The following is a 43876-nucleotide window of genomic DNA, read 5'->3' as shown; positions in this document are numbered from 1 at the left end:
ATTGGCTGATGAATTCGCTGACGAACTCAACAACCTCGGCGTTCGCGTAAGCGCTCTCGAAAATCGCGTCGGCAACGTTAAACTGACCGGTGACGCTCGTATACGTTATGTTTATCAGAAAGACAATAAAGAAAACGATAAATCTTGGGATTATCGTGTTCGTCTCCGCGCTAACGCTATGGTTAACGACAACACGAAAGTTACTTACGGCATCAGCACGGGCAGCAAATCCTTTGCTGAAAACGGCAAAGCTGAAGACGAAAACGACATCTTCACCGATATCGCTAAAGTCGACTACAACTTCGGCGGCAGCAAGAATTGGGCTCTCAGCGTAGGCCGTACGGACAAATACGTCATCGGCGGCTCTAAAGCTTATGGCTACAACTACGGCGATATCTTCGACCGCGCTGAATTGAAGTATAAGAATGACAACTTCATGATTACGGGTGGCTACGGTAAATTTAAGGCTGGAAGCCTTGCTGGTGGTGCATTCACCTTTACTGATGATAATGATGTAGATCATGTATATAGTGGTATCAAAGGTGCTAAAACGGCTTACGCTCTCATCGAAGGTTCCTTCGGCAACGGCACGGCTATCGGTGCATACTATAACAATATTATGTCTGACCAATACAACGAAATCGAATATGCTCGCAACTCCTCAGTTGATGATCTCTGGGGTGCTTATGCAAGCTTCAACTTCGGTAAAGACTGGAACCTCCTCGCTAACTACGAACGCGTCAACTACAACAGCAATATCAACTCTGACGTTCGTGGTGACGAAGATTCGGCTGCCGTTTGGATTGGCCGCCTGACCTACGGTAAAGCTGTCATGGCTACGCCGAAGACCTGGGACGCTTGGGTTGAATACCTCAACGCTGAAGACGGTGCCTTCATCGGCGGTTCTACCAACTCCTGGAGATGGGGGACAATGGATAACCTCGAATCTTGGGGTGCCGGCATCGACTACACCTTCGCTAAGAACGCTCAGTTCCAGGTTATGCAGTCCTTCGCTTCGAAAGTTAAAGACGGCGACGGCAGCGATCCGGAAGAACAGACGCGTGCTCAGTTCGTATTCGCATTCTAATCCTTCCTCGCAAGGAAATTACCAAGACCACTCAGCAATGGGTGGTCTTTTTTTGCGTGTGGTTCCAAGGTGAACACGAAATAAACGGCGATAAGGGTACTTGGATGTAATGGGAAAAAGTTAGTAAATTCACAGACGAAAATAGCTTACTGAAGGCGATATTTAAAAATAAAGGGAGCTTCCATAATATACTTTGTTTTGACAGGTTACAATACAAAATGTATACTCATTACAAGAAGTGTTGTTCCAAGGCAGGCCGCACTTGAACCATAGGGCAGACAAACGTGTGATGCAAGGCCGTAACAGAGCGGAAACGGGGACAACTCGCCAATGAACCCTTGATGCATCCGTTTCGACACGCGTCCGTAACGGGGGAAGGCTTACAGAAACTTCATCTTACATTAAAAAGGAGGTTACTACTCATGAAAGCCAAAGTATTCGCAGCTCTGGCAGCAGCCATGGCCGTTGGCGCAGCCTGTGCTTTTGCAGCGAACCCCTTTGTCGACGTACCGTCCGACAGCTGGGCTTACCAATCTGTCGTCGAACTGGCTGACGCCGGCATCATCCAAGGCGTTGACGGTGAACACTTTCAGGGCCAGCGTAACATCACTCGTTACGAAGCCGCTGAAATGGTTGCCAAAGCCATGGCTCACATGGACAAAGCTTCTGTCGAACAGCGCGCCCTCATCAACAAATTAGCTGATGAATTCGCTGACGAACTGAACAACCTCGGCGTTCGCGTCAGCGCTCTCGAAAACCGCGTCGGCAAGGTTAAACTGACCGGTGACGCTCGTTTTCGGTATCGTTATCAGAAAAACAACAAAGAAAACGATAAATCTTGGGATTATCGTATTCGCCTCCGCGCTAACGCTATGGTTAACGACCGCACGAAGGTTACGTACGGTATCAGCAGCGATTACCACTCCTTTGCGGATAATGGCGCAGCTGAAGATGAAAATGATATCTTGACCGATATCGCTAAAGTCGACTATAATTTTGGCGGCAAGGCTTGGAACCTCAGCGTCGGCCGTACGGACAGATATGTCATCGGCGGCAACAACTCCTATGGCTATAACTACGGCGATATCTTAGACCGTGCAGAATTGGCTTATAAGGGCGACCGCTTCAAAGCTACAGCCGGTTACGGTAAAATCAAGAAGGGCCGCCTGGCAGGGTCCGACACGGTGGAAGGCGCCAAGACGGGTTACGGTCTCATCGAAGGGGACTTTGGCAGCGGCACGGCTGTCGGTGCTTACTACAACTCCTTCCAGGACACCAACCTCGATGACCTCTGGGGGGCTTATGCAAACTTCCTCTTCGGCCGGGACTGGAAGCTCCTCGCTAACTACGAACGGGTCAGCTACGAAAAGGCCGTCTCTACGGCACGGGGCAACGAAGATTCGGCCGGTGTCTGGATCGGCCGCTTGACCTATGGCAAGGCCGTCATGGCGACGCCCAAGACATGGGACGTTTGGGTTGAATACATCAATGCTCAGGACGGTGCCTATGCGGTGGGCGCTATGGGAGCCACCAGCTCTTGGAGACGGATTGGCAAATTGGATAACCTCGAATCCTGGGGCGTCGGCATCGACTATACCTTCGCGAAAAACGCTCAGTTCCAGGTCGGACAGTCCTTCGCTTCGAAAGTGAAAGACGGCGACGGCAAAGATCCGGAAGAACTGACGCGTGCCCAGTTCGTATTCGTATTCTAATCCTTCCTCATCAAGTAACTTACCAAGACCACTCAGCCATGGGTGGTCTTTTTTTGCGCTGTCAGGACCTTGTTTCTCGTGGAAGACGCCGGCCGGGGGGGGAAGGGGAACCTTTTTTCGTTTATGCGGCGGTCCGGAAAAAGGCGTCCTCCTTCGCTGCTGATGAATTCGTACCTCTTTAAGGGGAACACAAAAAAACGCAGCCACATGACGCGGCTGCGTTTTTCATCTCACCCGTTTTGGAGGCGGCTGAGGGGTGATTCTTTCTTATAAGGCTTTCGGCAGGGTGAAGAACCAAATCTGGCTTTCCTGCTCCGTCGGAGCGTTTTTCTTGAGGCTGATCTTGACCTTATGGACTTTATTGTCTTTGTTGTAAATCATGGCTTTTTTGTCGCTGTCGTAGGTGTAGTCCGAAACTTCCGGATCGGCAACGGCCGAATCTTTGACGTCGATGTCCATGCCGAAGTCATTGTCGTTGACGACGGCAATGGTCTTGCGGTCCGGCAAGAGGGCCAGGCCTTCGGCTTTTTCGATGTTCCAGCCTTCTGCACGCAGGTCGAGGACGAGTTCCTTCTTAGCCGGTACGATTTTGCCGTCCAAGCGGCCGTATTCGAGGTCGCCGTTGTTGGCAATGGGAGTCGCGCCGTTGAGGTCTACTTTGTAGATCAGGTTCTGCATGGCGCCGTGCTGTTTGCCCTGTTCGATCATGAGGAACTGGCCGTTACCGATGGAGGTGATATCGCCGATTTTGGCAGCGCCGGTGTTCTTGTAGCCCGTGTCGACCGGATAGGCATACATGGTCGTTTCTTTCGTGACTGGATCGAATTCGACGATACGCGTGTATTTAGCCGTCTTGGCCGTTTTGCCGTCGACGTCGAGGGGGCTTTGGATGAGGGCGAAGACATGGCCTTTTTCATCGACCGTCAGGCCTTCACTGCCGCGGTTGGGGACGCGGTCGGCTAAGATTTTGGGGAGGCCCATGCCGGGGCCGTATTTTTCAAGGATATTGCCTTTTTTGTCGACTTTAGCGATGAAGGGACCGTATTCGTCACTGATCCAGAAGTTGCCGTCCTTATCGAGGGCCAGGCCTTCCGTATCGAGACCGTTCCGATCGGTACCGAGATCATTCATCTTGAAGTCCAGGGCGACTTCATTGGTCGAACCCGTCAGGCCTGACGGAATCGGTTTGCCGCTGATGGCTTTCCCGTTTACTTTCAAGGGGATGGAAGCGATAATGTCGGCACGCTGTTTGGCCGGGTTGACCTTGATGATGCCGATGCTGGGCGTGAAATTCGGCGTCGGGAAGAATTTCCCGGACATCTTTTTGCCGTCTTTGACATAGGCCGGGATGTCGCCGTTGGGGCCGCGGTCGGTGATGGCATAGAATTCAATCGTGCCGTCGCGGTTGACCGATTTCAGGGCCAGGGCCGAGCCGTAACCGGGGTTGATGTGATGGTTAAAGGCTTTTTCATTTCCCTTATACGGGAGCTGATAGGCATCAGCATGGACGATGTAGGCCGTCGCATCGACGTCCTTGGCACTCAGGGCCATGCTTCCCATGGCGGTAAGGGTCAGCCCCAGAGCGAGCCAGCGTTTCCATTGTTTTTTCATAATAATCATGCACCTCCTGCATATTTCAGCTCATTTTATCAAAAAGGCATCAATGTTTTGTGATAAAAGGGTAAGAGCCGTGTAAAAACAGAAATGGTGTATAATGGGAGTCAGATACGGAAGAAGGAGACAGGAAGATGACAGAACAAGAATGGGAACAACTTTTACAAATCAAGACGGCCGGCCGGGACGACAGCCACTCTGACGGGGAGCATCATCCCTACGAGCCGACGGATTACGGCGTCCTCGAAAAATTGGCCAACAGCGGCTATATCCGTAAGAAGGATACCCTCGTCGACTATGGCAGCGGCAAAGGAAGGGTCAGTATCTTCATGACCTATCAGACCGGGTGCCGCTCCCTGGGCATCGAATACGACCAGCGGCTGTGGCAGAAGGCCCTGGTCAACGCCGAGAGCCCGGCGGCACGGAAGCGGGTGTCCTTCGTTTTAGCCGATGCGGCGACGTATGACCTGCCCGATGAAGCCGACTGCTGCTTTTTCTTCAACCCCTTCGCCCTGCATACGCTGAAGCGGGTATTGGGGAAGATCTTCGATTCTTTGCAGCGACGGCCGCGGCGGCTGCGGATCTTCTTTTACTATCCCTACGACGATGTAGAAGAATTTCTCAGCCACCACCTGCGCCTCATGGAAGAAGAACCGATCGACTGCGGCGACCTCTTTGACGGCGATGCGAAAGAAAAAATTCTCGTATACCGCGTGAGAGCGGAGCTGTAAGGCCTTAGCGATTTGGCTGATTCCGAAGATAACGGGCCGCACTGCATCGCAGGGTGTCGACTTCGTTTGGTTGGATGTGGTTATCACATAAGGGAAGAATCTGGTCTCGTAAGATCGTATCCGGCGCCGTTTTCAATTTTTCCGGATCCAGCCAGGGCAAGGCCTGATTTACTTTTTCAGGAATGTCTTTCTCTGCTTTGGCAGCGGGAATCTTGTTGTAGGGGCAGGCATTTTGACAGGCATCGCAGCCGACAATCCAAGACCCCATAGCTTTTTCAGGCAGCGCAGGCGGCAGTTGGCTTTTCCCGAAGGTATTCCAAAAAGAGATGCATTTCAAGAGGTTCATGGTAAAGGGGGCCGAGAGGGCACCTGTCGGGCAGTGATCCTGACAGAGGCGGCATTGGGGAGCGCAGGGCTTTAGGTCATGGTGTTGGCGGAGCTCGCAGGATTCATCGATGACGAAGCCTTCGAGCATGACGAAAGAGCCTCTCTCGGTGTAGAGAAAGTTATTTTTACGAATGATTCCCAGACCGGCTTTCATGGCGGCATGGCGCAGCCCGCCGATTTGCAGGTGGGAGCTTTTTTCGCCGCCTTCCCAGCGCAGGCCTTCTGCCGTCAGCCAGTCCGTAAAGGCGTCTTTCTTGCGGAGACCTTCCTCATCGAGGGAGACTTGGGGAGCGAGAAAGAAGGCTCGGGCGTATTTTCCTTCAAGGGACTCGGGCAGGCGGTACCGGCCGAGCCACCACGTACAAATGATGACCGATTTGGCCCAGGGAAAGCGCTGTTTCGTATTCATGGCGCCTTCGATGCGCTGATAAAAGGGGCGACTCGTCGGTTCCTTTTCCAGTCGTTCTTGGAAGCGTCCCAGGTATTCATCCATCTCGTCGATGGCGATGATGCCGCAGTCGTCGTAGCCGGAAAGCCGGGCCTGTTGATAGATTTTTTCAGCAAGCAGAGACGGGGAGGTAGTCATAGCAGATTCCTTTCTGATAAAAAAATAAACCACTTGGTCTATTTATAGACCGTTTGGTTTATTTTGTCAATACCTGTATTGCATTCCCGCTCTATTTTTTGTATAGTAGCAAAGGAGGGACGCGTTATGACGAAAGGTGAAGAAACGAAGGAAAAGATTATCTGCCGAGCTGCCGGCCTGTTTTGGGAAAAGGGCTATGTGGCAACCGGTGTCCAGGATATTTTGACGGCCGCCGGTGTGACCAAGGGCTCGTTCTATTTTTATTTCAAGCGTAAAAAAGACGTCGGTTTTGCAGCTGCGGAATTTTATGAGAACCGGGTCTTGGGCATGATGGAAGACATCGCCGACCGGGAAGGGGCTTGGGAACCTTTTATACGAAAGGTGTCAGCGACTATGATAGAGGAGGCCGAAGGCGGCCGTTTTTATGGCTGTCCCTTTTCAGTGCTGGGCATGGAAATCGCCTTTATCGAACCGGATTTGGCCGCGGCTTTTTTGCAGGGGCTGGAAAAGATACGGGTCTTATTTCAAAAAGTTCTTCGTCAGTCGGGGATTCCGGAGGACGAAGCAGAAAAGGCCTCGCGGTTGCTGCTGACCGCTTACGAAGGGTACCTCCTGCAGTATCGGCTGAGTAAGGATATTCACTGGCTGACATGGATGAGGGACGACTTGGCAAGGGCCAAGAGCCGAGCCGGTCTGATGGAATCCGGGGAAGCTTGAGCGCAAGTCTGTTTTCATCCGCTCAGGTCAGCTCGCTCCGACAGGAAATCTGTTTCTGAAAATAAAAATCAAAAAGTGTTAGAAAAGCAACGTACCTCCTGAGAAAAATCTGGTAGGATAAGATCATCAAGCGAGAGCTTATGAACTATCTGAAAGATTACGTCAGGAGGTATTCCTATGTATAACGAATGGAAAGATAAAAAAGAACAGTTTAAGGTCATCGATCTGCGTCAGGCCAAGGGCAATTTTTCCCAGGGCCTCTTTAAACAGGCCGACCAAGTTGAAGCCGGGAGCGGACTCCATCTGATTCAGAGTTTTGAACCCTATCCCCTCTATGAAGCCATGACCGACCGGGGCTTTGAATACCATGTCGAAGAAGTACAGCCCCATGAATATCACATCTGGTTCTACCGCCGTGAAGCCAAGGCACCGTCGGGGAAGAAGCCCTTCGGCCCGGCAGCCCTCTTGAATTTCCCCATCATCGATAAGAATCTGGGCCGCATTGCCGTCGAATTCTGGGATGAAACGTGGAACGACGAACGGCATTACTTGTCCTATGAAATGCGCCTCATGCTGTCCCTGGCCAATGCCGTCGGCGCCGGCCGCCGTCGTCAGGCCGTACGGGAACTGGTCAAAGCATACATCCACGGCATCGATTCCCGGGCCTTAGACGACGTCTTCGAGCTCATCGCCTGGAACCAGGGCATCGGCTTCTTCAGCTCTGAAATCGGCCCGTCGCCCTTATTTGGAGCCTATAAACTGATCAAGCAGGAAGAAGAAAAGGGGACCGATCGGGAAACGATTAAACATCTCTTGATGGAACAGTTCGGCGAAAAGAATCAGCAAGTCAAAGTATTATAATTTATGGCAGGACCGATGGAAAGAAGGATTGCGCCTACAGGCTGACAGGGCCTTAATGCAGCGATCCTTCTTTTTTGCTATAATATAAAGCATAGTTATAGAAAAGGAAGTGTTAATATGCTCCATCGTGATGCATTGATCAATCGTTTTTTGAAATACGTTTCGTTCGACACCCAGTCTGATGAAGAAAACGACGCCGTTTGCCCGAGTACGCCGGGCCAGCTCGTCTTTTCAAAAGCCTTAGCCGAAGAATTGAAAGGCCTCGGCCTGGAGGACGTTTCTATTGACGAACACGGCTACGTCATGGCTACCCTGCCGGCCAACGGCGTCGACGGCCCTGTCGTCGGCTTCCTCTCCCACGTCGATACCAGCCCCGATGCCTCTGGGAAGGACATCAAAGTCGTCCGCAAAGACAATTATGACGGCAAGGATATCGTCTTGAATGAAGAAAAGGGCATCGTCTTTTCGACGGAATCCTTTCCGGAAATCCTGAAGTATAAGGGCCAGGACATCTTGTTCACCGACGGCACGACCCTCCTCGGCGCCGATGACAAGGCCGGCGTCACATCCATCGTCAGCGCTGTCGAATACCTTCTGCAGCATCCCGACATCAAGCACGGCAAGATTCGCATCGGCTTTACGCCGGACGAAGAAACGGGGCGCAGTGCGGCCTTGTTCGACGTCGAAAAATTCGGCGCCCACTTTGCCTACACCGTCGACGGCGGCGAACTGGGCGGCCTTGAATATGAAAACTTCAACGCTGCTAATTGGACCATTACCTTCCATGGCCGCAGCGTCCATACCGGCGATGCCAAGGGCAAGATGAAAAACGCCCTGACCATGGCCGCCGAATGGCAGCAACTCCTGCCTGCCGGGGAAAAACCGGAATACACCGAAGGTCACGAAGGCTTCTTCCACGTCTATAAACTGAACGGCGACGTCGAAACGTGCACGATGCACATCCTCATCCGCGACCACGATCGGACGCGCTTTGAACAGCGCAAGGCCTTCTTGCGGCAGATGGCAGCGCTCTTTACCGACAAGTACGGCCAAGGGACGGTCGACCTCGGTGAACGGGACGTCTACTATAACATGTTGGAAAAAATCGAAGACGGCCATATGGATGTCGTCGACCTGGCTAAGACGGCCATGGAAGCCGTCGGCGTCACGCCGGAAGTGGCTCCCATCCGGGGCGGTACTGACGGGGCTCAACTCTCTTTCCGCGGCCTGCCGTGCCCCAATCTCTTTACGGGCGGTGCCAACTTCCACGGCCGTTTCGAATACCTGCCCATTGAGTCTTTGGTAAAAGCCTGCGAAACGGTCGTTGAAATCGCCAAACGGGCTTATACCTTGAAGAAGTAGGAGGCAGGCTATGAAAGACATTACGAAAGATGTATTACAAGGATTTCGTCAATCCTATGCTTCGAATAAAGAGGCTCAGGTCCTCCAGTCGGCCCTGGCTAAGACCGATATGGCAGACCTGGCCTATGTCCCCACAGCGGGAGCGAAATTAAAAGGAGCCTTTTCCGTCGAAGTTTTGACCCGGGGGATTACGGCTCAACAGCGATCGGGCCGCTGCTGGCTCTTTGCGGCCCTCAATATCCTGCGGGAAAAGGTGGCTGAAACCTGCCGTTTGGATGAATTTGAACTGTCGCAGAATTACCTGTCTTTTTATGATAAACTAGAAAAGGCCAACAACTTCTTGGAAATGGTCATTGAAAATGCCCATGAACCGATTAAAGGACAGGCCATGCAGTATGTCCTGCGCGGCATGACTGACGGCGGCTACTGGACGGAAGCCGTGGACCTCATCGAAAAATACGGTGTCGTTCCCAAACAGGTCCAGCCCGAATCGTACCAGTCCGATCACACCGACTGCTTCGTGACCATGATGAACCGTCTCCTGCGAAAAGACGCCAGGGAGCTGCGGGAATTGGTCCTGGCCGGAAAAGATCCTTATGGACGCAAACAGGAGATGCTGGCTGAAATTTATAAGGCCGAATGCATCGCCTTTGGCGAGCCCGTACAAACCTTTGACTTTGCCTATCGCGACAAGGACAAGGTCTATCACGAAGAACGGAATCTGACGCCTCAGGAATTTTACCAAACGTACGTCGGCATCTCCCTTCGTGACTATGTGCCGGTCATCCACGAACCGACGCCGGATAAGCCCCTCCATCGCCTCATTCGCTTCCACGGCATTGAAAATATGGCCGATTCCGATATGGAAGCCCTCCACCTGTCGCAGGAAGAACTGGAAGATTTGTGCGTCACCCAGCTTAAAGCCGGACAGGCTGTGTGGTTTGCCTGCGATGCCGGCGCCTTTGGCGCTCGCAAAGACGGTGTCTGGGACCCGGACAGCGTTCAGTACGAAGCCTTGCTGGGCGGTTTTTCGACGGACATGCCGAAAGGGGAACGCCTGCAGTACGGCAGCAGTTCAGCGACGCACGCCATGCTGCTCACCGGCGTCCACTTCGACGGCGACGGTCGGCCTGACCGCTGGAAAATCGAAAATTCCTGGGGCAAAGACGTCGGCGATAAAGGCTATTTCGTCTGCTCCGAAAAATATTTCAAGGAATACGTCTATGAAGCCGTCATCGACAGACGCCACTTCAGCCCTCAGCAAGCGGCGCTGCTGGAAACGGAACCGGTCGTCATCAACGCTTGGGACGAAGATTGTTAGTCCGTACCGTTTGATCGTAAACATCGCTTTGACAGCTCGACGGCCGAAGCAGGTATGAAAGAGGACTGCCGTTTGAGCGGCAGTCCTCTTTGTTTTAGGCGAATCTCTGTACGATTCGGTTGAGTTTTTTTGAAAGGTGTGATTTTAATGGCTTTTTCAATCGTTCACGGCGATATCGTCACCATGGAGACCGATGCTATCGTCAATGCTGCCAATTCGCAGCTTTTGGCCGGAAGCGGTGTCTGCGGGGCCATTTTCCGGGCCGTCGGGGCCCGTGCCGGGGAGCTGCAGGCGGAATGTTCATCCAAAGCCCCTTGTCCGACGGGGCAGTCGGTCTTAACGGGAAGTTACGGCCTGAAAGCCCGGTACATCATCCATACCGTCGGTCCCGTCTGGCAGGGTGGGGAGCAGGGCGAGGGGGAACTCTTAGCCGGTTGTTATGAAACGGCTTTACGGCTGGCGGCGGATGCGGGCTGTCAGTCCATCGCCTTTCCCCTCATTTCGGCGGGCATCTTCGGCTATCCCAGGGAAGCGGCCCTGGCCGTTGCCAAAGAGTCTGTCCAGTCTTTTTTGCAGCACCGCGATATGGATGTCCGCCTGGTTCTCTACCCTTGAAAGGGGGCAAGGGCGGCCGTTTTTTCGTAGCCTATTTTGCAGGGAGATTACTGCCGAGAAATGTTGGTTTGTTCTTGTGCCTTTACCGGGTTTGCTATAAAATGAAAGTAATAGAGAATCTAATTATGGGAAGTGGGACATTCTATGAATCGAACGATGATTGCCAATTTGATGAAGCCTTTGACCTTGGTGCTGTTAGTCGCCATCTGTCTGGCCATTCACTGGTTCATTCCGTCTTTTTACAGCACCCTGTGGCAGCTGACTGTCCAGCATGATATTCCCGGCCTGACCGACTATATTTCATCCTTCGGCAGCGTCGCTGTGTTCATCATGATCCTGCTCATCGTTCTGACCAATATGACCGGCTTACCGTCGGTCCAGTTCGTTACCGTCAACGGCATCCTCTTCGGCCTCGTACCGGGGATTATCATCTCCTGGGCCGGGCAGGTCATCGGCAATGTGCTGGCCTTCGTCATCATGCGCTACGTCTTTCGGCATAAGGCCCAGACCTTGGTCGATAAGAGCCGCTGGCTGTCGCAGCTCAACGGTAAGATTGACTGTAAACTGGTCTTTTTCTTTCGGGCAATTCCTTATTCGCCCAACTTTGTCGTCACGGCATTCAGTGCCCTGAGCCGCATCAGCTTTGCCGAACACGGCGCAGCTACCATGGCCGGGAAAATCCTCGCCGTCTGTATGGAAGTCTGGCTGGGATACGATCTCATTCATTTTGATCCGCACAGCTTAATTGCCGTCTGTCTTATGGTCTGTCTCTTAGCGGTCCTGCTCTTCGGCAGCCGCCGCTGGATGAAGCATAAAGGGAGTTTAAAATAATATCACATACATTAGGAGGTATTTTTTATGGGCTTAATTAAGGCGGCTATCGGTGCCGCAGGCGGTGTCTTGGGCGACCAGTGGAAAGAGTTTTTTTACTGTGACAGCCTGAACGAAACAATCTTGATGGCAAAAGGCCAAAAGCGGATCAGCCGGTTTGGCCGCAGCAGCAACACGTCGGGCGAAGACAACATCATTTCCAACGGCTCGCGCATCGCCGTCAACGACGGCCAGTGCATGATGATCGTCGAATCGGGGAAGGTCGTCGAAGTCTGTGCTGAATCGGGCGAGTATACTTACGACAAATCGACGGAACCGTCCATTTTTTCAGGGGACTATGCCGGCGATTTAGGGGAAATGCTGCACCAGCTCCTGTCGCAGATGAAGGATCGCTTTGCCTTTGGCGGCGATGCCGGAAAGGACCAGCGGGTCTACTACTTTAACTTAAAGGAAATTATCGGCAATAAGTACGGTACGCCCAGTGAAGTGCCTTTTAAGACCTATGACGATACGACGGGATTGGCGCTCCTCGTGCGCCTGCGCTGTTTTGGCGAATACAGCTACCGCATGGTAAACCCCATCTTGTTCTATACCAACGTCGCCGGCAACGAAGCTGATTTTTACGATCGGAGCCGCCTCGACAGCCAACTGAAGTCGGAACTGCTCACGGCCCTTCAGCCGGCCTTTGCCAAACTGTCGGCCCTGCGCATCGACTACTCGCAGATCCCGGGCCATACGGAAGAACTGACGCAGGCCCTCAATGACGTCTTATCGCCGAAATGGCGCGATTTGCGAGGCATTGAAATCGTGTCCATGGGGATGAACAGTGTCAAGGCCAACGAAGAAGATGAAGAAAAGATCCAGAAAGCCCAGATGGGCATGACCATGGGCCGTCCCGACATCGGTTTGGGAACCCTGGTCGATGCTACGGCCGATTCCATGAGAACGGCGGCCGGAAACGAAGGCGCCATGGGGGCTGCCATGGGCTACATGGGCATGAATATGGCCGGTCAGGCCGGAGCCGGTCTGGCCCAGGAATTGGCTGCCCGCCAACAGGCTCAGGCCCCGACAGCACAGCCGGCAGCTCCGGCAGCGTCGGAAGCCGGTTGGACCTGCTCCTGCGGCCAGCAGGGGAATACGGGAAAATTCTGCATGAACTGCGGGAAGCCGAAACCGGAACCGACTTCTTGGACCTGCCCGTCTTGCGGCCACAGCGGCAACGAAGGGAAGTTCTGCACCAACTGCGGTAAGCCCAAACCGGCGGCTTCGACTGAATGGAACTGCCCGTCCTGCGGCCAACAAGGGAATACGGGAAAATTCTGCATGAACTGCGGTACTAAAAAGCCGGAAGAATGAGGTGATTCCCATGGCGGATACGTCAGTCAGTTATAAATGTCCCCACTGCGGGGCACCGATTCAGTTTAAACCGGAAGCGCAGACCGTTACCTGCGATTACTGCGGCACTAAGTTCGACGTTGCCGTATTGGAGTCGATTTATGCCAAAAAGGAACAGTTGGCAGCCGAAGCTGATGCGGCCCGGCAGGCCAAGTGGCAGACCGAAAAGGCCGGCAATGAGTGGAGCGACGAGGAAGCAGCCAGGCTGAAGACCTATACTTGCTCGTCCTGCGGGGCTGAAATCGTCTGCGACGACAATACGATGGCTACGGAATGCTGTTACTGCGGCAATGCGACCCTCATTCCCAGCCGTTTCGCCGGCATGCTGCGGCCTGATTTCATCATTCCCTTTAAAAAGACGAAGGACGAGGCCGTCGCGGCTTTAAAACGGTTTTATAAAGGGCACTGGCTCCTTCCCAAGGCCTTTACGGCGGACAACCGCATCGAAGACGTCCAGCCCATGTACGTTCCTTTTTGGCTGTTCAATGCCAAAGTCACGGCGTCGGCGTCTTTTCGGGCTGAAGACGATTCCTACCTTGAGACGGAAGATGAACGCATCGTCGAAACCCGGGTCTACCAGTGCAATCGGACGGGCCAGTTGGTATTCAATCGGATTCCCGTCGACGGCAGCAAGAAAATCAATGACGTCTATATGGAAAGTATCGAACCCTTCGATTACAGCGAGATGGTTCCTTTTAATGCCGCTTATTTTGCCGGCTACTTAGCCGATAAGTACGACGTCGATGCCGAGGCTGCCGTGCCTCGGGCCGATTCCCGCTTGGAGAAAAGTTCCTTTGCCCTCCTCGGCAATACCGTCGTCAATCACCAGCGCCGCTCCATGGAAGGGGGCTTCGTCCATAAAGATGAAGATTCCGTAGAATACGCCATGGCGCCGGTATGGATCTTGACGACGCGCTATCAAGACAAGCCCTATACCTTTATGATGAACGGCCAGACCGGCCGCTTCGTCGGTACCCTGCCTTATGATAAGGTGAAATCCTATTGGGCCTGTATTATCGCCGCCCTGGTTACGCTGCCCGTATTCTATCTGATTGTCCAATCTATCGGGAATACGCCGTGGCCGTTATAAAGGGGGAGAGTCTTGTGCTGAAAACTATCATTCGGACGATCCTTACAGCGGCGGCCTGCTTGATCCTTATGGGGACGGCCTTGGCGGCCGGTACTCCTAATGTCGTCGACCAAGCCGGTGTTCTTACGAAAGCCCAGAAAAGCCAGTTGGACAAGGATCTGAAGAACGTCAACTTTACTTATGGTGTGCGCCTGGCCGTCTACATCGTCCGTTCTACTCACGGCATGAAGGTCGGTGACTACGCCGACAGGGTCCTCGACGAGCAGTTCGGCGACGGGAAAAACGGCAATATGGTCTTCCTGGTAGCCATGGATGAGCGCCAGTGGTATATCGCCACGGATCGGACCATGCGTGATAAAATCACCGATAGGGACGGGCTCAAGCATATCGAAGAGGCTGTTTTGCCGCTCCTGAAGAAGGGCAATTATATGGAGGCCTTTGAGGAATATGGCCATTCGTCGGGCCAACTGCTGGCCTACTATAATGACCAGGGGAAGGCCTATAATCCGGACGATGCCTTTCAATGGCTGCATTTAGCGACGGCATCTGTGCTGGCTCTCCTGGTCGGCATGATCTTCCGCAGTTACCTCATCCTGCGGATGAGCAACGTCCGCCGTGCAGCTGCTGCCGATACCTACTTCGATTCGCACAGCTTCCAGTTGTCTGAACAGACCGATACCTTTTTATTCCTTACGGTACAGCGCATTCCCAAACCTCGCCGTCGTAATGACGATGACAGCGGGCCGGGAAGCTTCAATTTGGGAGGAGGCGGAGGCGGTCATGGCGGCCGCGGCGGCTCTTTCTAACTAGAATTTTATATATAAAAATCCCTGTCACGGCAGTGAACCGACCCCCTAAAGTTGGACCTAAAATCTAACTTTTTGGGGGCACATCACAGTTGCGTGACAGGGATTTTTTACGCCAAGGGCATATCAGCCTTCGGGTCGGAAGAATTCGATGATCTTATGGATGGCCAGGGCCATGTGATTGGGATTTTGGAAGGGGTGGTTGGCATCTTCGACGGGATAGAATTCGATGACGTTGTTTTCGGCAAATTGCCGGGATAAGGCAATGGGAATCATTTCGTCCTTCGTCCCGTGGATGATGAGGATGTCGTCGGCGACGTCGAAATATTCGTGGTCGTTGACGTCGAAGCTCTTCAAATCATCCATAAAGGCCTGGTCGATTTTCATTTTGCGTTCAAATCCGACTTGGATTTCCTTGCCTTTTTTGAGCTTGGTAAAGCCTTCTTCGGCGATATGGTTGCTCATGCTTTCATACATATTGACGCCGGGGCTGCGCAGGGCGATTTTCCGGAAAGGGTCGCCCACTTCAAGGATGTAGCGCAGGGTGAGGTAGGCACCGAAGCTGGTGGAATAATTGTACAGGAATTTGGCGCCCAGCGTATTTTTAGCGTAGTCCGTCACTAAGGTCAAATAAGTCATGCATTCGGGGACGGCCAGTTTTTTGCGGGCGTCTTCGCCGTGGCAGGGCCAGTCGAAGGCGATGACGGCGTAGTCTTTATATTTCGACGTCAGTTGTTCTGCAAAGTGGGCCGTGCCGGCCGTGTCTTTACTGCTGCCGAAACCGTGGGTGACGATGGCAACGTTGTCGAAGGTGCGCTTGTTTTTGGCGCTGTCATGGAGAAAGAGGCGGCAGCGGACGCTGTAGCCTTCTTCGTTGATGTCAAAGTGTTTTTCCATAGGTATTCCTCTTTTATATGGATTCGTCCGTAGGACGTTCGTCTTTAGTATAGCATAAAAAAGGGACTGCCGCAGGAGGGCAGTCCGAAGGGAAAATTCTTTGTCAGGCGCGAAGGCCGAATTTGATGATGAGCCGGCTTATTTCTAAGAGGACGATCATGGGCATGGCCAACAGGCACTGGGACAGGATGTCCGTCGTCGGTGTGATGACGGCTGCGGCGACAAAGGACAGGAGGACGATGTATTTTCGCTTTTTGGCCAGCATGTCCGACGAGATGAAGCCGAGTTTTGCCAAGACGATGAGCACCAAGGGCAGGTTGAAGATGAGGCCGAAGGGCAGGACCAGCATGAAGACGAAATTCAGGTAGCTTTCCATGGAGAGCAGGGGCTGGACCGTTTCTGACGAAAAGTTGAGGAAGAACTGGAGACCCTGGGGAAGGACGATGAACCACGAAAAGGCGATGCCCGCCATGAAGAGGAACAGCGACGTCGGCACCAATAAGAAGAGGAGCCGCTTTTCATGGGTTGTGAAGGCCGGGACCAAGAAGGCCCAAAATTCGTAAAAAAGAACCGGCGCTGTGATGATGGCGCCGGCTGTCAGCATGACTTTGAAATAGATGAAAAAGGCCTCGGCCGGTTTCATGAAATACAGCTTTCCTGCCGGCGCTGTCAGAAAGGCCATGATCTCATCGAGCCAGAAGTTGCTGACCATCATGCCGACTGCCAGCATGGCGATGGAAATGATCAGTCGGCGGCGCAGTTCCGACAGATGCCCCGTGAGGGGCATGACCGCTTCTCTACTTTCCATGATTTTCAGTCGATGCCGGCGATACGGCTTCAGAAACCGTTTCTTTGATGTCTTCTTTGGCAGCGGCCGGTTCGTGGACGGCTTCTTTAAATTCTTTCAGGCTCTTGCCGAGGGCATTGCCGATGCTGGGCAGTTTGCCCGGCCCGAAGATGACTAAACCGATGACTAAGATAAGGACTAATTCAGGAACACCTAAACCAAACATGAGAAAAACCTCCTTGCTTTTTTTATCAGTATAGGCAGAAGATGTGGGCTTTGCGTAAAGAAAGAATTGCTTTTGTGTAAAATTATCCCTCCTTATTTATTTTTTCTTTATCTTTTCTCAGCATATACATTTTTTATACAAAATTGACTTATACTGTCACTAGTTTTTTACTTTAGGAGGGATTACAATGGAACAACATAATTTTTCACGACGGACATTTTTGAAGATGGCTGCAGGAACGGCTGTCGGTGCGGCCTTATTCTCTATGCCCGACCTTTCCTTGGCGAAAGCCGGTGGATCGAGCCTTTCCAAACAGGAACTGACGCCGGTATCCGTCAGCCAGCTGCCGAAAGACGCTGAAGTCTGTGCCAAAGCATCTAAATTAGTTACCCGCAATTATTCCTATATTCTGGAACAGGCTCGTCAGCTCAAAGACGGCTGGCTCCGCGATACGGTCACGACCATGATCCAGCATCCGACGCCGATGTTCATGCAGCAATATACGTCGGCTTCGTCGATCAGCATGCTCTATTCTAAATTGGCTGCTGCCGGCTTGATCGATACCAGTAAAATCGACGTCCAGCATCTCCTGCCGCCCTTTTCGGGAAAGGTACAGCCCTTCATGACGGCCCCCGGCAGCGGCTACGGCAGCCACCATCCTTATCCGGGCGGCTTGTCGACTCATGTCAGTGCCAACGTCCACATTACGGAAAGCATCATCCGTACCTATGAAGAAGTCTTCTGCTACAGCGTCAAATCCGACATCGCCCTGGCAGGCCAGCTCCTTCACGATATCATGAAACCCTTCGTATTCCAGTGGCAGGCCGACGGCTCGTCCTTGAAGGAATACACCATTGCCGGTCAAGGCGCTCATCACGTCCTGTCCATTGCCGAATCGATGTACCGCAGCCTCCCGGCTGAAGAAGTCGTCGCCCAGGCCTGTGCCCATGGCGCACCGAACGATGCCAAAGGGGAAGCCGACGTCGTATCGTGGATCAAAGCCGCTGCTATCGTAGCCCAGAAAGATCCCATTGCCTACGGCGCCTTGAATAAGATGGGCGACGGCCTCCCGGCACCGCATCGTCAGGAAGGCTACATCGTCCACCTCGGTGACCACGATTGGGTCCTCAGTTCGCCGGCCGCTCAAAAAACGTCTGCCCTCTTAAAGAAAATCGCCGCATCCCAGTACGGCATGAGCGACGGCCCGGCTTTCAATTACTTCAAAAACTATGCAGAAGCTCAGCTCTCCTGTATGTACCTCAACATGCTCCAGTCTGAACCGAATGGGGAAGCTCTCGTCGCCCAGGCTGTTGGCAATGTAATTTTGAAATAACAAGGGTCTTATGATGCATACTTTATAATTGACAGTGCCAGCTTTAAACTTTAAAATAGACGGAGATATTGTCTACTCAGAAAGGAGTTATCCCGTTTATGTTCAAAAATGGAGCACAAGTTGGATTGCTATTATTCGGTATGTTCTTTGGAGCCGGGAACCTTATTTTCCCGCCGTCCTTAGGCTTTCAGGCCGGTCAGGCTTTCACGCCGGCCATCCTCGGTTTTCTCTTATCCGGCATCGGCATGCCCGTCGTCGCCGTCATCATGGGGACTTTCAACCCCGGAGGCTTCCGAGCTGAAATGAATCGTAAGATTTCGCCCTTATTTTCCCTTATTATTTTAACCTTAATGTACTTGTCCATTGGACCTTTGATGGCCATTCCCAGAACGGCAGCGACGTCTTTTTCCATTGGCATCCTGCCCATTACCGGTGACGGCATGATACCCCTGGCCATCTTTACGGCCCTGTACTTTGCCTGCGGCTGGTGGCTGTCGATTACGCCGTCGAAGCTCCTTGACCGCGTCGGCAAGGTATTGACGCCGATCTTCGTCATCATGATCGTCCTGATCATCATCGTCGGCATGATCGCCTACACGACGCCGTCCGATGCGGCTCCTATGGGGAAATTTGCCGCCTCGGCTTTCGGCAACGGCTTTATCGAAGGTTATAACACCGTCGATACACTGGCTTCCTTTGCCTTCTGCATCATCGCCTTAGAAGCCCTGAAGCGCGTCCATTTCGCTTCGGAAAGGGAACATGTCATTAGTGTATGGATGGCCGGTGCAGCCGTCGCCGTTCTCATGGGCTGCTTGTACCTGGGCCTGGCCCTCTTGGGCAACCATTTTCCCATTCCCCAGTCGGTCTATTCCGACCCCGGCGTCAACCTCGGCGCTTATGTCCTGTCTCAGACGTCGTTCCAAGTCTTCGGTACCGTCGGCATGGCCTTCTTGGCCGTCATGGTCACCTTGACCTGCTTTACGACGACGGTCGGGCTCATCGCCGCCGTTTCGACCTTCTTTGCAGAAGAATTTACGATTCTGTCCTATAAGCAGTACGTCACCCTCATCTGCGTCGTCAGCTTCCTCTTGGCGAACTTGGGACTGAATCAGATCATTCAGGTTACCCTGCCTTTGCTACTCTTCGTCTATCCCATTGCCATCGTCGTCGTCATGCTGACCATCCTCAATAAATTCGTCAGCTTGTCGAAACTGGGCATGCGCTGCACGGCAGCAGCGGCCGGCATGGTATCTGCCATCGACATCGCCTACCAATTCTTTGGTGTCCGGGCGGCTGGAACCTTGATTCAAGGCCTGCCCTTAGGCGACAGCGGGTTAGGCTGGCTGGTGCCGGCATTAGTATGCATGGCCCTGTCCTTAGTCCTTCCCGGTAAGATTACCGGTGAAAGTGCCTTAGCCCCTGAAGAATAGCCAGAAAATCCAAGCTCACATCAAACCATTGATTCCCACGAGGGATTCCCCGCCTATGAGCGAAGTGTTCACGTCCTTGTCCATAGCGATTAAGCGAATTGGCTGAACTTGGATTTTTACAACTTCATATAGTGTGTTTCAAAAAAGGCTGTAGTTTATTGTGACCTCTGTTTACAATAGATGGCAGCCTTTTTTGACAGATTCTGTTTGGCCCTTCGTTTCCGATGACGGCAGGGAGACCGAAAGTCCGATAAATTGAGGATTAATCCCATTTTTTCAGGGCCTTATCCTCATTGACAGGAGGGCCTTCGGTATGTAGAATGAAAGGTAAAAATAGAGGTGTAGAAAGGGGTTTTGATATGGACAGTGTAATGAACAGTGCCATTCTCGGCATTTTAATTCCCTTTGCCGGGACTTCATTAGGGGCAGCTTGTGTCTATGCGATGAGGGGGGAATTGAACCACCAGGTCCAGCGCGGTTTGACCGGCTTTGCCTCAGGCGTCATGATTGCCGCTTCGATTTGGAGCCTTCTCATTCCGGCCATGGAAGAATCGGCCCATTTAGGGCGGTTTGGCTTCGTTCCGGCTGTCGTCGGCTTCTGGCTGGGCATCTTGCTGCTCTTAGCCTTGGACCGACTCGTTCCGCATCTTCATATGTACAGTGAAGAGGCGGAAGGGCCGCACAGCCATTTGCAGCGGACGACGATGCTGGTCTTGGCCGTCACTTTGCACAACATCCCTGAAGGGATGGCTGTCGGCGTCGTCTACGCCGGCCTTTTAGCCGATCAGACCGGCATCAGCGCTGCCGGTGCCTTGGCCTTGTCCTTAGGGATTGCCCTCCAGAATATGCCCGAAGGGGCCATCATTTCCATGCCCTTGAAGTCGGCCGGAATGGGTTCCCATAAGGCCTTTCTCGGCGGCGTCCTTTCGGGGATCGTCGAACCGATCGGGGCTGTCGTTACCATCGCCCTTACGGCCTTTATCCTGCCCGTCCTGCCGTATCTCCTCAGTTTGGCAGCCGGTGCTATGTGCTACGTCGTCGTCGAAGAATTGATCCCTGAAATGTCAGCCGGCGAACACTCCGATATCGGCGTCTTGTCCTTTGCCTTGGGCTTTACGGTCATGATGGCCATGGACGTAGCCCTGTCGTAAGGTCTGACTGCGAAAGAAGGGGACCGCTGTGAAGGTACGCATTACCGATGAATTAGCCCAGCAAATCGTCGACTCAGCCAAGGCTGTCATCGGCTGGAATATCAATTTTATCGACCGCCACGGCCGAATCATGGCCAGTACCGACGCCAAGCGAATCGGTACCTATCATAAGGTCGGAGCTGAGGCAGCCCGCCTGCGCCAGGTTCAGACCGTTTACGAAAATCGACCGCAGGACGGCGTCAGTAAGGGCGTCAACTATCCCATTATCATGGACCGCCAGGTCCTCTGCGTCATCGGCATTACGGGAGAACCGGAAGTCGTCAGCCAGTACGGCTTTTTACTGACTAAAATCTGTGAGGTCTTCCTTAAAGAATACGGCCTCAATGAAGAGGCCTTCAGCGAGCAGGAATACCGCAGCCGCCAGGTCATGGCCCTCATTTATCACGACCGGGACACGATGCAGCAGATGGCGGACGAACGGCCCGAACTGACGGAAGGCTCCTATGTTGCAGCCGTCTTTCGTTGGCATGACGGGGCCGGCCGGGGCGACGATTTTCGCAAGGCTATGACGACGGCCTGCGGAGAACTCGGTATTTCGCTCTTTACCTATATCTATCCCGATAATTTTGTGCTCATCATTCCCGGGGACATCTATCCCCGTTGGGAGAAGCAACTTTCTTTGTGGAAGGGGCGATTTTATCCGAACCTTCGCGTCGGCGTCGGGACGGAAGAGCCTTTTCACCGGATTTATGAGTCATACCGTTTTGCCAAAATGGCCCTTCAGGCAGCGGCTGACCGCCAGGTCTTTTGTGTCCGCGCCGACGACATGAAGCTGGCCTTTTTACTGCAGAGTCTGAACGCCCCTTTGCGGCGCCGCTATCGCCAGGATATCTGCAAGGGCCTGACGGACAGCGAAATCCACTTGCTGCAGGTCTATTACCGGCAGAATCTTTCCATCCGGCAGACGGCGGAAATCCTCTCTATCCATAAGAATACCCTTCAGTACCGACTGAAAAAGATCGCCGAGACGACGGGCCTCGATCCCCGTTCCTTCAGCGATGCCGTAACCCTATATATTGCAACGCTGCCATGGTTCTAAAACCGAAAAATGGCAGCGTTTCTTAGTATCGGTAACATAGAAATGAAAAAACTCCTCTGTTACACTAGAGACACAATAAATATGTAGATAACTCATAGTGTATAAAGGAGTGGGGGATATGAAAGTTGTCATTGCTATCGATTCATTGAAAAACAGCCTGACGTCGGTCGAAGCCGGAAGAGCCGTTGAAGCCGGCGTCCGCAAGGCTTATGGGGCGCAGCCCGTACAAATCGTCGTCAAACCCTTGGCCGACGGTGGAGAGGGGACCGTCGAAGCCCTCGTCGAAGGGATGAATGGAGAACTGCGCCATGCCGTCGTTCAGGGGCCCTTGGGGGACGCTGTTTCTTGTGCTTACGGCTATCTGCCCGATACGGGAACGGCAGTCATCGAAATGGCCGGCGCTGCCGGCTTGGGTCTCGTCCCGGAAGAAAAGCGAAATCCTCTCTATACGACGACTTACGGTGTCGGTCAGGTCATGGCCGAGGCTATAAAAGGGGGCATCCGCCGTTTCATCATCGGCCTTGGCGGCAGTGCTACCAGTGACTGCGGCGTCGGCATGCTTCAGGCCTTAGGCTACGTCTTTCGCGATAAAGACGGCCGCGTCGTCGGGACCGGGGGGCTGGCCGTCGGTGACATCGCCTCTGTCGACGACAGTCAGGTCCTGCCGGCTTTGAAGGAATGCACCTTCGACGTCGCCTGTGATGTGACCAATCCCTTGTACGGAACGTTAGGGGCAGCTACCGTATTCGGACCTCAGAAAGGGGCGTCGCCGGCCGATGTCAAATCCCTTGACCAAGCCAGCCGCTCTTTTGCCGCCATTACCGAGGCCTATTTAGGCGAAGACTACAGTCAGGCTTCCGGTGCCGGTGCAGCCGGCGGCATGGGCTTTGCCGTGCTGGCTTATCTGAAAGGCAGCCTGCGTTCGGGAATCCAGATTGTACTCGATTCCATCCGGTTGGCCGACGTCGTGGCCGATGCCGATTACGTCATTACCGGTGAAGGCCGCCTCGATGCCCAGACAGCCATGGGCAAGGCACCCATCGGCGTGGCTAAGCTTGCCAAACAGTATGGAGCCAAGGTCATCGCCCTGGCCGGCTGCACGACGGAAGATGCCGGCGAGTGCAATCGACAGGGCATCGATGCCTTCTTTTCCATCGTCGACAAAGCCATGCCCCTGCAGGAAGCCATGGACCGCGACACGGCCATGGGCAACATGACCCGGACGGCCCAGCAGGTCTTTAATCTCATCCGCGCCGTAAGCTGAGGCGATCAGCGAAACTTTGACGCTTCGGCCTTAGCCAGTTGGTCGCAGCGTTCATTGAGGGCGACGCCGACGTGGCCTTTGACCCAGTGGAAGGTGACCGTATGAGAATGGTAGAGCTTGTCGAGTTCTACCCATTGCTCCTGATTTAAGACGGGTTGGCCGTCGGCTCTTGTCCAGCCTCTTCGCTTCCAATTGGCCATCCATTTGGTGATGCCGTTTTTCAGGTATTGGCTGTCCGTATAGAGGGCGACTTTGGTCCCTTCCGGGGCAAAGCGCAGGGCCATGATGGCGGCCTGGAGCTCCATGCGGTTATTGGTCGTCGACGGGTGACCGTCTGAGAGTTCGGTCACTTCGCCTGTGGCTACGTTGCAGGCGACGGCAGCCCAGCCGCCGGGACCGTCGGGATTGCGAAGGCAGGAGCCGTCGGTGTAGATGACGAAATCCTGATCCTTGTCGGAAGGGAGGGCCGGTTCGGCTAAGGTCGGCTTAAGGGTTCGTGCCCTTGACGTCGAAGGACCTCCTTTGCGGACGGGGGTACTGTCGCTGCCGTTTAGCCAGCGCATGGCTTCCGTCGCATCGGTGAAACTTTTATAACGTGCTCCCGGGTAAGCGTCGACTTGTTTTTTACAGTCTTCCCAGGAAGTGAACAGGCCCGTTTGGCGGCCTTGCCGTACGGCATATATCTTCTTTTGCATAAGACACCTCATTCTTTTGTCATCAAGGAACGCTTATGATTGTATCATAAAAAAGAAAAAGAAAACAGGCGCAGTCAGTGACTTTAGCGCCTGTTTTCTATATAATGGAAGTATACACCTTACCGTTTTCAGGTTGGGAGGGATTCATTTTGAATATTGAGCAAGTTTCTGCTGTGTATTTCAGTCCCACCGGGAAGACGAAGCAAATCGTCTGTCACTTTGCAGCCTCAGCTGCTAAGGCCCTTCAAGTCCCGCTGCGGACGATGGCGCTGGACTTACCGGCCGAGCGAGAGGACCGTCATGTCTTTTCCGAAAGGGAATTGGTCGTCGTCGGCGGGCCGACCTATGCCGGAAAGCTTCCCAATAAGATTATGCCGGCCTTCCGGGAGAATCTCATCGGAAAGGGGACGCCGGCCGTCGCCTTAGTGACCTACGGCAACCGCTCCTTTGACAATTCCCTGGCCGAACTCTGTGCCATCTTAAAAGAAAATGCTTTTAACCTAGCCGGTGCCGGGGCCTTTGTTGCCGGCCATGCCTTTTCCGAAATCTTGGCTGCCGGCCGTCCCGATGACGATGACCTGGCTGCCGTCGCGGACTTTGCCCTTAAGGTTGCGCAGCGGCTGCAGCAGGGAGACTGTCCGACAGGCTCCTTGACCGTTGACGGCGATGCCGAAGCACCTTATTATATTCCTAAGGGGGAAGACGGACAGCCGGCTAAATTCTTAAAGGCCGTCCCCAAGACGGATATGGAAAAATGCGTATCCTGCGGCCTCTGCGCCCGCCTGTGTCCCATGGGATCCATCGACTTTTCTCAGCCGGACAAGGTGACGGGCATCTGCATCAAATGTCAGCGCTGCGTCCTTTCCTGTCCCTATGGGGCCAAGTATTTTGACGATCCGGCTTTCTTGTCTCATGTGAGGATGCTGGAACAGCATTATACGGCTCGGGCCTCTTATAAAATCTTTCTCCCTTAAGCGGCTCGTTTGGATGCTTTCAAGGCTGCCGGAAGCACGATTGTGCGGTCGAATTGAGGCATCCACTGCTGATTCTTGTGGCTGTAGGTCCGAATGACGATCTTGTCAGGGTAGAGATAGAAAGAATTGGTCCAAATTTCGTCGCTTTCCCAAGCCGGGTTGTAGACATCCAAGACCTGGGTGCCGGCGTAGTAGTTAATGGGATTGTCGAAGCTCGGATCCGTAGGCGGCGTGTGGGTGTGGCCCGAAGCCCAGACGAGAACCTGAGGGTTCTTGACTAAAATGTCGTGAAGGTCCTGAACGGGGGCCGTGAAGTTGCGGGCCTGGTTTTCACTGTTGTCCGGGAGAATCGTTCCGTTTAGCGGCGTGTGGCAGAATATCAGGGTCGGCTTGTTCTTGTTGGCCGCCAGTTCTGCTTTCAGCCAGGTCAGCTCTGCCTGCGACAGTTCGACGGCATAAGGCTTGCCGCTGGCATTGATATGGCCTTCGATTTCGTCAGGCGACAGGAAGAGCAGCAGGTAATGGCCCATGTCCTTGGCATAATAAAGAGGACCGTAGCTTTCCTGATAGAGGCCGATATGGCTCATCCGTTCATACGGGTCGGCAGGCTGCAGCTTTCCGTCGACTTCCGGCACTTCACTGTAGACGACTTCATGGTTGCCGGCGACGAAGGCTTTCGGATGGCTGACTTTGTCCGTCAGTTCATGAGCCAGGCGGTGTTCTTCCCGGCCGCCGGCCAACTGGGTCATATCGCCGGTAAAGACGCAGAGATCGACGTCTTTCCAGGAGTTGATATCCTGTACGGCTTTTTCTTTGTTAGCCATCTTCTGGGCCCGAAGGGCCTTGTCCTTCGTTTCCTTACTGCCGTAATGGACATCGCTGAGGACGACGATGCGCTGGTAATCTTTGGCAGTGTCTGCGGCGCGGACGGCACTCAGTCCGACGGGACTGAGGCTGGCAGCCAACAGTAAAGCTGCCGTCATACGAACAATACTTTTTAAAAACATTTCTCATACACGCTCCTTGTGATGGATTTGTGAACCTCATCTATCATAGGAGCCGATTGTATAAAGCAGGTAAGGATTGACTGCATAAATCGTAATTTTTGCTTATCATTTATTTAAATTTTTTATATATTTTATAAATTTAAGGAGGTTTTTTCTATGGATTTACAAGAAGCTCGCGAACTCGCTCGCAAAAAGATGAAGGGCTGCTACGTCTGTCCCGAATGCGATGGCAAGGCCTGTAAGGGGATGATTCCCGGCTTTGGCGGTCTGCGGACGGCGAAGTCCTTCCTGCGCAACGTAGAAGCCTTGGCAGAATACGGCCTGGTCATGCGCAGCATGGGCAGTGTGGTTGATCCCAATCCGGCGGTTACGATTTTCGGTAAAGAAATCAGCATGCCTGTCCTCGTCGCTCCCGTTGGCGGCGTCATCCTCAACTCCAAGGTCCCCGGTGATCCGGCTACGGTAGAAATGGATTATAACGAATACGTTTCCAAAGGCGCCTTTGATGCCGGTACGCTGTGCTTTACCGGTGACGGCGGCATGGAATACATGTTTGAATCGGGAATCGTAGCCTCCAAAAAACGGGAAGAAACGGTCATTCCGACAATCAAACCGCGGAGCAACGACCAGATCATTGAAAAGATTAAAATAGCTGAAAAGGCACATGCCTTTGCCGTCGCCAGCGATATCGATGCAGCTACCTTAATCAATATGCATATCTTTGGCCAGCCTGTAGGTCCGAAGAGCGCCAGCGATATTGCCGAACTGGTCAAATCGACGTCTCTGCCCTTTATCGTAAAAGGCATCATGTCTCCTGAAGAAGCCGTTGCCTGTGCCGATGCCGGCGCGAAAGGCATCGTCGTCAGCAACCACGGCGGCCGCATCCTCGATGGTATGGTCGGTACGGCCGACGTCCTGCCGGAAATCGCCAAGGCCGTGAAAGGCCGGCTGACGATCTTCGTCGACGGCGGTGTCCGTCACGGCGAAGACGTCCTTAAGATGTTGGCCCTCGGTGCCGATGCCGTCCTCATCGGTCGTCCCGTCGCCATCGCAGCTATCGGCGGCCAGGCGGAAGCCGTTAAGCTCCTGCTCGATACTTTGAAACGAGAAATCATGGATGCCATGATGATTACCGGCGTTCACGATTTATCCAACGTATCACCGGATATCTTAAGACGGTTATAAGATCTTTTAAAACATGAATAATTGACAGCCCGCCGGCCTGCCCGTATAATAGTCCTATTGGATTGTACTTGATAGGAGGAATTTCATGCATAGTATTTCCTATTTTTGGCACTTGTCGCGACTCATATACGGACCTCGGAATTTTCAAGAGAACAAGCGGGCTGTCGTTTTTTTTGCAAGGGCGGTCTCTAATAGGGCCTTGTTCGAAGAGCTATACGATTTCTTCGACCGTTATGAGCCGATGAAAGGCTTTTTTGAGCAGCACGATCCGGATTTTCAGGAAGTCATGACCCGGGTCTTCTTGTTCAAAAACTCGACCATGCGCCAGCGGCTCGACGCCTTGAAGCATCATTTCACCATTTTACGGACCTTCTTTTCCGATGAAGTCATCCGCGAAATTTACTGGGGGAAGGGCTATACCCTTTGGACGTCGGACGATTCGGCCTTGCCTCTTGAAATGCGGCTCATCTTTGATACGGGCCAGCGAAAAGAAGGCTTCTTGTCGCTTTATCTCTATCATGAAGGCCAGATGATCTATCATTTCAATTTCCGCTTCGATTACAACAGCGACGGCACGCCGTCTATGTATATCGGCACTATTCAGGGCTCGAAGCATGGTTTGGAAACGACGAAAATTCTGACCAAGAAGCTCTTTGGCTACCGGCCGAAGAATTTCATCCTCTATTTGATGCGCATCTTCGTTCAGACTTTGGGCATCCGCGATATGTACGTCATTACTGACGAGGGCTTCTATACCAACAGCCATCTGCTGCGCGGCAATCGTTCCAAGAAGACCAATTTCAATGACTTCTGGATCGGTGAAGGTGCCGTCCCCGATGCCGGCGAGGCTTGGTATTTCCGTCTGCCCATCGAAGAAAAGCGCCGTAAGTACGACGAAATTAAGTCGCAGAAACGCAACCTCTTCCGCAAGCGCTATCTCCTCATGGACGCCATCGTCCCGCCTTACATCGAAGCCATTCGCAAGCTTTTCCGCCAAGGCTTTGCGCCGACGCCGTCGGCCGTCGATGAAGCATCTATCGTCGATAAGCCTGCCGATTACGACCCCATCGAGGCGCCGAAGGGGTGACTGACCGTCTTTAATCAGTAGCCGCAAGCCCTTTTAAAACGGCACAGAGCATCTTTTGGCTGCGGTCCCATAAGGGATAACGGCCGTCAGAGAGGGCATATTCAAAAATGCATCCTTTTTCCAGGACGCAGAGATCTTCTGCCAGTTCCCGCGTATTGATACGTTCCGGGAGCTGGCTTTTTTTTCGGGCTTCTTCCAAGGCTTCATAGACTTTGGCCAAGATGGGAAGGCGCGTCTTGTCGCTTACGTCGTCAGCTGTGATGTACAGGCTGGCATTGCTCGGCGTGTAGAAATTTTTGATGAATTGAATGTCTTGGTCAAGGCAGAAGCGGACATAGAGTCCGAAGATATAGAGGATTTGTTCGATGAAATCGTCTGATTCCGGCGGCTGAGATTCATTTTTATAGCGCTCATAGCCGGCGACGAAGTAGTAGGATAAGAGTTCGTCTTTATTACCGAAATGATGATAAAAACTGCCGACGGAAACTTTTGCCGTTTGGCAGACGTTGTTGACCGTTACGTATTCATAGCCCTTTTCTTGGATTAAGGCCAGAGCCGCGTCAAAAATCTTCTGCTTGACCTGCTGGCTTCTCACTTTGCGGGGAACTTTTAGTGTTGGCATCGTCATTGCCCCTTTCTTTGTAGTCACTTAATCTTTACATGATTTTTTTCGCCTGTCAATGTGAAATCACAGGGCATAGTAAACAGGGCCTCGGCTGAAGGTGTATCGCCTTCGTGCCGGGCCCTGTTTCTTTATACACTCCTTAAAAGGGAGCGACGATATTGTAAGGCTTTTTCCGTATCGGTATCCATTTTTTCGATGAGTCGGTCCAACTCGGCCAGGATGCGTTCTTTATCCTGGGGGAGACGGGCCAGGAAGGACACGGCATTGGCTGCGCCGCGGGCATCGATGGTGATGGGATTTTTCAGTTCGGAAATAAAGGTGCGGAACTCGCGGAGCCGTTCCGTTTCGGAGGCTTCTTCGAAGGTTCCGTTTTGGAGTTCGTCGTAAAGGGGCGTTCCGGGCAGGAAGGCGACGGTCGTCAGGAAGAGGTATGACGGATGGACCTGATTGAGGACTGACGCCGTGATCTTCGCATCTTGTTCGCCCTTGCCCTTGCCGGCAATGCCGCCGAGGTAGATGACCCGGTAGGTCATGCCCGAGGCATCCATCTTTTTCAATTCCCGCAGGACGTCGGCACCGGAGTAGCCTTTATTGACATGGGTCAAAACTTCGTCGTCGGCGCTCTCGATGCCGATGACCAAATTGTCGTATCCCAAGGCGTGGAGTGCCTTTAAATCGTCGACGCTCTTGTGATACAAGTCGTCGATACGGGCATAGGCCGCGATGCGGCAATCCGGGAAATAAGATTGAAAGAGCGCTGCCAAATCGGAGAGCTTGTCTGTGCTCAAGGCGAAGGGGTTGCCGCCGGAAGCCCAAATTTTCTTGGCCTTCGGGAAGTGGAGCGCCGCTTCTTTGACGTCGGCTTCTATCTGTTCCCAGGGAGCGACGCGGAAGGGATAGCCTTCGTAGAAATTGCAGAAGGTGCAGCTGTTATGGGTGCAGCCGACGGTGACTTCGATAAAGACGCTGTCGGCGTCTGTCGGGGGCCGCACGATGGGACTGTTAAAATGCATTTGTCATGCCTCCTTACCAGGATTCACGGGTGATCGTTTCTTTGACCCAGCCTTTTTCCCAGGGGGCTGTCTTTTCGATGATGCCGGTCAACTCCTTAAAGTACCATTTCCCGTCGACTTTGACGTATTTGTTTTTATATTTGCCGACTAAGACGTAGGCATCGTCCGTGCCTTTTTCATCGGTCATGGTCAGCAGGCAGACCAGGCAGAACGAGCCCTCGGCAGATTGGCCGTCGCCGCTGATTTCGACCATGGGAGCCATCATGTTGTGCTGGCCCCAGGGGATGGCCTTGCCTAAGCGGGCTGCATGAGCCTTGATGGCTTCATGACCTTGGGCCGTGCCGCCGCAGCCTTTGATTTCCCATAAGCCGTCGGCCGTAAATAAGGAGGCAATGCCTTCACCTTGATAACCGTGGTCGAGGTAATATTCGTATTTATATTGGAGTTGTTCACAGGCGTGAATGTCTTCTAAGCGTTGAATGCGTTCTTCAAGTGTCATGATTCATAATCTCCTTTTGCGGTGAAATAAATTGCTTTTTAAAGTAGTTCTAGAACGTATTCTAATTATAAGACGAGAAATTAAAAATGTCAACATACTTTCTAGAATGCATTCTAAAAAGTATATTGACAGAAATCAAAGGCCCGGATTGATGTGATTTATGGAGGTACGGATAAAAGGGAGATAAGCCAAAAAGCGCTACCCCGGGCCAAAGTCCGGAGGAGCGCTTTTTCAGGTGATTCTGTGGAATTGTTGGCAGCAGGGCCTTACGACCGACGGCCCCTTTGAGCTGTGCCCATGACGACGAGGCGGCCGCCCTGGGCTTCGTAGAGGCGATGGGAAATGGAGAGGACCGTCCGGTTTTGGGAGGCCGCCTGCAGGGCTTCTAAGACCTGGCGTTCAGTCAGGGCGTCGAGGTTGGCCGTGATTTCATCGAGTAAGAGGATTTGCGGGTTCATGACGACGGCCCGGGCGATGGACAGGAGCTGCAGCTGGCCGCGGGAGAAGTATTCCTGCCGGAACGGCGTGTGAAGTCCTTCGGGCAGGGAGGTGCAGAGGTCCCACAGGCCGACGAGGCGCAGGGACTTTTCAATGGCTGTCTCGTCTATGCGGGGATCCTTGAGGCTTACTTGGTCGGAAATGGTTCCGGCCACGTCGTGGAACTGCTGTTCTACGTAGCCGAAGACTTGGCGCCGAAGGGACGGTGCCAGGCGAGACGGCTCGCAGCCAAAGACGCGGATCGACCCTTCTTGGGGGGCGTACAGGCCGAGGATCAGTTTAAACAGGGTGCTCTTACCGGAACCGGTGCGGCCCGTGATGGTGACTGTTTCCCCTTTTTTGACGGCCAGGGACAGGTGGCGGAACACCGTTTCATCCTTGCCATAGCCGAAGGCGGCATCGTCGATGACCAAGGGTGGGGCAGTGGTTGTCAGGTCGTCTGCCGTTCCCCTTTCTTGGACGGGTTCGGCAAAAAATTCTTTCAAGCGGCTGATGCCGGCTATGGCCGACTGGATGTTTTGGATTTCCATGCCGATGCTTTCAATCGGCGAGAAGATGAGGCGCACGTAGGCGATGAGGGCGACGACGGTGCCGACGGTCATGCCGAAGAGGTCCTGCAGGAAGGAACTGCTGACCGAGAGGGCCATCATGATGCAGATGATGAGCGTCGACAAGGTGATGATGATGGGCGAATAGATGGCGTCACAGAAATTGCTTCTCTCCATAGCGGCGAAACTGTCGCCGATGGTCTTGCCGTACCGGCGGCGCAGGTGGCGTTCCTGCTGACAGGTATGGATGGTGCGGATGTTGTGGACCGTTTCCGGAATGAGTTCGTTGGTCCTGCCGATGGCTGCACGGTTATCCCGTTGTGCCTGAAGCATGCGTTTTTGAAAGTATCGGGTCAGGAGAAATAAGAGGGGCAGGGCGATGCACAACAAGATGCCCAGGCCGCCGCTCAAGTGGAAGACGACGACGAGGATGCTGGAGATCGTAAGGACGTCGGCAATCATGCTGACGACGCCGGAGTCGAAGAGGTCTTCCAAGGTGTCGACGTCGTTGACAAAGAGGGATGTGACGGCCCCTGATTCGTGGCTGACGAAATAAGGTGCCGGCAGGGCGCTGAGGCGGCGGCACATGGCTGAGCGCAGGCCGTGGGTGATCTTTTGGCCGAAGATGGTAATCAACGTTTCTTTTAAGGCGTCGACGAGGCCGCTGCCGGCGTTTACGACAAAATAGACGACGCCTGCCGTCAGTAAGGACATGGCCGCAAAATTGCCGCCGGCCAGGCTGTCGACGATATACTGTAGGATAAGAGGCGGTGCGACGCTGACCGCGATGGAGGCGGCAATGGCCAGGACCAGACCGATGATGAGAGGCAGATTGGCCTTTACGGTCTGTAAGAAAATCTTATACATGGCGGTCACCTCCCTGCCCTTTCTGCTGCATATCGTAGAGTTTGCGGTAGGCTCCGTGAGTTTCGTACAGTTCACGGTGAGTAGAGACCAGCGGCCGGCCGTCGCTGCTGAGCCAAATGACTTGATCGAGGTAGGAAAATAAGGCCAGGCGGTGTGAAATGAGGAGGATGATACAGTCGCTGTAGGATTTTCGGAGATGGTGGAATATCTTTCGTTCCGTCGTCATGTCGACGGCAGCAAAGGGATCGTCGAAGACGAGGAGGGGCCGCCGATGAAAGAGGGTGCGGGCCAGGGCGATGCGGGCCTGCTGACCGCCGGAAAGGCGCTGGCCCCCTTCGCCAATAGGCGTCTCTATGCCTAAGGGGAAGGACGCACAGTCTTCATCCATACAGACTTCGGTGAGAACCTTTGTGACATCTCCGGCAAGGCCGAAGCGGATATTCTCTTCGATGGTCGCTGAAAATAACTCGCTGTCGTGGCCGCAGTAGCCGACGATGCCTTCCGGCCCGGTATGGCCGTTTCCCAATTGAACGGAGCCGAAGCGGATTTCGCCGCCGTGAGGCTTTTCGCCGAGAAAGGTAAGGCCCAGGGTCGACTTGCCGCAGGCGACGGGACCGGTAATGCCGATGATGTCGCCGGGCTTGGCAGAAAAGGATAATCCCTCATAGACAGGCCGTTCATTTTCATGATAAGAAAAGGACAGGTCGGAGACCGTAAGCGCTGCCGGCGGATAGGTCGGTACCGGTTCCGGCAGCGGATGGGAGGCCTGCAGCCGGGGCTGGATGCGGTTCCACGACACCTGTGCCTTTTGGACGGCATTGAACAGGCGGGCTGCATGGGAGGTCTTGATGGACATCTTGACGAAACAGGAGAGGTACGTCGAAAAGGCGGCGATGTCCCAGATCTGCCAACCCTCTCCGAGGACGTTGCGGCCGCCGAGCCAGACGACGAGAATCGTGCCGATCATGGCGATGATTTTATAGATAGGCTGCATCGTGTTTTCCCACAGATTGGCCAAAATCATCTTCTGTTCGTAGTCTTTCAGGTAACGTTCGTACTGGGCATTTTGCACGTCTTCTTCGCCGTAGACGCGGTAGGTCAAGGCGTTGCTGATGCGGTCCAAGGTGATGCCCGACAAGGCGCCGCTGCTCTCTTTGCTGCGGGCAGCCGTCTCAGCGACGAGGCGCCGCAGTCGGTTGGCCAGGACGTAGGCCAAGGGCGGGAAGACCAAGATACAGAGGGTCAGTTTCCAGTCGTAGACCAAGAGCATGACCAGGTAGGTCACCATGACGACGCCTGTATCGAAGATTTCTGTCGTGAACTTTCGCATCCCTTCGACACAGGTGTCGATGTCGGAAATGACTTTGGTCATCAAGGTTCCCGTGTGTTCCCGCTCCATCACGTCTTTCGGCGTCTGGACGAGCTGCTGATAGAGCCGGTCTTTCATGGTCAGGCTGACGTTGTTGGCGAACTTTCGGACGTACAGCCGCTTTACGTAGCGCATAGCCTGGACGGCGACGATGACCAGGGCGTACATCAGACAGAGGGCATACATATCGGCAGCCGTTTTCGTGCCGCCGAACATATCGTAGAGGTACTGTGCCAGCTGGCCGTCAAACCAAGGGCCGGCAATCATGCCGACGTTGTAGAGAATGCCGCTGACAGTGACGATAAAGAGAATTTTCTTTTCTTTTAAGAAGTAATAATAAACGGAACCGGGTCCCCAGTTTTTCAATGGTAACACCTCGCTTATGTAGTCCATTCATCATACACCATACCGATGGAATTTGCGAGCAATAAAAGGGCTGTTTTATCAATTTGAGAACTTTTTACATTCCCTACCCCTTGCGTAAAGTCAAAAAGACGAATATAATATACCTATACGAAAGTCAAAAAGAAAAATTTTGAGTCGATTTTTTTTAAGAGGTGATTTACGATGAGTGTATTAGCTGATAAAATCGAACAATTTATATTACATAAATTATTGGAAGAAGACAATTCCGATATCGTCCTGCGCCGTAATGAGCTGGCCGATGAGCTGCAGTGTGCACCGTCGCAGATCAGCTATGTGCTGAGTACGCGCTTTTCTAATGACCGAGGCTATCTGGTCGAATCGCGGCGCGGTTCCGGCGGCTTCGTCCGCATCATTAAACTGACGCCGAAGAAGGAAGATCGGACGCCGGTCCTGCTCCACGAACGCCTGCCGGCGGTCAGCATTTCCATGGAAGACCTGGATGCCTTATTATATGAATTATTGAAGCGGCGCAGCCTCACTAACAACGAGGCGGTCATCCTCCACTTGACCTTTGAATCCCTCTATCGCCGTATTGACGACGAAGGGTCGCGCCTATTGGTCATCAGTGATATTTTGAAAAATTTGAACCTTCATTGAAGATAGAAAGGACGTGAGGGCCATGCTCTGTGATGCCTGTAAAAAACGGGAAGCTGTTGTCCATATCGTCAAAATTGAAAATGGCCGGCGCACAGACGTCCACCTGTGTGCGACCTGTGCGAAGAGACAGACAAACTTTTCCAATCCGCAAGATCTGAATATTATCGATAATGATTTTTTCCGTAAAATGGCCTATCCAGATTATCAGGGGGCCAGCGGCGATGAACCGCGTTGTGCCAGCTGCGGCATGACTTATGGGGAATTCAACCACGTGGGGAAATTCGGCTGCCCCGATTGCTATGAAGCCTTTAAAGAAGAAATCCCGCCGCTCCTGCGGCGGATTCACGGCCACAGCAAACACGTCGGCAAGGTGCCTAACCGCGGTACCGGTGTATTCCGGACGGCAACCCAGGTCAAGCGCCTACGCCAGCACCTGCAAAAGCTGGTTCAGGAAGAGCGCTACGAAGAAGCGGCTAAAGTCCGCGATGAAATTCGGGCTCTCCAGCGCCAGCTGCCCGATCAAGGAAAGGGGGAATAAGCCATGGCTTTCGATATGCTCATGGCTCCGCTCTGCCCCTGGCAGGACGGGACCGGCGAGTTTAAGGACATCGTCATCGACAGCCGTGTCCGACTGAATCGGAATTTGAAGAAATACGTCTTTCCCGATAAGGCGTCGGATACGGAATTGTCGGCCGTCCTCGAAGAAGCGAAGGGTCAGCTGGGCACGCTGAACACCTTGGGGCACGGCGCCTATCGCTTCATCTCTTTTGAAGATTTGTCATCCCTTGAAAGGGAAGTACTGGCCGTCAAGCACTTGTCGTCGGCCGGCCACATTGAACGGCCGGAACATCGGGGCATCCTCCTTCGCGACGATGGTGCCGTGTCAATCCTGATCAATGGCGACGACCATTTCTGCATCCAAGTGGCCGCCCCGGGCTTCGACCTGCGGCGCGTTTGGGATCAGGCCGCCCAGATCGACGATGCCTTGGAAAGTCACTTGGACTTTGCCTTCCGCGACGACTTCGGCTACCTGACGGCAAGCCCGTCTCTGACCGGCACGGCCATGACCGTCGGCGTGACCCTTCACGTCCCGGCCTTGGTGCTGATGAAGCGGTTCAACCGCATCGTCCAAGGAACGACTAAATTTGGATTTTCCGTCTCCGGTATCTATGGAGAAGGCGGCGATTCCATCGGCAATATTTTCCAGATCACCAACCAGATTACCCTGGGTGTGACCGAAGCCGATACGATGGAACAGCTGCGAAAGATCGTAACTCAAATCGTGCAGGAAGAACAGAACTGCCGCAGCATGGTTTGGGACCACAATAAGAATACCTTAAAAGATAAATGGCTGCGCACTTGCGGCACCCTCAGTCAGGCCTGGCTCCTCGATGACCGGGAAACACTGAACTTTGCCAGCGACCTTCGCTTCGGCATCGACATGGGGGTCATCCCCGTGCATCCCCTGGCTTATGAAGCCATTATGGCCGCTTCTGATCCTGCCTACCTTCAACTTCAGGCCGGCTCGGAATTAAGCGGCGAGGACTTGGAGCACCAGCGTGCCAAAGCGGTTCAGCAGGTGCTCGGTGAGTACAAAAGGAAGTGATTTCCCATGGCGAACAATCGATTTACCAATGATGCCAAAGCCGTGCTTCAATACGCACAGGATACGGCACAAAAATTCCATCATGATTACGTCGGAACGGAGCATATTCTGCTCGGTCTCGTTTTAAATAAAGACGGCATTGCAGGCCTTATTCTCTCCCAGCTGGGCCTGACGTCGGAAAATGTTACCCGCGCTATTGAACAGCAAGTCGGCTGGGGGACTGATACGACGGGCAAACTGCGCCTGACGCCGCGGACGAAACGGGTCATGGAAATGGCCGTTCGCGAGGCGAACCGTCTGGAACAGAATTACGTCGGTACAGAACATCTCTTGTTCGGCATCCTGGCAGAAGGGACGGGCATGGCGGTCCAAATCTTGGAAGATATGGATATCGATCCTGACCTCGTATCCCAGCGTCTGAGCGAGCTGATGAACGACGGCGACAGCGGCAGCAGTGAGGCTTCCGGCGATAAGAAGGGCAGCGATTTGTCCCAGTTCGGCCGCGACCTCAATGAATGGGCTAAAAAGGATAAAGTCGACCCGGTCATCGGCCGGGAACAAGAAATCAGCCGCGTCATTCAGATCTTGAGCCGCCGGACTAAAAACAATCCGGTCCTCATCGGCGCTCCCGGCGTCGGCAAGACGGCCATCGCCGAAGGACTGGCCCAGCGCATCCTGAACGGCAACGTTCCTGACAGCCTGCAGAATAAGCGTGTCTTTTCCCTGGACTTGGCCAGCATCGTCGCCGGTACCAAGTACCGCGGTGAATTTGAAGAACGGATCAAACGCATCCTCGACACCATTTCCCATGATGATTCGATCATCCTCTTTATCGATGAAATCCATCAGCTCATCGGTGCCGGTGCCGTAGAAGGCGCCATGGATGCAGCCAACATCCTGAAACCGGCCCTGGCCCGCGGCGACCTGCAGTGCATCGGGGCGACGACAGCCGACGAATATAAGAAGCACTTTGAAAAGGATGCGGCCCTGGCCCGGCGTTTCCAGCCCGTCCAGGTCGGTGAACCGAATGAAGAAGATGCGGTATCCATTTTGTTCGGCCTCCGCGACCGCTATGAAGCCTTCCACAAGGCCCGCATCACCGACGATGCCGTAAAGGCGGCTGTCAAATTGTCGGCCCGCTATATTTCTGACCGCTACCTGCCCGATAAGGCCATCGACGTCATGGACGAAGCGACGGCCCGGGTCCGCATGAAAGTCTTTGCGCCGTCTCAGGAACTGCAGGTTCTCGAACAGAAATTGGCGGACATCAAGAAAGAAAAAGAAGCGGCCCTCGACGGGGAAGACTTTGAAAAATGCGCATCCCTGCGCGATGCCGGCAAAAAGATCGCTTCGGAAATTTCTGCCCTCCAGAAGGAAAAGAAGCAGCACGACGATGAAAAACTGGTCGTCACCGAAAACGATATTGCCGACGTCGTTTCTATGTGGACCGGCGTTCCCGTCCAGCAGATTACGGAAACGGAATCGCAGCGCCTGCTCCACTTGGAAGAAGAACTGCATAAACGGGTCATCAGTCAGGACGATGCCGTTACGGCCGTGGCTAAAGCCGTCCGCCGTGCCCGGGCCGGCCTGAAAGATGCCAACCGTCCCATCGGGTCCTTCTTGTTCCTCGGCCCGTCCGGCGTCGGCAAGACGGAATTGGCCCGCACCTTAGCGGCCCAGCTCTTTGACAGTGCCGACAATATGATCCGCATCGACATGAGTGAATTCATGGAAAAATACAGCGTCTCCCGCCTGGTCGGCGCCCCTCCGGGCTACGTCGGCTATGAAGAAGGGGGCGAACTGACCGATGCGGTCCGGGAAAAACCTTACAGTGTCATCCTCTTCGACGAAGTCGAAAAGGCCAGCAGCGACTTCTTCAACCTCTTGCTGCAGGTCCTCGATGAAGGCCGTCTGACCGACTCGAAGGGCCGGACCGTCGACTTCCGCAATACGGTCATCATCATGACCAGCAACCTCGGGGCTTCTCATCTCCGTCCGTCCGGACCGGTCATGGGCTTTGCTACGGGAAGCGAAGGCGGCAGTGAAGAAAAGGCCTTTAACGAGGCCCGCAAGGCAATTCTTGAGGATGTGAAACGCTTCTTCCGGCCGGAATTCTTGAACCGTATCGATGAAATGATCGTCTTCAAGCCCCTGGCTCAGTCCGATCTTCGCCAGATCGTCGATATCATGCTCAAAGAGCTGACCACACGCCTCGGTGAAAAAGGCGTTGGCCTCAACTGGACGACGGCAGCCGACGACGTTCTCGTTCAAGACGGTACGGATTTTGCCTACGGTGCCCGCCCGCTGAAACGAGCTATCCAGAAACTGGTCGAAGACCCGATTTCGGAAATGCTCTTAAGCGGCGACGTCAAAGACGGCAATACGATTCACGTCGACAGTGTAGATAAGAAGAAACTCGTCTTTACGACGGAATGATGATAGGGCTTCGCATGAAGGCTGATGCTTGCCATGCGAAGCCTTTTTTTATAAACAGCGCTGCAGGTCAGCGCGAAGGAGTAATATGGCAAAAGCAAAAATTCGTTACGTTTGTACCAGCTGCGGCAGCGTCTCCAGCCGCTGGCTCGGCCGCTGTCCCCAGTGCGGCGAGTGGAATACGATGGAAGAAGAACAGGTGACGCCCGACGTACCTAAGGCGGCTCAGAGCATGGCCCGCAGCGGTCCGGCGTCGCGGGCTACGTCCTTGTCAGACATCGCCTTAGAAGACATGACCCGCGTCGAAACAGGCATCGGCGAACTGGACCGCGTCCTCGGCGGCGGCATCGTGCCGGGAGCCCTCATCCTCTTGAGCGGTGATCCGGGCATCGGCAAGTCGACGCTGGTCCTGCAGCTGGCAGCGGCCGTCTGCGCCAAGAACGGCACCGTCCTCTACGGGTCCGGTGAAGAATCGGCCGGTCAGATCAAACTGCGGGCTCAGCGCTTAGGCATTGCCGCGCCGAACCTGGTCATTCAGGCCGATACGTCCTTGGACAACATTTTGAGCGAAGCCCACAAGCGGCGGCCGGCCTTGGTCATCGTCGACTCCATTCAGACCATGTACAGCCAGGCCGTCGAAGGGACGCCGGGGAGCTTGTCCCAAATCCGAGAAGGGACGAGCCGCCTCATGACCTTTGCCAAAAGTGAAGCCATTCCGGTCATCGTCATCGGCCACGTCACTAAAGACGGGGCCATTGCCGGGCCGCGCATGATGGAACACATGGTAGACGTCGTCCTCTATTTTGAAGGGGAACGCAACTACCAGTTCCGCATCCTCCGGGGCATTAAGAACCGCTTCGGCTCTACCAACGAGTCGGGCCTGTTCACCATGACCGGCGGAGGCTTGTCAGAACTGGAAAATCCGTCTCAGCTCCTCTTGGCGGAACGGGCGGCGGACCAAGCCGGTTCTGCCGTCGCCGCCGTCCTCGACGGCATGCGGCCTATGCTGGGGGAAATCCAAGCCCTGACGGCTCATTCCGTCTTTGCCGTTCCCCGTCGAACGGCATCGGGCATGGACTACAACCGCCTCATCATCCTCTTGGCCGTCCTTGAAAAGCGCCTCGGCGCCGCCCTTGGCAGCCAGGACGTCTATATCAACGTCGTCGGCGGCCTGCGCCTGACCGAGACGGCAGCCGACCTCCCGGTCCTCCTGGCCGTCTATTCCAGCCTGCGCGACATCTCCATGGACAGCCGGACCGTCGTCATGGGGGAAGTCGGTCTGACCGGCGACATCCGCCGCGTTCCCCAAGCCCTGCGCCGCGTCAAAGAGGCGGCGAAAATGGGGTTCCGTACCTTTATCATGCCCAAGGGAAACCTCGAAGACGTCGAAACCGATAAATTCCCGGACTGCCGCTTCGTCGGCGTCGCCACCCTGCGCGAGGCCATTGAAAAGGCCTTTGCCTGATTTTTCGCTCTGAACGGGGATTTTTCCCGGAAAGGGCGGCTTTCAGTAGGCAAAAGAACTTTACCATGGTAAAATAGGGAAAAACGAGGAAAGAAGGCCGTGTGATGAAGCATTTGGAAGTAGTGGCAGCTATTTTGGAATATAAGGGAAAAATCCTCTGTATGGAACGGGGACAGGGGAAGTTCGACTACGTCAGTTTTAAGTATGAATTCCCGGGCGGAAAGATTGAGGCCGGTGAAGCCAAGCATGCAGCCATTGAACGGGAACTGCGGGAAGAAATGGATGTTCATGTCTCGGTCAAGGAAGAAGACCTGTACATGACTGTCCACCACGACTATCCTGATTTTTCCATCAGTCTCCACGCCTTTTACTGCGTATTGGACAAGCCCGATTTCATCCGGAAAGAACATGTCGATGCCAAATGGCTGGCCCCTCAGGAACTGCCGACCCTGGATTGGGCGCCGGCTGATGTGCCGATTATGCAGAAACTGGCCGGAAAGTAGAGGCGGTCATGGTGGAATATGGGGCCCTTGAACAGTGCCTGCGCGAAGGCTTTATCGACTATACCATCGAAGCCGACCAGCGCTACGTACCGAAAATACTGACCAATAATAAAGAAAAAAAGCGAAAAGTCCTGGATACCATTTTGTCCCAGCTCTACGTCTGCGACCAGTTTCTGTTTTCCGTCGCCTTCCTGACCAAGAGCGGCATTGCCTGCCTGAAGGACGCCCTCATCGAGAATGACCGGGCCAAGGGAAAAATTCTGGCTTCGCAGTATTTGAATTTTACTGAGCCCGACGCCTTGCAGGAACTGCTGAAGTTCCCTAACGTCGAACTGCGCATGGTGACGGAAGAGAGGGCCTTTCATGCCAAGGGCTACCTCTTTCACCGCGCCCAGGCCGGGCCGGAAAATTATACTATGGTCATCGGCAGCAGCAATATGACGGCCAACGCCTTGACGAGCAATCAGGAGTGGAACGTCTTCTTTACGTCGGCTGAAAATGGGGCTCTCATTCGTCAGACCCAAGAGGAATTCCAAGCTCTGTGGGATACGGCAGAAGTCGTCGATGACGACTGGATTCGGGCCTATAAAGCTATCTACAGCTGCCATAATCCGAAGCGGGAGAAGGTCTTTCTGCCCTTCCATAAGATTCAGCCTAATGCCATGCAAAAGGCGGCCCTTTCGGGCATTCAACAACTGCGCGAGGCAGGAGAGGACCGGGGCCTTTTGATTTCAGCGACCGGGACCGGCAAGACCTATCTGTCGGCTTTCGATGTCATGAAACTGCAGCCACGGCGGTTTCTCTTCGTCGTCCATCGGGAACTCATCGTCAAGAGTGCCCGCGACAGCTACGTCAAGGTCGGCGTCAACCCGGCCGATACGGGGCTGTTGACCGGCCATGTCAAAGAGGGCGACAAGCCCTATCTGTTTGCGACGATCCAAACCTTAGCCCGCGATGAAATCCTTCATTCTTTTGCACCCGATGCCTTTGACTACATCGTCATGGACGAAGTGCACCACGGCGGCGCGGCGACGTATCAGAAGGTACTCGACTATTTTAAGCCCCGGTTTCTCTTAGGCATGACGGCGACGCCGGAGCGGTCTGATGATTTCGATATCTATGCCTTGTTCAACCACAATATTGCCTATGAAATCCGCCTCCACGACGCCTTGGCCGAAAATATGCTGGTACCCTTCCACTATCACGGCGTCAGCGAAATTACGGTCAATGGACAAATACTCGATGACCACAGTGATTTTAATGCCCTGACCTGTGAAGAACGGGTGCGCCATATCCTCTATTATGCCGATTTGTACGGCAGCGATACGGACCGCGTCAAAGGTCTTGTCTTTTGCCGCAGTGTCGATGAAGCCCGGTCGTTGGCGGCAGCCTTTTGCCGTCACGGAAGAAGGGCGGCGGCCTTGACTGGGGCGTCGAGCGAAGGAGAAAGACAGGCAGCCATCGCCCGTTTAGAAGCGAACGCTGCTGAGGATGACGACTATCTTGACTATATCTTCACCTGTGATATCTTTAATGAAGGCGTCGATATTCCGCAGGTCAACCAGGTCATCATGCTCCGTCCGACGACGTCGGCCATCGTCTTCGTCCAGCAGTTGGGCCGCGGGCTGCGAAAGTACCCCTATAAGCGGTATTTGGAAGTCCTCGACTTCATCGGCAATTATGAAAATAACTTTTTGCTGCCCATCGCCCTCTTTGGCGATCGGACCTACGATAAAGATTTTGTCCGCCAATTGATGCAGGCCAATTTTTTGCCGGGAGCGACGTCTGTTTATTTCGACGATATTGCGAAAGAACGGATTTATGCGGCCATCGACGCCAAGAGTGCTCTCGCCGATTTGAGGGAGTTGAAGGCATCTTACCGCGACATGGCGTATCGGTTGGGCAGAGTGCCGATGATGATGGATTTCGTCCGCATCGGCGACAAAGATCCGTCCTTATTTATTGCCAAGAAAGAGTCGTTCTATGAATTTTCCCAGTACATGGATCCCCGGCCGTCGACGCTGAATGACGCCCATCGGGCCGTGCTGAAGATGATGAGCCTGGAACTTGCCAATGGGAAGCGGATGGAAGAAATCTTGGTCCTCCGCCATTTGATGGATCAATCGTCGTGGTCGACAGCGGAGCTTGCTGAAGAGATGGAAAATCGGTACGACATGCTGCCGTCGACGGAGACCATGGACCATGCCGCTCGTGTGTTAAGCCTGCAGTTTTTTATCAAAACGGCGCAGAAGAAATACGGCAGTCTGCCTCTTGTTTCTTTTGAAAACCATTGTTATCGGACGACGCCTTATTTTGAATCCTTGAAAGAGAATCCTGAATTTCAAGCCTATGTCGGTGACATTCTCGATTACGGAACGTATCGCTTTGAAGGCCTCTATGTGCAGGACCATCCCGAAATCGTCGGCGGCTTTGCCCGTTATGGCCGCTATTCCCGAAAAGATGTGTCCCGCATCCTAAATTATGCCGCCAACCGCGAAGGGACGCTGAACGGCTACCAAATCGTCGGGAATACCTGTCCCATCTTTGTCACGTATGAGAAGTGTGAAGATATTTCGGCCAATACGAAGTATGAAGACCAATTCGTATCGCCGCAAGAGTTCAGTTGGATGACTCGATCCCGTGTTCGCTTGACATCGTCTCAGATTCCCGCCATTCAGTCCGATGGGACGCGGAAGCTGTTGTTCGTGAAAAAAAGCGATGCTGAAGGATCGAACTTCTACTACATGGGCGATTTAAAGGTCCTGGGCGAGCCGGAAGAGAAGACCATTGCCGACGATCACGGCAATCTTCTTCCCATCGTCAATTTCCGGTTCCTCCTCGATAAGCCCGTAGAAGACAAGCTCTATGCCTATCTTTGTGAATAAAAGAACGGGCAGGAGGCTTTCGGCGGTCGGAGGGGATAAGGGATTCTTTGTAATTTTGGGACAGCACCCGATTTATAAATGGGGGAGACACAGCGGTTAGAACAAAAAACTTTACGGGTTAATTGCAATACCAATTAGGACACTCGAGATAATTCAATCTGAAATTTAGATTCAGCATCCTCGTACGCAAAGATTTTTCGAGGCAGTTCGTTGATCCAGTGTTCAATCATCGCAATGGTTTTAGACGACACCTTAGCTAAATCGCTTCCTTTGGGAATGAAACGCCGGACAA

At 53.6% G+C, this 43876-nt stretch carries 39 protein-coding genes and 1 pseudogene; 27 read left to right on the top strand and 13 right to left on the bottom strand.

The genetic code is table 11. The features are described from left to right. The first annotated feature begins 1 nt into the window (after nt 1). Both QZQ46_RS07230 and QZQ46_RS07225 read left to right on the top strand, forming a co-directional pair. On the top strand, nt 2-1087 hold the full coding sequence (locus QZQ46_RS07230) for an outer membrane insertion signal (RefSeq protein ID WP_296828392.1): 1086 nt from the start codon (nt 2-4) through the stop codon (nt 1085-1087). A 422-nt stretch (nt 1088-1509) separates the two neighbouring features. Then, the gene (locus tag QZQ46_RS07225) at nt 1510-2799 is read left to right on the top strand and encodes an S-layer homology domain-containing protein (protein WP_296828390.1); all 1290 of its coding nucleotides are present in this window, start codon (nt 1510-1512) and stop codon (nt 2797-2799) included. A gap of 267 nt (nt 2800-3066) precedes the next feature. Here QZQ46_RS07225 and QZQ46_RS07220 read toward each other — a convergent pair whose 3' ends face one another. After that, entirely contained in the window at nt 3067-4410 is a 1344-nt protein-coding gene (locus tag QZQ46_RS07220; protein ID WP_296828387.1) for an esterase-like activity of phytase family protein, read from the bottom strand. A 137-nt stretch (nt 4411-4547) separates the two neighbouring features. On the opposite strand from QZQ46_RS07220, the gene QZQ46_RS07215 reads away from it, so the two are divergent. Next, nucleotides 4548-5144 (top strand): methyltransferase domain-containing protein, encoded by a 597-nt coding sequence (locus QZQ46_RS07215; protein ID WP_296828385.1) that lies wholly within the window; start codon nt 4548-4550, stop codon nt 5142-5144. A 4-nt stretch (nt 5145-5148) separates the two neighbouring features. On the opposite strand, the gene QZQ46_RS07210 is transcribed toward QZQ46_RS07215, so the two are convergent. Continuing rightward, the gene (locus QZQ46_RS07210; protein WP_296828383.1) at nt 5149-6117 is read right to left on the bottom strand and encodes an epoxyqueuosine reductase; all 969 of its coding nucleotides are present in this window, start codon (nt 6115-6117) and stop codon (nt 5149-5151) included. A 126-nt stretch (nt 6118-6243) separates the two neighbouring features. Between QZQ46_RS07210 and QZQ46_RS07205 the strand changes: the two genes are divergently transcribed. From QZQ46_RS07205 to QZQ46_RS07165, 9 genes are all read left to right on the top strand, one after another. Beyond that, nucleotides 6244-6834: a TetR/AcrR family transcriptional regulator gene (locus QZQ46_RS07205; protein ID WP_296828381.1), complete on the top strand. Its 591-nt coding sequence runs from the start codon at nt 6244-6246 to the stop codon at nt 6832-6834. A 177-nt stretch (nt 6835-7011) separates the two neighbouring features. Next, nucleotides 7012-7695: a DUF2249 domain-containing protein gene (locus QZQ46_RS07200; RefSeq protein WP_296828379.1), complete on the top strand. Its 684-nt coding sequence runs from the start codon at nt 7012-7014 to the stop codon at nt 7693-7695. Between the two features lie 117 nt (nt 7696-7812). Beyond that, nucleotides 7813-9057: a peptidase T gene (pepT, locus tag QZQ46_RS07195; RefSeq protein WP_296828377.1), complete on the top strand. Its 1245-nt coding sequence runs from the start codon at nt 7813-7815 to the stop codon at nt 9055-9057. A 10-nt stretch (nt 9058-9067) separates the two neighbouring features. Continuing rightward, on the top strand, nt 9068-10378 hold the full coding sequence (locus tag QZQ46_RS07190; RefSeq protein WP_296828375.1) for an aminopeptidase C: 1311 nt from the start codon (nt 9068-9070) through the stop codon (nt 10376-10378). Nucleotides 10379-10525: 147 nt separating this feature from the next. After that, nucleotides 10526-10993, top strand: a complete 468-nt coding sequence (locus QZQ46_RS07185; protein ID WP_296828372.1) for a macro domain-containing protein — start codon at nt 10526-10528, stop codon at nt 10991-10993. Nucleotides 10994-11137: 144 nt separating this feature from the next. Further along, nucleotides 11138-11824, top strand: coding sequence for a TVP38/TMEM64 family protein (locus tag QZQ46_RS07180; protein WP_296828370.1), 687 nt, complete (start codon nt 11138-11140; stop codon nt 11822-11824). Nucleotides 11825-11851: 27 nt separating this feature from the next. Further along, nucleotides 11852-13180 carry an SPFH domain-containing protein gene (locus tag QZQ46_RS07175; protein ID WP_296828368.1) on the top strand — a complete coding sequence of 443 codons (1329 nt, stop codon included), beginning with the start codon at nt 11852-11854 and terminating at the stop codon, nt 13178-13180. A 10-nt stretch (nt 13181-13190) separates the two neighbouring features. Next, nucleotides 13191-14309 carry a hypothetical protein gene (locus QZQ46_RS07170; protein ID WP_296828366.1) on the top strand — a complete coding sequence of 373 codons (1119 nt, stop codon included), beginning with the start codon at nt 13191-13193 and terminating at the stop codon, nt 14307-14309. A gap of 14 nt (nt 14310-14323) precedes the next feature. Then, nucleotides 14324-15115: a YgcG family protein gene (locus tag QZQ46_RS07165; RefSeq protein WP_296828364.1), complete on the top strand. Its 792-nt coding sequence runs from the start codon at nt 14324-14326 to the stop codon at nt 15113-15115. 126 nt (nt 15116-15241) lie between these two features. On the opposite strand, the gene QZQ46_RS07160 is transcribed toward QZQ46_RS07165, so the two are convergent. From QZQ46_RS07160 to tatA, 3 genes are all read right to left on the bottom strand, one after another. Then, a complete protein-coding gene (locus QZQ46_RS07160) occupies nt 15242-16012 on the bottom strand; it encodes an alpha/beta hydrolase (RefSeq protein ID WP_296828362.1) in 771 nt (256 codons plus the stop codon). A 103-nt stretch (nt 16013-16115) separates the two neighbouring features. Continuing rightward, entirely contained in the window at nt 16116-16820 is a 705-nt protein-coding gene (gene tatC, locus QZQ46_RS07155; RefSeq protein ID WP_296828360.1) for a twin-arginine translocase subunit TatC, read from the bottom strand. Beyond that, on the bottom strand, nt 16810-17025 hold the full coding sequence (tatA, locus tag QZQ46_RS07150; RefSeq protein ID WP_044503511.1) for a twin-arginine translocase TatA/TatE family subunit: 216 nt from the start codon (nt 17023-17025) through the stop codon (nt 16810-16812). The genes tatC and tatA overlap by 11 nt, the downstream gene beginning before the upstream one ends. Nucleotides 17026-17212: 187 nt before the next feature. Here tatA and QZQ46_RS07145 point away from each other — a divergent pair, with 187 nt between their 5' ends. The 5 genes from QZQ46_RS07145 (at nt 17213) to QZQ46_RS07125 (ending at nt 23302) form a co-directional block, all read left to right on the top strand. Then, nucleotides 17213-18358 (top strand): twin-arginine translocation signal domain-containing protein, encoded by a 1146-nt coding sequence (locus QZQ46_RS07145; RefSeq protein WP_296828358.1) that lies wholly within the window; start codon nt 17213-17215, stop codon nt 18356-18358. 98 nt (nt 18359-18456) lie between these two features. Next, nucleotides 18457-19788 carry a branched-chain amino acid transport system II carrier protein gene (brnQ, locus tag QZQ46_RS07140; protein ID WP_296828356.1) on the top strand — a complete coding sequence of 444 codons (1332 nt, stop codon included), beginning with the start codon at nt 18457-18459 and terminating at the stop codon, nt 19786-19788. Between the two features lie 359 nt (nt 19789-20147). Further along, on the top strand, nt 20148-20939 hold the full coding sequence (locus QZQ46_RS07135; RefSeq protein WP_296828354.1) for a ZIP family metal transporter: 792 nt from the start codon (nt 20148-20150) through the stop codon (nt 20937-20939). 28 nt (nt 20940-20967) lie between these two features. Next, on the top strand, nt 20968-22038 hold the full coding sequence (locus tag QZQ46_RS07130) for a sugar diacid recognition domain-containing protein (protein ID WP_296828352.1): 1071 nt from the start codon (nt 20968-20970) through the stop codon (nt 22036-22038). Nucleotides 22039-22156: 118 nt separating this feature from the next. Beyond that, a complete protein-coding gene (locus QZQ46_RS07125) occupies nt 22157-23302 on the top strand; it encodes a glycerate kinase (protein ID WP_296828350.1) in 1146 nt (381 codons plus the stop codon). 5 nt (nt 23303-23307) lie between these two features. Here QZQ46_RS07125 and rnhA read toward each other — a convergent pair whose 3' ends face one another. Continuing rightward, on the bottom strand, nt 23308-23997 hold the full coding sequence (rnhA, locus tag QZQ46_RS07120; protein ID WP_296828348.1) for a ribonuclease HI: 690 nt from the start codon (nt 23995-23997) through the stop codon (nt 23308-23310). Nucleotides 23998-24146: 149 nt separating this feature from the next. On the opposite strand from rnhA, the gene QZQ46_RS07115 reads away from it, so the two are divergent. Beyond that, nucleotides 24147-24971, top strand: coding sequence for a 4Fe-4S binding protein (locus QZQ46_RS07115; protein WP_296828346.1), 825 nt, complete (start codon nt 24147-24149; stop codon nt 24969-24971). On the opposite strand, the gene QZQ46_RS07110 is transcribed toward QZQ46_RS07115, so the two are convergent. Then, nucleotides 24968-25978, bottom strand: a complete 1011-nt coding sequence (locus QZQ46_RS07110) for a metallophosphoesterase (protein ID WP_296828344.1) — start codon at nt 25976-25978, stop codon at nt 24968-24970. The genes QZQ46_RS07115 and QZQ46_RS07110 overlap by 4 nt on opposite strands. A gap of 156 nt (nt 25979-26134) precedes the next feature. Here QZQ46_RS07110 and QZQ46_RS07105 point away from each other — a divergent pair, with 156 nt between their 5' ends. Further along, nucleotides 26135-27163: an alpha-hydroxy-acid oxidizing protein gene (locus QZQ46_RS07105; protein WP_296828342.1), complete on the top strand. Its 1029-nt coding sequence runs from the start codon at nt 26135-26137 to the stop codon at nt 27161-27163. Between the two features lie 85 nt (nt 27164-27248). Further along, nucleotides 27249-28250 carry a VirK/YbjX family protein gene (locus tag QZQ46_RS07100; protein WP_296828341.1) on the top strand — a complete coding sequence of 334 codons (1002 nt, stop codon included), beginning with the start codon at nt 27249-27251 and terminating at the stop codon, nt 28248-28250. Nucleotides 28251-28260: 10 nt separating this feature from the next. Here QZQ46_RS07100 and QZQ46_RS07095 read toward each other — a convergent pair whose 3' ends face one another. The 5 genes from QZQ46_RS07095 to QZQ46_RS07075 all read right to left on the bottom strand — a co-directional run bounded on the left by QZQ46_RS07095 (nt 28261) and on the right by QZQ46_RS07075 (nt 34035). Further along, nucleotides 28261-28872: a TetR/AcrR family transcriptional regulator gene (locus QZQ46_RS07095; protein WP_296828339.1), complete on the bottom strand. Its 612-nt coding sequence runs from the start codon at nt 28870-28872 to the stop codon at nt 28261-28263. Nucleotides 28873-29003: 131 nt separating this feature from the next. Further along, nucleotides 29004-29888, bottom strand: a complete 885-nt coding sequence (locus QZQ46_RS07090) for a radical SAM protein (protein WP_296828337.1) — start codon at nt 29886-29888, stop codon at nt 29004-29006. A gap of 13 nt (nt 29889-29901) precedes the next feature. Then, nucleotides 29902-30387 (bottom strand): nuclear transport factor 2 family protein, encoded by a 486-nt coding sequence (locus QZQ46_RS07085; protein ID WP_296828335.1) that lies wholly within the window; start codon nt 30385-30387, stop codon nt 29902-29904. Between the two features lie 266 nt (nt 30388-30653). After that, nucleotides 30654-32300 carry an ABC transporter ATP-binding protein gene (locus QZQ46_RS07080; protein WP_296828331.1) on the bottom strand — a complete coding sequence of 549 codons (1647 nt, stop codon included), beginning with the start codon at nt 32298-32300 and terminating at the stop codon, nt 30654-30656. Further along, nucleotides 32293-34035: an ABC transporter ATP-binding protein gene (locus QZQ46_RS07075; RefSeq protein ID WP_296828326.1), complete on the bottom strand. Its 1743-nt coding sequence runs from the start codon at nt 34033-34035 to the stop codon at nt 32293-32295. Before QZQ46_RS07075 ends, QZQ46_RS07080 begins: the two co-directional genes overlap by 8 nt. A 201-nt stretch (nt 34036-34236) precedes the next feature. Between QZQ46_RS07075 and QZQ46_RS07070 the strand changes: the two genes are divergently transcribed. The 7 genes from QZQ46_RS07070 (at nt 34237) to QZQ46_RS07040 (ending at nt 43584) form a co-directional block, all read left to right on the top strand. Beyond that, nucleotides 34237-34692: a CtsR family transcriptional regulator gene (locus tag QZQ46_RS07070; RefSeq protein WP_296828323.1), complete on the top strand. Its 456-nt coding sequence runs from the start codon at nt 34237-34239 to the stop codon at nt 34690-34692. Between the two features lie 22 nt (nt 34693-34714). Continuing rightward, on the top strand, nt 34715-35230 hold the full coding sequence (locus tag QZQ46_RS07065) for a UvrB/UvrC motif-containing protein (protein WP_296828321.1): 516 nt from the start codon (nt 34715-34717) through the stop codon (nt 35228-35230). A gap of 3 nt (nt 35231-35233) precedes the next feature. Next, nucleotides 35234-36298: an ATP--guanido phosphotransferase gene (locus QZQ46_RS07060; protein ID WP_296828319.1), complete on the top strand. Its 1065-nt coding sequence runs from the start codon at nt 35234-35236 to the stop codon at nt 36296-36298. 6 nt (nt 36299-36304) lie between these two features. Continuing rightward, a complete protein-coding gene (locus QZQ46_RS07055; RefSeq protein WP_296828315.1) occupies nt 36305-38734 on the top strand; it encodes an ATP-dependent Clp protease ATP-binding subunit in 2430 nt (809 codons plus the stop codon). An 85-nt stretch (nt 38735-38819) separates the two neighbouring features. Next, nucleotides 38820-40196, top strand: a complete 1377-nt coding sequence (gene radA / locus QZQ46_RS07050; protein ID WP_296828313.1) for a DNA repair protein RadA — start codon at nt 38820-38822, stop codon at nt 40194-40196. A 104-nt stretch (nt 40197-40300) separates the two neighbouring features. After that, nucleotides 40301-40699, top strand: a complete 399-nt coding sequence (locus tag QZQ46_RS07045) for a (deoxy)nucleoside triphosphate pyrophosphohydrolase (protein ID WP_296828311.1) — start codon at nt 40301-40303, stop codon at nt 40697-40699. 8 nt (nt 40700-40707) lie between these two features. After that, entirely contained in the window at nt 40708-43584 is a 2877-nt protein-coding gene (locus QZQ46_RS07040) for a DUF3427 domain-containing protein (RefSeq protein WP_296828309.1), read from the top strand. A 134-nt stretch (nt 43585-43718) separates the two neighbouring features. Here QZQ46_RS07040 and QZQ46_RS07035 read toward each other — a convergent pair. Further along, nucleotides 43719-43876, bottom strand: a pseudogene (locus QZQ46_RS07035) (IS30 family transposase); the annotation flags it as partial.

It is taken from the genome of uncultured Megasphaera sp. (genome assembly GCF_900539295.1).
GTDB lineage: Bacteria > Bacillota > Negativicutes > Veillonellales > Megasphaeraceae > Megasphaera.
Note: the sequence above shows the minus strand (reverse complement) of the source record. Positions and strands in the feature narration are given on the sequence as shown.

Coding starts and splice junctions, on each gene's coding strand:
- QZQ46_RS07080 (WP_296828331.1), bottom strand. CDS start 32,300: ATGTATAAGATTTTCTTACAGACCGTAAAGGCCAATCTGCCTCTCATC.
- QZQ46_RS07040 (WP_296828309.1), top strand. CDS start 40,708: ATGGTGGAATATGGGGCCCTTGAACAGTGCCTGCGCGAAGGCTTTATC.
- QZQ46_RS07095 (WP_296828339.1), bottom strand. CDS start 28,872: ATGCCAACACTAAAAGTTCCCCGCAAAGTGAGAAGCCAGCAGGTCAAG.
- QZQ46_RS07160 (WP_296828362.1), bottom strand. CDS start 16,012: ATGGAAAAACACTTTGACATCAACGAAGAAGGCTACAGCGTCCGCTGC.
- QZQ46_RS07100 (WP_296828341.1), top strand. CDS start 27,249: ATGCATAGTATTTCCTATTTTTGGCACTTGTCGCGACTCATATACGGA.
- QZQ46_RS07185 (WP_296828372.1), top strand. CDS start 10,526: ATGGCTTTTTCAATCGTTCACGGCGATATCGTCACCATGGAGACCGAT.
- QZQ46_RS07190 (WP_296828375.1), top strand. CDS start 9,068: ATGAAAGACATTACGAAAGATGTATTACAAGGATTTCGTCAATCCTAT.
- QZQ46_RS07215 (WP_296828385.1), top strand. CDS start 4,548: ATGACAGAACAAGAATGGGAACAACTTTTACAAATCAAGACGGCCGGC.
- QZQ46_RS07145 (WP_296828358.1), top strand. CDS start 17,213: ATGGAACAACATAATTTTTCACGACGGACATTTTTGAAGATGGCTGCA.
- QZQ46_RS07125 (WP_296828350.1), top strand. CDS start 22,157: ATGAAAGTTGTCATTGCTATCGATTCATTGAAAAACAGCCTGACGTCG.
- brnQ (WP_296828356.1), top strand. CDS start 18,457: ATGTTCAAAAATGGAGCACAAGTTGGATTGCTATTATTCGGTATGTTC.
- QZQ46_RS07180 (WP_296828370.1), top strand. CDS start 11,138: ATGAATCGAACGATGATTGCCAATTTGATGAAGCCTTTGACCTTGGTG.
- QZQ46_RS07135 (WP_296828354.1), top strand. CDS start 20,148: ATGGACAGTGTAATGAACAGTGCCATTCTCGGCATTTTAATTCCCTTT.
- QZQ46_RS07105 (WP_296828342.1), top strand. CDS start 26,135: ATGGATTTACAAGAAGCTCGCGAACTCGCTCGCAAAAAGATGAAGGGC.
- tatA (WP_044503511.1), bottom strand. CDS start 17,025: ATGTTTGGTTTAGGTGTTCCTGAATTAGTCCTTATCTTAGTCATCGGT.
- QZQ46_RS07175 (WP_296828368.1), top strand. CDS start 11,852: ATGGGCTTAATTAAGGCGGCTATCGGTGCCGCAGGCGGTGTCTTGGGC.
- QZQ46_RS07090 (WP_296828337.1), bottom strand. CDS start 29,888: ATGCATTTTAACAGTCCCATCGTGCGGCCCCCGACAGACGCCGACAGC.
- pepT (WP_296828377.1), top strand. CDS start 7,813: ATGCTCCATCGTGATGCATTGATCAATCGTTTTTTGAAATACGTTTCG.
- QZQ46_RS07205 (WP_296828381.1), top strand. CDS start 6,244: ATGACGAAAGGTGAAGAAACGAAGGAAAAGATTATCTGCCGAGCTGCC.
- QZQ46_RS07210 (WP_296828383.1), bottom strand. CDS start 6,117: ATGACTACCTCCCCGTCTCTGCTTGCTGAAAAAATCTATCAACAGGCC.
- QZQ46_RS07225 (WP_296828390.1), top strand. CDS start 1,510: ATGAAAGCCAAAGTATTCGCAGCTCTGGCAGCAGCCATGGCCGTTGGC.
- QZQ46_RS07085 (WP_296828335.1), bottom strand. CDS start 30,387: ATGACACTTGAAGAACGCATTCAACGCTTAGAAGACATTCACGCCTGT.
- tatC (WP_296828360.1), bottom strand. CDS start 16,820: ATGGAAAGTAGAGAAGCGGTCATGCCCCTCACGGGGCATCTGTCGGAA.
- QZQ46_RS07220 (WP_296828387.1), bottom strand. CDS start 4,410: ATGAAAAAACAATGGAAACGCTGGCTCGCTCTGGGGCTGACCCTTACC.
- QZQ46_RS07060 (WP_296828319.1), top strand. CDS start 35,234: ATGGCTTTCGATATGCTCATGGCTCCGCTCTGCCCCTGGCAGGACGGG.
- QZQ46_RS07070 (WP_296828323.1), top strand. CDS start 34,237: ATGAGTGTATTAGCTGATAAAATCGAACAATTTATATTACATAAATTA.
- QZQ46_RS07055 (WP_296828315.1), top strand. CDS start 36,305: ATGGCGAACAATCGATTTACCAATGATGCCAAAGCCGTGCTTCAATAC.
- QZQ46_RS07200 (WP_296828379.1), top strand. CDS start 7,012: ATGTATAACGAATGGAAAGATAAAAAAGAACAGTTTAAGGTCATCGAT.
- QZQ46_RS07110 (WP_296828344.1), bottom strand. CDS start 25,978: ATGTTTTTAAAAAGTATTGTTCGTATGACGGCAGCTTTACTGTTGGCT.
- radA (WP_296828313.1), top strand. CDS start 38,820: ATGGCAAAAGCAAAAATTCGTTACGTTTGTACCAGCTGCGGCAGCGTC.
- QZQ46_RS07170 (WP_296828366.1), top strand. CDS start 13,191: ATGGCGGATACGTCAGTCAGTTATAAATGTCCCCACTGCGGGGCACCG.
- rnhA (WP_296828348.1), bottom strand. CDS start 23,997: ATGCAAAAGAAGATATATGCCGTACGGCAAGGCCGCCAAACGGGCCTG.
- QZQ46_RS07065 (WP_296828321.1), top strand. CDS start 34,715: ATGCTCTGTGATGCCTGTAAAAAACGGGAAGCTGTTGTCCATATCGTC.
- QZQ46_RS07045 (WP_296828311.1), top strand. CDS start 40,301: ATGAAGCATTTGGAAGTAGTGGCAGCTATTTTGGAATATAAGGGAAAA.